Source organism: Haloferax denitrificans ATCC 35960, from assembly GCF_000337795.1.
GTDB classification, from domain to species: Archaea; Halobacteriota; Halobacteria; order Halobacteriales; family Haloferacaceae; genus Haloferax; species Haloferax denitrificans.
On the sequence record NZ_AOLP01000017.1, the window covers coordinates 110629 to 167966 of the forward strand.

A 57338-nucleotide genomic window follows, 5' to 3' on the forward strand; every position below is an offset into this window, starting at 1 on the left:
GCGTGTAGACGAGCGTCAGCGCGGCGACCGCCCGCCACAGCCCGAGGTCGTCGGGGAAGATGGCGACGAGCGCCAGCGCCAACAGGAGCGACGGGAACGCGAGAAGCACGTCCATCGTCCGCATGATGACGTTGTCGGTCACGTCGCCGTAGTAGGCCGCGATGATGCCGAGACCGACGCCGAGGACGGTCGAGGCGGCGACCGTGACGGTGCCGAACAGCATCGCGTACCACGCGCCGTACGCCACCCGCGGCAGGAGGCTCCGGGCCTGTCCGTCGGTCCCGAAGGGGAAGTCGAGACTCGGCGGCGCGCGGTTCGGGTTCGTCCCGAGTTGCGACTGCGTGATGACGTCGAGGTCCAAGAACAGCCGCGCGTACAGCGCGATGACCACCATCGCCACGATGATGGCGATGCCGGCGAGCGCGAGGCGGTTCGACAGCAGGCGGGAGACGAACGGCGACGCCGTGAGGCGGTCGACGAGCCCGCGCTGGTCGACGTCGGTCGACGTCTCGTTCGTGGTCGTGGTTTCCGTGCTCATTGTTCGATCCTCGGGTCAAGGACGGAGTAGGTGACGTCGACGCCGAGGTTGACCAGCGTGAACAGGAACGCGAACGTCAGGACCGTCCCCTGCACGATGGGGTAGTCGCCGACCTTGATGGCCTCGACCAGGAGCGTCCCGATGCCGCCGATGGCGAACACCGTCTCCGTGAGTACTGCGCCGCCGAGCAGGCCACCGAACTGGATGCCGATGACCGTGATGACGGGAATCATCGCGTTGCGGAAGCCGTGTTTCAGGACCGTTATCTTCGCGCCTTGGCCCTTCGCGCGGGCGGTCCGCATGTAGTCCTGACGGATGACCTCCAGCATCGACGAGCGCATCATCCGGGAGATGAGCGCCATCGAGTAGACGCCGATGACCGACGCCGGGAGAATCATGTGGCGGACCGCGGAGACGAACATGTCCCAGTTGCCCGCGAGGAGCGTGTCGACCGTGACGAGCCCCGTCACCCGGATGGCCTCGACGTTGTAGAGGACCGAGATACGGCCGCTCGTCGGGAGCCACCCGAGCATCTGCGCGAACAGCAGGATGAGAAGCGGACCGCTCCAGAAGATGGGCACGCTGATGCCGGCGAGCGCGCCGATGCGGGTCAGGTGGTCCGTGATGCTGTCCTGCTTGACGGCGCTCAGGATGCCGAGCGGGATGCCCAGCGAGATACCGATGAGCTGGCCGTAGAGAGCGAGTTCGAGCGTGACCGGCAGTTTGTTGGCGAGCACCTCGCGGACCGGGGTGTTCCGCTGGATGATGAAGGACTCGCCGAACTGGAACTGCGCGGCGTCGGCGAGGAATCGCCCGTACTGCACCCAGATTGGGTCGTTCAGGCCGAGGCTCTCTTCGACCTGCCGGACGAACTCCTCGCTGGCGCGCTCGCCCGCGATGGTGAGCGCCGGGTCGCCCGGCGAGAGGTGCAGGATTGAGAAGACGAGCGACGCCACTCCCACCAGTACGGGGACGAGCAACAGCAGCCGCTTGAGTACGAATCGTGTGGAAATCATGAAAGTCGAAGGCGGTCAGTGCCTCAGTTCAGGCTGACGAGGTTGAGGTACGGACCGCTGATGGCGGCGACCTGGAACCCGCTGACGCGGTTGGAGACGCCGCGAAGCTCGTCCGCGTAGTCGAGGTAGACCCACGGGGCCTCGTCGTGTGCGATCTGGTTCGCCTCGTTGTACAGCGACTCGCGCTCGGCCTCGTCGTAGGTGCTCTGACCCTGTTCGACGAGGTCCATGTACTCGCGGTTCGCCCACGCCGAGCGGTTACTGGTGTTGTAGCCTTCGGCGTCGAAGCTGACCCAGTCCTGTCCCTCCGTGAGTTCGCCCTCCTCTACCTGCGGGTGCAGGAGGACGTACATGAAGTTGTCCGGGTCGGCGTTGTCGGTGTACCAGCCGAGGAAACACGCGTCGTGGCGGCCCTGGGCGGTGTATTCGAGGAACGGACCGAACGACTGCTGGTTGATGTCGACCTCGATGCCGATGTCGCCGAGGTTGGACGCGACGGTCTCGGCGGTCTGAATCGGCGACGGGTTGTAGCCGCGGGGGTTCTGGAACGTCGCCAGTTCGAACGAGAAGCCGTCGCCGTAGCCGGCCTCTTCGAGGAGGCGCTGGGCCTCTTCGGGGTCGTACGGGTACGGGTCGATGTCGTCGTTGTGACCGAGGACGTTCGGCGGGAGCGGCTGGCTCGCCTGCGTCGCGAAGCCCGAGTAAATCTCGTTGACGATGGCCTCGGTGTTGATGGCGTGGCTGACGGCCTGCCGGACGCGGCGGTCGCGGAACTCCTCGCGGCTCGCCATGTTGAACGCCATGTAGCCGATGTTGATACCCTCGGTGCGGACGAGGTTCGCGTTGCTGGCGTTCTCGACCTGGACGGACGACTGCGCGCCGAGCCCGTCGATGATGTCGAGTTCGCCCGACGCGAGCGACTGGGCGCGCGTCGAGTTCTGGCCGATGGTGACGAAGACGACCTCGTCCACGTTCGGGCCGTCGCCCCAGTAGTCGGGGTTGGCTTCGAGGCGGATGAGTTCGTTCGCGTCGTCGAGGTTGCTCAGCTGGAACGGACCCGTGCCGACCGGGTTCGAACTGAGGTCGGTGCCGTACTCCTCGATTGCGGCGAGGGAGTGGACCGCCGCCGCGAACATCGCCAGGTTACGCAGGAACGGCGCGTACGACTGGGTCAGCTGAATCGTCATCGAGTAGTCGCCGTCGACCTGAATCTCGTCGATCCACGAGCCGAGGGTGAACGGCCCGTACGCCGAGACGTAGTCGTCGCCGGCGTAGTACTCGTAGTCGCTGTCGACGAAGCGGCGATAGGTCGCCACGAAGTCCTCCGCCGTGAACTCCTCGCCGTTGTGGAACGTCACGCCCTCGCGGAGCGTGATGGAGGCCGACTGGCCCTCGAGGGAGTACTCGGTGGCGAGCCCCTGCGTCAGCGTGGACTGCCCCGGCTCGAAGTTGATGAGCGTGTCGTAGAGCTGTTCGGTCACCTTGGCGACCTCGCCGCTCGTGCTGTTCTGGAAGTCGAGCGTCGGCGAGTGACTGCCGCGACCGTAGCGAAGGACCGACGCCGAACCGTCGTCTTCGGTCTGCTCGGTCTGGTCCGTCTCGCCCTCGCCGGTCGTCTCGCCGGATTCGGTGGTGGTGTCCTCGCCGCCGCCGCCGGAACAACCCGCGAGCGCGGCCGTCGCCGCGGCGGTCCCCGCGGCCGTCAGGAACCGACGCCGCGAGACGTTATTGCCATCTTGTGACATACGTGTACCTATCGATGTACCCCTATAAAATAACGAAGGTCTATTCGCGGGAACGAGTGACACAACCGACCTGTTCCGGTAAAAATACGAGACAATCAAAAAACGTCTGACAGGTGACGAGACCCCGTATCGGGGCCTGATTGCCGTCTATTCGTCGATGAGGTGACACGCCGCGGGGTGCGTCTGTTCACCCAGCGCGGGCGCGTCCCGCTCGCAGACGCTCTCGAACCGCTCGCGGAGAATCTCGGCCGCTTCGTCCCAGTCGTCGGCGACGACGCGTTCGAGCGCGCGGTCGACGACGCCCCGGAGTTCGGGCGACAGCGAGTGCGACAGATGCGACTCGCGGAGCTCGTCCACGACGGCGCCGGCGTCGGCGGTGCCGCCGTCGGCGCTCACCGTCGCCTCGGCGCTCGGGTCGCCCGCATCGAGCGCCGCGTCGCGGGCGCTCTCGACGTCCAGCGCCTCGCGTTCGACGCGCTGGCGGAGGTCCATCACCTCGCGGTAGGCCGCCTGCTCGATGTCGAGGTCCGCCGGCGGGATGACCTGCGGACACCGCGTCCGGAAGTGACAGCCCGACGGCGGGTTGATGGGGCTCGGCACGTCGCCTTCGAGGATGATGCGGTCGCCGGTCTCGGCGGCCGGGTCGGGCTCCGGAATCGCCGACAGCAACGCCTGCGTGTAGGGATGCCTCGGGTCGTCGAACAGCTCGTCGGTCGCCGCGACCTCGACGATTTCGCCGAGGTACATCACGGCGACGCGGTCGGAGATGTGGCGAACCACGGAGAGGTCGTGGGCGATGAACAGGTACGTCAGGCCGAAGCGCTCTTGGAGGTCTTCGAGCAGGTTGAGAATCTGCGCCTGCACGGACACGTCGAGCGCCGACACCGGCTCGTCGGCGACGATGAAGTCCGGGTCGACCGCGAGCGCGCGGGCGATGCCGACGCGCTGGCGCTGGCCGCCGGAGAGTTCGTGCGGGTAGCGGTCGTACTGGCCGACTTCGAGGCCAACCGCGTCGAGCAGTTGGTGGACCCGGCGACGGCGGCGCTCGCTCGTGGAGTCACCCGGCGTGACGCGGACGGTGACGCCCGAGACGACGTCTCCCTCGCGCTCGACTTCGACCTCGGCGCGGAGGCGCTCTTCGACGGCCACGTCGACCTCGCCGTCGGCGACGGTCACGGTCACGGTGGCGGTGGCGACGCCGTTCGAGGAGCCGACGATGGCGTCGATTTCGTCGCTCGCGGTGACCGAGACGCGCCCGGCGTCGATGCCGGTCACGGTCACGTCGACCTCGCCGCGCACGTCCGGGTCGGACACCGGGAGGTCGTGGACGTCGAGCGGCTCGCGGATGGTCTGGCCGACGGTCATCCGGGGGTCGAGCGACGACATCGGGTCCTGGAAAATCATCTGCATGTCGCGGCGCATCGCCCGGAGTTCGTCGCTGTCGAGACCCGAGAGGTCAGTCCCCGAGAAGACGACGCGCCCGCCGGTCGGCGGCGTCAGATGCAGGAGGCTCCGCCCGGCGGTGGACTTCCCACAGCCCGACTCGCCGACCAGCCCGAGCGTCTCGCCCTCGTAGACGGTGAAGTCGATGCCGTCGACCGCCTTCACGCTCCGGTCGTCGGCCCCGAGGAACCGGTCGAGGATGCCGTCGGCCTGCTCGTAGTACTTCTGCATGCCGTCGACTTCGAGAAGCGGCCTGTCGGTCGGCTCGGTCCCCGTCGATGACTCGATGGCGTCGCCGCCGTACTCGCTGGTGTCGAAGTCGTCGAGGACGCACTTCGAGCGGTGGTCGACCTCGTCGCCGCCGTGTTGCTTGTAGGGAATCTCACCGGAGGTACACTCCGGCTTGGCCCACGGGCATCGGGGCGCGAAGTGACAGCCCTCGGGCATGTCGATGAGGTCCGGCACGTTGCCCTCGATGGGCGTCAGGCGCTCTTTTTCCTCGCTCGGGAGCGATTCGAGGAGCGTGTACGTGTAGGGGTGCGAGGGGTTGTGGAAAATCTCCTCGACCGGCCCCTCCTCGACGATTTCGCCGGCGTACATGACCGCGACCCGGTCGCAGGTCTCGGCGACGACGCCGAGGTCGTGGGTGATCATGAGCACCGACATGCCGAGGTCCTCCTGTAAGTCGTCGATGAGGTCGAGAATCTGCGCCTGAATGGTCACGTCGAGCGCCGTCGTGGGTTCGTCGGCGACGAGCACGCGCGGCTGGCAGGCGAGCGCGATGGCGATGAGGACGCGCTGGCGCATCCCGCCGGAGAACTCGTGGGGGAACTCGTCGACCCGCGCGCCGGGTTCGGGGATGCCGACCGATTCGAGCACCTCGATGGTCCGCTCGACGATTTCGTCGTCGATGTCGCGGCTGATGCGGGGGAGCAGTTCGCGGACCGCGTTGAACCACGAGTCCTTGCGGCGGCCGCCGTACTGGTGGAGTCTGAGGCTCTCTGCGACCTGCTCGCCGACCGTCAGCGAGGGGTTCAGCGAGGTCATCGGGTCCTGGAAAATCATCCCGAGTTCGCGCCCGCGGACGGCCCGAAGCGCCTCCTCGGGCGCGTCGACGAGGTTGACCACGTCGCCGTCGACGAAGGCGGGGTTGTTGTACTCCGCGCGGAACTCGTCTGCGAGCCGGGCGCTTTCGAGTTCGACCGAGCCCGAGACGATTTCGCCGGGGTCGTCGACGAGCCCCATCGCCGACAGCGCCGTCACGCTCTTTCCGGACCCCGACTCGCCGACCAGTCCGACCGTCTCGCCCTCGCCGACCGTGAGGTCGAGACCGTCGACGGCCTTGACTCGACCCCGGCCGGTCGAGAACTGTGTTCGGAGGTCCGAAAGAGAGAGTAGATTCCTCATTGAATGGGAATGACCTGCATGGAGTGAAATACCTTTTCAATTTTTGCCAGTTGATGGGCGGTTGTTGACAAGTCGCAGGAGACCCGCAATCGCCCGCGTGACGCGCGAACGCGAGCGACAGCGGCGGGAGAAGCCAAAGTTTAGGTAGCGGACTCCGACACCATGCCGCATGGAAGAACATCCGCTCTCGGACGAGTCGGGCACGTGGGAGACGGTGGTCGCAGAGTGCGAGTCGCTCGCCGACGACTATCGGGAGCGAGACTGGACCGTCGTCGTCGCCCTCCCGGGTGACGTGGTTCCGGTCCCCGGCACGGGCGACGAAGTGGTCGAACACGTCGGCCTCGACGTGGTCGTCGGCGACGACGTCTACCCCGACCTCGAAGCCGCCGTCGAGGGCGCGACGTTCGACGAGTACGAGGCGTTCCGCGCGGTCTCCGGCGGCCTCGTCTACCTCGCGCTCGTCGTCCGCGCCACCGACGACGAAGTCGCCGTCTGTCTCCCCCTGTACTACCGGCTCGCGGAGTCCGAACGCATGTTCTCGCTCCTCGACGCGGGCGAGACGATGCGGACGAAAGTCCACCCGCTCGACCCCGACAAGGGCGTCGAGTTCGTCCACGAGGACCCCGACCCGCTCCTCCCGCCGGACTGGGACGCCGACCTCTCGGACGAGTTCGCGTAGTCGTCGGCTCGTCGAACCGAGTCCCACACGCGGGTAGCCGCCCCGTATATACACCGATGATAGTGGAGGTCCGGTTTCTTTTGAATAGCGACGCGAGGCGTCACCGATGGAATTCGCTGAGGTGGACTCAGCCGTCTTGTTCGGCCTGATTACGATGGTGACGTGGGGGATTTGGATAGTCGTGGGCAACGCCGCCTCCGAGTCCATGGACCCGCGGACCGCCGCCGCCATCTCGTATCTCGTCGCGGCGCTTCTCGCGTTCGGCTTCATCGTCGTTTCGGACGCGTCGCTCGCAGTGACGGCGAGGGGCGGACTGCTCGCCGGGGTGGCCGGGCTGTTCACCGGAATCGGCCTCATCTCGATGTACATCGGGTTCACCCACGGCTCGACGACCGTCGTCTCGACCCTCGGAGCCATGTACTTCGTCGTCGCGGCCGTCATCGGAATCGTCGTTCTCGGCGAGAACCTCACGCTGACGAAACTCACGGGCATCGCGTTCGCGGTTCTCGGTATCGTCTTGGTCACCCGCTGAGCGGCGTACTCGGCCCGTGGCCCTGTGGTCCTAGTCTACTCTTCGCGCTCGCCCGTCGACGTCTCGTCGTCCGCCGCCTCGCTCACCGAAATCTCCGTCTCGCGGTCCCCCTCCGCCTCCCGCCGCAACTCCTCGGCTCGGAGTTCGGCCCGCGTGTAGGCGTCGTACACGGCGTAGAGCCACACCGCGGGCGCGAGGAGGAAGCCGATGAGGACCATCACCGAGACGGACGCGACGATGAAGCCGACCGCGAAGACGAGGCCGCGTTCGAGTTCGCGGTTGTACAGCTGTCCGAGGCCGGGGAATATCGCCGACAGCACCGCCGCGACGAAGGGGTTGCCGCCGTCGAACAGGTCGTCGAGCGCCGAGTCGACCGACGACTTCGGCGGGTCGCGCTGGCGGACCCCGCACTCGGGGCAGATTTCGGCGCGCGCGTCGATGACCGCGCCGCAGTCGCGGCAGAACGCCTCGTCCGGGCCGCGTTCGCGAGTCGAGTCGTCCGCGGAGGGCGATGACATACCGGCTATCTGTCGGCCGGGAACGTCAGTCCTGCGGCGGTCAAGCGTCGGGACGACTCGCGGCCGCACCCGAGTTGACCCCCTCCGCGACCCCGCTCACAGGCAGAACAGAAACGGCTTCATCAGCGCGACGCGGTCGCCGTCTTCGAGCCGCGTGTCGAAGCCGTCGAGGTTCTCGTTGAACACGCCGTTGACGAGCACGCGGGCGTAGGGCCGCGTCTGCTCTCCCTCCGGGTTCTTCCGCCACGTCCCCGGCGGGCGCTCCACTCGCGCCCACCCCCGCGTCGTCGCGTCCGCCTCGCGCTCGGCGATGACGAGGTCGCGCACGTCGTAGGCTTCGAAGAACGCGTCGAGGAACGCCCGGAGCGTCTCGCCCTCGAAGGTGAACTCCGTCCGGTGGGTGCCCGCGGCCGACCTGACGTGGCCGGTCAGTTTGACCTCGACGGTCGTCTCCACTCGCTCGGCTGTCGCCGCCGTCTCTCCTGTCGCCGTCGTCTCCGCCCGCCCGGCTGTCGGCGTCTTCATGCGTCCTCGTACGCGCCGAGGGGGAATGAGCGCGCCCCCGAACACGTTCGACCGCGAGCGCGAAGCGGACAACTGGAGAAAACTGTTCGACCGGGAAGAACTGTTGTCCGCCTCACAACTAATTTGTCGGCGATACGATTCGAAGGTGTGATGCGAATCGTTCCACCCCGCCTGTACGGTGCAGTCGTCCACAGTTCAGTGTTCCTCGGCGCGTCGACCATCGCCGAAGTATTCGTCGCGTCCTCGCTCGCCGGTATCGGACCGAACGTCGCCCTCGCCGTCGGCTTTCTCATCACCGTCGGCATCTACAACTTCGACAAGCTCGCGGACCTCGACGCCGACGAGGAGAACTACGCGGAGCGGACCGCGTTCGTCGCCGCCCACCCGCGGCTGTACGCCGGCTTCTCCGCGCTCGCAATCGTCGGCGCGCTCTGGCTCGCCGTCCGGTACGGCGGCGTCTACGGCCTCGGGCTGACGCTGTTCCCGGGAGTCGTCGCGGTGTTCTACAGCGCCCCGCTCGTCCCGCTTCCCTCGGTCGACCGGCTCAAGGACGTCTTCCTCGTCAACACCGCCTCGGTGTCGCTCGCGTGGGCGGTCCTCGTCGGATTCGCCCCGCTCGCGGTCGCCGCGACGACGCCCGAATACGCCGCCGGCGCGACTGTCGCGGCGGTCTGGTTCTTCCTTCGCTCGGCCATCTCGGTCGAGGTGCACAACGTCCGTGACGTGTCGGGCGACGCGCGAAACGGCGTCGAGACCCTGCCGACGGTCATCGGCGTCCGCCGCACGCAACTGAGCCTCTACGCACTGGAACTGGTCTCGCTCGGACTCGTGTGGGCCGCGGCGCGAGCCGGCGTGGTCCCCGCGTGGGCCCCGGTCGCGCTCTTGCCCGCAGTCGCCTACTCGACGTGGATTACCTACGCGCTCACCGGGTCGGACCGCTCGGTCGAGCGGCTCTGTACGCTCCGCGACGCCGAGGGCGTGCTGATGGCCGCCGGCATCGCGGTCGTCGCCGCGGTCGCCGGAACCGGCGGGACGCTCGGGTGACGCGTCGACCGGCGTCGAGACGCTGAGACCGACGCTGAGACCGACGCGGCGTCGGCACTGCGTCGAGACAGCCACCGCAAACTCTCGAATACTCTTTTGTTACACCGCGTGAATTACCTCTGTAGTGACTCCGAACCTCGAGTGGGGACCCATCGACCAGTTGGTGTTCGGAGGAACGGTGAGTTCCCAACTCCTCACACAGCCGACCTCCCTCGTGGTCGTCGTCGTCGGGTTGATGGTCACCACCGGGGTCGTAAGCGGCTACGTCGCCCTGTTCGCGTGGCGGCGGCGGGCGATGCCCGGAGCCAGCGGGTTGGCCGTCCTCGCGCTCGCCAGCGGCTGGTGGTCGTCGGGCTATCTCCTCGAACTCGTCGTCTCGGACGTGGCGCTCAAGCTCACGCTCGCCGACCTGCAGTGGGTCGGCGTCCTCGCGGCCCCCATCGCATGGTTCTTCTTCGCGTTCTCCTACGCCGGCCGAGACCGCTTTACCTCGCCGCCGTCGCTCTGCGTCCTCTCGTTGCTCCCGGCGGTCGGCCTCGTCGCCGTCTGGACCAACTCCGCACACCACCTGATGTGGACCTCGGTCACCGTCGTTCCCGCCGTGGGGCAGACCATCACCGTCCTCCAGACGGACTGGGGGCCGCTGTACTGGGTCGTGCTCGGATACAGCTACCTGCTGTGGCTCGCCGGCGCAATCGTCATCTTCCGGACGGCGCTCGACATGCCGAACATCTACCGCTTGCAGGCGACGACCCTCATCCTCGGGACGCTGATGCCCGTGCTCGGGAACTTCGCGACGACCCTCCTCGAACTCTACGGCGCGGCTATCGACATGACTCCCGCGGCGTTCGCGTTCGCGGGGCTCGCCTGCACCGTCGCCGTCAGCCGCTACGAACTCCTCGAATCCCGGCCGGTCCCACGGTGGGTCGCCCGCGACCGCGTCGTCGAGACGATGGCCGACGCGGTGGTCGTCACCGACACCAAATGGCGCGTCACCGACGTCAACGAGGCGGCCGCGCAGGTTCTGAACGACACTTCCTCCGAACTCAAAGGTCATCCCATCGGCGACGTCGTCGAGGAGTTCTCGCCCGACCAGCGGGACACGGACCAAGTCACGGTCAGACTCGGGTCGAGCCAGCGGTACTTCGAACTCCGGACGAGCTCCTTCTGCGACCACCATGGCCGCGACATCGGCCACGCGCTCGTCTTCCGCGACGTGACCGACCGCCGGCTGAACCTCCAGCAACTCGAAGTGATGAACCGCGTCCTCCGCCACAACCTCCGGACCGAGGCGAACCTCCTCGAGGGCTACGCCAACCTCGTCTTGGACGACATCGACGGCGGCGAGTTCGACGACGCGCGGGACCACGCGCAGACGCTCCAAGACCACGCGCAGACGCTCGTCAACATCAGCCAGAAGGCGCGAAAGCTCGGCGCGACCCGCGGCAGTGACGGGAACGGCGACGCTCGACTCCACCCCGCCGCCGTCCAGATACGCGCCGCCGCGGACGCCGTCCGCACCGACTTCGCCTGTGCGAACGTCCGGCTCCTCGAACTCCCCGACAACGACGTGGTCTGTGCGCCCACGCTCGAACCCATCGTCCGGGAACTCGTCGAAAACGGCGTCGAGCACAACGGGTCGTCGACGCCGGTCGTCTCCGTGACCGCGAGCTGGGAGGGCGACGAACTCGTGATTCAAATCGAGGACAACGGGCCCGGCATCAACGCGAGCGAACTCGCCGCCATCAATGCCCACGGCGAGACGCAACTCAGACACGCGAGCGGTCTCGGCCTCTGGCTGGTGAAGTGGGGTATCGACCAACTCGGCGGCACAGTCGTGTACCGCCGACGGGAGGAGGGCGGGACCGAGGTGGTGCTTCGGATTCAGGCGGTGCGGGCCGAATAGCGTGTACCTGATTTATGCAGACATCGCCGAAGAGATGACTGCAGATACTGAGTGAACCGCCTCGGGGTCAAGCCCCGAGGCTTCCCGTGGTTTAATCAGACACTCCCACTCGACCATCGGCCTGATAGCCTCGAACGGTCGGGTGGGTCACGGTCGGGGCGTCCACGGCCCCCGATGCCTGCCGTCGCACCTTCCGTACTTGGGGAAGGCTATTGAGAGCAGGCACATTCCAATCAAGTTTCTTCACGCCTTTCACGACGATATTGACGCTTGCACCTCGGTCGCTGTGGTCTTGATGCTCGCAGGACTTGCATTTGAACCGCTTTTTTGTTTCGGTTCGCTCGTTCCGTGTGTCCACACATCGGACAGCGTTGGCTCGTGTACGCAGGGTCAATCCACGCTGTTGGCACGCCCTCGAAGGCGGCCTTGTACGACGTGTAGTATTGGAGCGCACGGAACGGTAGGTGGTGCAAGCGTCGGTTCATCCGCGTGCCGTAGTCGATACTGTCGCGCATCTCTTTGAGGTCTTCAAAGACGATACACGGTGTCTCGAATTGTTGGCTCCACTCCACGATGTGCCGACTCACCTTGTGGAGTCGGTCGCGGACAAACCGTTCCTCTCGGCCTTCGAGCGTGTTGTGGATACCGTCTTTCCCCGCGTTCTGGACACGCTTCCGCATCGTGAAGTAGCGGTGACGCTCGAATTTGATTTCGGGGAAGTCGATAACCAACGTGTCCTCGACGCCATCTTCTGAAAGTGCAGTAAGGGCCACGTTGTCCTCGTTCACGTCCACACCGACTACCGTCCGTGAGTTCTGCTTGTCCCGAACTGTTTGTTCGGTGTTAGTGACGTTGACGTGCAACTCAGGAGTGTCGTTGTGGAACAGGGCTTCCGCCGTCCCAATCTTCCAGTCATCGCTTTCGAGTGCGGTCTTGAGAACGTCGAGGTGAGCGTCACTCCCTTCGAGGACGCCCTTGACGTGGTTGTAGGGTTTCGCACTGATGCGGAACGCTACGTTGCCGTCGTCAGTGAGTGATAGGTTGTACCCTTCCTCGTAGTTCGAACGAAGCGGGTACGCGCCGTCCTTGGTGTGACTCGGCTGGCCGAAGTCGTCGTACTCGTAGTAGTTCTCCATCGCTCCGAGAGCCTTGGCGACGACGCGCTGTGTCGTGTTCTTCACAAGGTCGGCGTCGTCGGCCACGCGGTCGGGAATCGCATTCCAGTCCACGCCTTCTTTGGCGAGACGGATAGTTTCGTTGTACACCGAGCGGGCTTCGAGTGTGGCGTCGTACAGCAGGTCTCGTTGTCACTCTGGATGTTGAGTTGGAAGTCCAGAGTCTTGACGAGAGCCTGTGAGTCGGTCATTCTTCGTCTTGTTCGGTGGGTTCTGAGGTTCGGACGACTTTCACGTCGGCCCCACGCCAGCGTTTAGGGACGGTGACGTGGGCACTGTTCCCGAACCGTTTGACCTCACCGTCGAGAACTTCCTCGCCGTCGATTTCAAAGCGATTCGCCATATTTTCGTATATCCTTTGGATATACTTAACTGTTTGGTGGAATGGGTTCGATATGGGTGAGAAGCGGTCGAATCACACGGTGTACAACGTAAAATACCACTTCGTGTGGTGTCCAAAGTACTGTCACGCGATTCTCGAACCAATCGAGGATTCGTTGGAAGCGAGTTTCCGCGACGTGTGCGACAAGTACGATTATGAGATACTGTCGCTCCACATCTCACCTGACCACGTACACCTGTTCCTGTCAGCCCATCCGAAGCACGCGCCGAGCGAGATTGTACGGACAGTCAAGAGCATCACGGCACGGGAGATGTGGGAACAGTACGAACCGTTCTTGGAGGACTACCTGTGGGGCGGTGGGTTTTGGGAGGAATCGTACTACGTGGGGACGGCAGGTGATGTTTCGACCGACACGATTGAGCAGTATATCGAGCGAGCGGAACACGTTTAGCGGAGCGTACGGCTTCACCCTCGGGGTCAAGCCCCGAGGCACTCGGCCTGCTCCGCCTGTAGACTAACTCTGCACTCGGCCTGCCTAAACGTCCTGAGTTAGTCTGTAGATCTTCTCCCGGTACGTTGCTTCGATGTCTTCGTAATAGGCGTGAAGATACGCATCGATCCCACTACTATTCGTGAAACTACCAGTTCGGTCGCCGCGGAGATACTTCACGAGTTGCCGATTCAGATTTTGCTCAACACGCCAGTATGTGGTGAATCGATGTCGACCGAAGTGACTCGTAATCGGTCGGTATGAATCTGTTTCTGCGTACTCCGGATGGAAGTTTGACTTCCAGACCTTGTTCACACCCTTTACTGTCATCTGGGTGTGGCTCTTTTTCGAAAGAAACAGCCATGGCTCTCCGTTCTTCGGCCGTGCATAAAGATAGCGATCAAGAAGCGAACGTAGCTCTGTATCTAATGGGAGCAGTCGCGGTCTAACCGATTTGTTCCCGTTCCGCTCATCCCGAGACGGAATATACACCAGGTTTGACCTTGTGCCTAGTGCTTCGTGCGAGCCGAGGTTGGAATATGCTTCATTTGTACGTGACTCTGTTAGTCGACAGTCTTCGAGACGGAGATTCGAAACTTCACCAGCGCGTAAGCCAAGCTTCAACTGAAGCATGATGAGTGTTCTCCCCCGGAGACTGGTTACGGAGGCAATCATATCTCGAAGCTCTGGAATTGTGACCTTTCGATGCTCCTTAGTCTTCTTGACACGCAACGGGACCCGTTTCTTGGCCAGCTCGAATGGGTTGTAGCCGTCTTCATGTGGGAACACAGGGTCTGCCTGCCAGTACTGATACGCCCGGTTGAGCTTGCGTAGCTTTTCTTTAATTGTTCGTGACGTGTTTCCGCGGCCACCCTCTTGTTTTGGTGCACGCTGTGTCTCGATGTAAGCCTCCACATGTTCGAGCGCAGGACAAGCTGGATGTCGTCCCGTCTCGTACATATGTGAGCGCCACTCGTCGAAGACATACCCAAAGTGTCCCAGAGTTGCTGAAGAGAGATTCCGTGCGTTTAGTACTTCCTCTGAGAACACCTGGAATGGGTCGACGGTCGTCTCTTTGAACGTTGGTTCAAGCGCGGCAAGTGGGTCTATGGACTGACCGAATTCATCCGCTAATGTCTCACGAGAAGTTGATGAGTGTTCAGTCACGCAGAATCCTCTTCCTTGTGCCGTGGGCGAACGGTATCCCATTTCTCAATTTTCACATCCCAAATGGCACCAGTCGCACCACCGGCAATGACAGCAAGCATTACTGGAGAATACCGATGTGGATGGTCAGTATGCCACAACAACCAATCGTAGAAACGCTTCACACGAACCCAGTAATTGTACGCGGTTGCAGGTGATTTAGTATCGAGAAGGCGTCGGCACCAACGCTCAACGTGTGTTGGTGTCGCAAGGGCGTGATGACGCTGCAAATCGCCCATATGTTCGAGCCAATGTGATCCAGCCCGATCAACGGCCTCGTTGTACCGTCGACCAGAGCCACGTCCGTACTCGTATTCCTCACAAAATTCGGTCCAAACATCTCGGTCTCGGTACGTCGGCTGATACCGTGACAGTCGGTGAATCTCAGGAACGTCACCAATACGAGCGTATATTCCAACGCGATCTATCGCAACTCTTGATTTCGTTCGTCTCATACGTGATTGTCGACCGAATACAGCCGACACCCCTGTCGGCTGTAATAAAATCGCAGTACGATTGCTCGCCAATAGTAGCCACCAATGTTAATTTCTCTAATTAGAATTGTGATAAAAACGCACGTGACCCAGTATGATTGAACTTTATCAATATCATGATTGAGTTCTGTGCAAGATATATCCCTCGCTATTGAGAAAGACAAGCAATAGTCACCAAACCAACCCAATCGGTGATGAGTTGAACGCTGCCACCATTCGAGCGAGGCAAAAATCTGTCTCCCAAGGATAATTCGCCCATTCGCTCGGCTCCGGAACACAGTAGTACACGCTCTACTCTTTTCATACGCGCAGGTTCGATTCTCCAAGGCAGTCCCCGGCTCTGATTGACTGGGGTACTCACAGGTACTCACCTGCCTCAACGGCGAATGGTGCGGGATTGAAGTGCGGACGGTGTCTGACGAGACAGCGGTCATCAACTTGGGTTCGGTACACGACCGAGCGGAAAGCCCACTCGCCAACGACTAAAACATAAACCACCTGGCGCCGATGTCGTCGTATGGTTCTCCAGGCTCGGACGGTTGCGGTCGTCTTCCTCGTCTTTATCGCCGGGTGTACTGGTGCCGGTGGCCCCACACCCGAGACAGGAACAACTGCATCGCCGGCAGCAACGTCCACGACGGCACCGACTGCGACGACACTGTCACCTCAGACCGTTGCGTCAGTCAACGGGACACTCGAAGTCCATTTCATCAACGTCGGCCAGTCCGTCAGTACGCTCCTCATCGCCCCCAACGGAGAGACGATGCTTATCGACACCGGTGATTTCCGAGACGACGGCGAACATGTGCTTTCGTACCTCCAAGCACACAATATCGACCGCATTGACTACCTCGTAACCTCACATGCTGATGCGGACCACATCGGTGGGAATGCCGCCATTATCGACTACTTCGAAACACAGGCAGACGGTATCGGTGCGGTGTACGACCCCGGAATCACCTCCACGTCGCAGACGTACGAGGCGTATCTCGACGCCGTCGAACAACAGGACGTGGCGCTGTACCGGACACAGGCCGGCGACAAGATTCAGATGGGTGATGTGACCTCCCAAGTCCTGTCACCACCAGAGGGCTATCTTGCAAACGAAGACCGCAACGAGAACAGTATCGTCCTCATGACCCAGTTCGGGGCGAGTCAGTTCCTGTTTACCGGCGATGCCGAACACGAAGCCGAAGAGTATCTCGTCGACACGTACGGCTCGAAGTTGCACTCGACGGTACTCAAAACAGGCCACCACGGCTCGGGTGGGAGTACGACGGCCCCGTTCTTGGCTGCGGTCCAGCCGAACGTCGCCGTTGTCTCGAGCGCGTATGACTCCCAATACGGCCACCCGAACGAAGAGACGCTGTCCCGGCTGGCAGCGCAGTCCGTTCCAACGTACTGGACGGCAACCCACGGCACGATTGTCTTCGAAAGCGATGGCCAGCGCGTCACCGTGCGTACCCAACGGGATGCACCGACCGAGCCAACACGCCTCCGTGAGGGAATGCCAATTGAACCGGGGACGACTGGTGAGGTGACCGCCCGGACGACCATCACGACCAACGGAACGGTCGCGACGCTCACGCCGGTCGCAACTGACGGCGGCACCGAGACCGAGACACCATCCGCGTCGCTCGCAGTCGCTGACGTACACGCCGATGCTGCGGGGGCCGACACGGACAACCTGAACGACGAGTACATCGTCTTTGAGAACACGGGGACTGACACCCTCGATGTCTCCGGCTGGTCAGTGTCCGATACCGCAGGCCGGACCTACACCTTCCCATCGGGGACGACACTCGACGCAGGTGCGACGGTCACTCTCCACACCGGAACTGGCACGGATACGTCAACAGACTACTACTGGGGCTCCGGGTCAGCTATCTGGAACAACGGTGGCGATACCATCACCGTGACGGATAATACCGGCGCGGTCGTACTCGAAGAGGCCTACGCATGATTCCAGACGGGACATACACGGCGACAGTCGACCGGTTCGAGGACGACCGCGCGGTGTTGCTCGTCGAAGCCGACGGTCGGGATATCGACCAACTCGTCGTCGACCGTGACGAGTTACCATGGCGAGCGAGAAGCCAAAACGCGGTCTTGACGATTTCCGTCGCCGAGGGCGAATACGACGGTGGCCGGTACGAACCCGACGAGACCGACGCACGGACGAATGCGGCCCAGTCACGCTTCGACCGACTCTCGCGACGTCCGCCGGCTGCTGCCAACGAAGACGACGAAGACAGCTGAGCCAACAGCAGACGACTGTCGCCGCCGTTTCTCACACCAGTTCGGTGAGTTCGACATAGCGCGCTCTGAGCGTTGGGACCGACACGTCCGCGAGTGCGGCGAGTTCGGTTTGTGTCGGGGCGACATCGTGTTCCGTTCCCGCGAGATAGAGACACGCCGCGGCGACGCCAGCCGGATTCCGCCCGTTCGTAATCCCATCCTCGTCGGCAGTTGTCGCGAGTTCGTACGCCCGCGACTGCACCCGCGTCGAGAGGCCACTATCCGACCCGAGTCGAGTGACGTACGTCCGCGCGGTGACGACCTGCGCATCGATTCCTAACTCGCTGTTGAGCGCTCGATAGCCCGTTTGGACCTGGTCACACGAACAGCGCGCGACGCTCGCGATTTCAGCACGTGGCCGTGGGAGGCCACGCCGACGACACGTCGCATACAGGCTCCCCGCGGCAATCATCTCGACAGACCGCCCTCGGATGAGGTCTGCGTCCTGGGCATGCCGGTAGAGCTGACTCGCCTCTTCGATGAGACTCCACGAGAGGTCGAGTGCGCTCCCCATCCGGATAATCTCACCGAGCGCCGTCGCGAGGTTCCGCTCCCCTTTCGACTCGAAGCGTGCCCGCCGATGCTCGCGCCGAAGCCGGTAGAGTTGACGTCGCTTCTTGGACGATACCGTCCGCCCGTTCGCATCACGGTTGTAGCCGATCTCTGCTGAAACGCCTCTGTCGTGCCGCGTCGGGGTGAGTTTTCCACCCGTTCGTGGAACTGAGTGTGGATCTTCGTCGAACACACGCGGACCGTGCGTATGGTCGAAATAGTACTGGTCGACGATGAGTCCACACCCCTCGCAGGCTGTTTCACCGCCATCTGTCCTCAGTCGTCCGTCACATTCGGGACACTCGCTAGCGTCGATGGATTTCCCGCACGATTCGTCGAAGGTCCGGTCGTAGATTTCTCTCAGAGACATTGTTGTCGGTCGTGAGGTGGCCTGATTCACCACCCCGCACCCCTCAAGGGGGGAATAAAATTGGCAGGCGGTGCGCCGGGTGTCGTTGTCACGTCGACCGCGACCTACACCGGTTGGGATGGACAGCCCTGCTCGAACCCGGACGGCTCGTTCTGTTCGTCTCCGCAGTTCACACAGCGCCAGACGCGCCGCCGACCCTGGTCGAACTGTGCGAGTGTTTCGAGCGACGGTGTTCCGTCGTCGTCCCACTCGGTGATGATCTGGATCTTGTGTCCGGTCGGTGTTCGCTCGGCGATGCCGCTGTCGTGTTTGGTATCGTTCGTTGTCATCGGAAGTACGAGGGAAGTTCCCCCACACCCCTCAGGGGGAGATAGAATTCATCGCGATTGCTCGAACGCACTCGTCTCTCGTCGCGACTCTGCTGCACACCGCGCGAAGCGACCGTCCGGCTGGGGCAGGATGCGCGTCCGGAGTTCGAACAATACCCGCCTGAGGTGCTTACACTCGACACCGCGTTTCTGGTGGTCTGGGCAGCTACACGTCCCCGCTGCGATATCGACCTCGTAGGTGTTCCCGCTCGACGACTCGACGTCGTACCGCGGGCCGACGGTCCCGAACCGGACCGTCATCGCTTCGGTGAGTGCTTTCCATGTCCGCGAGTCTTCGACTGCGTAGCCGCCGTCGCTCACGAGCGGGCGGCCGGGTGTCGCACGACACGATTCGCGGAATTCGTCGCGCCGGTTCCGCTCGTGACCGCAGTTCCGACAGCGCCAAAACCGCGTTCGATAGCCGTCGCCGTCGGAGAGTTCGATATCGTAGTCAGTTGGCTTGCTTCCTGGCAGCCACTCGGTCACACGGACGAGGTCGTGGCCGCGGTGGGTCGCTGATGCTGCAGACTGTCTGCTGGGTGGTCGTTTCGTTGTCATTTGAACGGCGAGCGCTCGTGGTGAGCCCCCGCACCCAACAGGGGGCGATAAAACGTCTCGTGGATCTGGCCTTGAACTCACCATCCGAAACGGCTAGGACAACCATTGGGAGATTCTTTATCTGCGACCTCGATTACTGGTACTAGATCAAACATATAGAGATAAGACGGGATTGTCAATCTGTTTAGTATGATAACTGCTGGTTGCCTCCTAGAGTCTACGTGTAGTACACTGGGTCACAATTACTGCATGTGAAGGTGGATTGCAGGACACGTGTGTCTACTAGAAATTCATCATTGTGATTATATACGAGGAACAGGATCATATACCGACACGAACAAATAATGACCGAACTGGAAGGCGAAGTCAATTTACCGCTGGTTGATCCTATCGATACGTTCAAAGATGATTTTGGTCTTGATCTTTCCCAGCAGGTCTGTGTCTCTCAGGCGACACCGAAATATTTCAAACTGAAGAAAGATATCGTAGAGGATTTTGTGAGTTTAGTTAGAGGGATCCATGGCGATAAGCCAACCAAAAAGGTCCGGAAGTTGCTAGACGATATGAAGACTGCGAGTAATCAGCCAACCGTTGGCCAAACATATGACCATCTCGTTCGTGAAGCGCTTGGTTGCTCTGGATATATCCGGGGCGATGGGAAATCTGTTCGATCACTCGCGGAAGGATCTACTGATACGTATCGGGATTTCTATCGACTCACCCAAGCGTTCCTATCGCAACAACAGGGTACGAGAAGCGGACTGTACAGAGGACTGTATCCAGAAGAGATTGCTCCAATTCTAGCTGCAGTATTAGAACAACCCGACAACCCGATAATCGAATTGGAGTCGACAGTCGTCAGTAGCTTTTCTCTTTCTGAGAAGGTTTCACAGAGCTTTTCTCGTGGGCTTATTTGTGAGTTTGATCCCCAAGATACAGGGATCGCATTCGCACCTGACTGCTTTTTCAAATCTCCCAAACATACGGGTTTAGAATGTGAGTTCCACGTGCTAACTGGTGCGATTCAATTACCCACAGACAAACTTCTGGTATACTTTCATGATCGCGATACCAATCGAGAGCCGCGAAGACTTCGGCGCACGATTCAATCTATGAATACTCCAGCGACGTTGGATGCTGTTCAGCACCGTGATATTGCACGTCTGCTTGACATCATAGTTGAAGAGGATCTGGCCAATGACGACTACAATTTGACTGTGCAAACACCTGATGCAAACGAACGCCTTTGGAACTGGATTGACTACACCGAAACTCAGTCAGTATTCTCCGAAAACCGAATGGATATTCTAACAGAGTATACGACCTACATTGTCGGTCCTCGGAATCCTGCGAAATAGATAGTGCAATTAATCTTAGAAAAGAAAAGATTCTTTATGCTACCAACTGAGATGTAAGAGTATGAGTCAGTTACGTGGCGACTTAGGGGCTCCATTTGATCGAACGGTTGTTCGGGACCGCTCGGTCAACTTCATCCCCAACGACCCAATACAAGTTCGGGTAAGCCACGATCGTGATCTCACTTGGCTTCAAACCCAACGAGAACAAGCAGAACCCCAAAGAAAGTCCTTTTTCGAACTATCTGAGGACGAGTTGGATGACAAGCTTGAACGTGTGAAATCGGCACTCGAGGCGCGTGAGTCTTCGAACATTGAGCGTGAGTTTCACGCGAGCGACTAACTGCACTTAGCGTCCGATTCTATTGCCAACTAAACAAGCACTTGATCGTGCAGCAGGGGTGTTAGTTGGTATCGCCTGTGGTGACGCAATTGGTCGCCCTGTAGAGTTTCTATCCCCCACAGCTGTTGCTGAACAGTTTGGAACTATAGAGGGTCCTGTGGATGGTGGCAGCCCACCTCAACCAGCCGGGACAGTAACTGACGACACCGAGCTCACGCTTCTTACTGCAAGCAGCATGGTTGAGTGTCAGCAGTTCTCTCCAGCGGACGTCTCTACAAGATTTGTTGACTGGATGGGGGACTCCCCTCTCGATGTTGGATACTTAACCAGGGATACGCTACAAAAGATTGCAACTGGTAAGGACTGGCCCCTTGCGAGTTATGAGGCATACAAGCAGACACCCAAGGGAAGAGAAGCGGGGAATGGGAGCCTTATGCGGTGTGCTCCGATTTCACTGGCGTTTCAAACAGACCAAAGTTCATTGATAAGCGGAAGTAGAGTGTTATCTGCGATAACCCATTACGATAGGCGATGTCAGTGGTCCTGTGCGTTGTTAAATTCCGTTCTCGCACAGACTATTCATGGGGACTCGCCTGATCCTGCCGCATTTTTAGATAGGTACGACCATCATCTCCCCGGTGAACTGAAAACGGTTATCTCCGAATGGGATTCAACTTCACCGACATATGACAGCGGGTACGTACTAAGTAGTCTCCAGGCTGCAATGTATCACGGACTTACCGCCGAATCACCACGCGATGGGATCATTGAGGTCGTCAACCATGGTGGCGACGCGGACACAATTGGTGCATTAACCGGTGCACTAGTGGGGGCTCGGTTTGGAGCAACTGCCTTTCCTACCCAATGGGTTGAGACCGTTTCAGGGACTGACGATGCGATCAATCTCAGCCAGAAATTACTGAACATGGAGTTCCCAACATTTAATGCTGAACCATACTCGATTGACTGAGTTCACCATCACGCCATTTGATATCAAGTCAGGCAGGATCTATCAATAACCAAATTAAGATCATTTCGTCGCAGTAGAGAGAAAACCTACACCGGGAGTCAACTACCCCACCCTGCTTCGCTCACCCTGACGGGTTCGCTCGTGGAGGGTGGGGCTTGTCCATGAACTCGGCCTCAAACCCTTCCGGGTGGGCGGTGAATCCGCCACTCGTCGTTCACGAGAGCAAGCTCTCGTACAGCCCATCAGGTTTCTACGAAACCTGAGGACGTCACGGTTCCAGACTTTAGGGCAAGTTGACTGTTGCCCGTCCGCCGAGACGACTGTTGGCCTCGACGGACGTACCGCATCCCAATGTTCTTCGCCGCGTTGTAGTCCGCGTTCGCTTCCGACTCGCATTTCAGACATCGGAACTCGTTTCGAGTCAGACGATTCTCGTCTGCCGTGAATCCACACTCGGCGCACCGCTTCGACGTATACGCCGACCCGACTTGCTTCACCGCGATACCTTCGACTTCGGCTTTGTACTCTACCTGTTCGTAGAGCGTTCGGAATGCCCATTTGTGACCCCACGACGCACCCGTCCGCTCGCGGATGTTGGTCAAGTCCTCGAACGCAATTATGTCACAGTCGTGGCGTAGTGCCTCGTCTACGATGGCGTTCGACGCTCGGTGGAGCACGTCACGGACGTATCGTAACTCTCGACCACTCAACTGTTCGAGCGTCCGGTGGGCACTTCGCGTCCCAGTCTGTTGGAGTCCCGAGCGTAGCTTCTCGAACTCGCGGAGGTTGTGAGTCAACTCCCGTCCGCTGAAGAAGAAAGCGGTGCTTGTGACGGCGAGGTTTTTGATGCCGAGGTCAACCCCAAGGACCGTTTCGTCCTCGGCGGTGTTCCGTTCGGTATCAGTCTTGTGTCGACGAAAACCAATGTGCAAGAAGTAGTCGCCGCCGCGGGTGGTGAGCGTACTTTCGGTGACGCACCATTCGTCGGCGTCGAGATACTGCCGTTGGTAGCCACCGTCGGCGTTGGGCAGCGCAAGGTCGCACCGGACGCGACTCTTCGTGGTGGAGAGAGACACCGTTTCGTCGTCAAACAGCGTCATGGTCCGAGTGTCGTATTTTACTGTGGGTGCGGTGAAGGTGGGCTTGCTGACTTTCTTGTCTTTTGACCGGCGTTCGAGACAGCCGGTGATAGCTTGTGCGGCTTGGTGGGTGGCGAGAACCACGTGCTGACTCCCGAGGTCGGTGCGTTCGCGCACGTCGTCGTAGGCGAGGGGTTGGACGTCGCTTTTCGCGTTGCACTTCCCCCACGCCATGTCCGTGGCGATTTGGCATCCACGCTTCCACTCGGAGATGGTTTCTTCGAGGAGGTCGCGTTGCTCGTCCGTAACTTCGAGACGAGTGATTGCTGTCCGACGCACGTAGTCGTCTACCACAGGTTCAATGTAGATTAGAGGCCATTTATTAATAGTGTTTGTAGCTGATACAAAGGCGATTCTCTCCTTCCTCCCGTTCACTTCACTCGCGCTTGAGGAAGAGACTCCACACTATCGATTCAGTTGAAGTCCGTGGTCACCGTTGCCCAACAGAATGTGCTTGTGTCGCAATCCTAATCGAATTACGCCAGATCAGCCGAATCATCAATCGCCCCGAGTATCGACACCGTCACCGACCGAATCCGATTGAGCCGTTCGAGCACCGACTCGGCGTCCTCGCCCGCCCACGCAGCGAGGTAGAACGCTGAGTTACTGACATCCAACCCGAACTGTCGACCGACGAGATACGCGACTGCTTCCGCTTCGACTTCGCGCAGCGACCGCTCTGGGAGGCTCGTCCGGTTTGCGTGCAACAGCCCATGAGCGAACTCGTGAACGAGCGTCGTCGCCATATCCGCCTCGTTCGACCGCTGTCTGACTGCGACGCTCGGTCGCTGTCCCTGCGGGAATTCACACACGCCGCGCGCCGCGCCGTGGGCCCATTCACTCGGAGACACGAGCGACACGTCCACCCCGAGCGACTCCGCCGCGGCACAGAGCGTGGGAACGAGGTCGCTCGCGTCACCGTACGTGTCGGTCTCCAACGACGGAAGCGGCTCGCCCGTCGTCTGCGATACGTCAAACACGGGGACCGGCTTGAACGAGCGCAGTTGACTCGACCACTCGGCGTACGGCACACCGTCGCTCTCGCAGTCGTCGTCGTGGCCGGACTTCGGTTCGCCACAGGCCGGACACAGTTTGGCCGTGATCGGAGCCCAGATCCAAATCGCCGACTCACCTTCCGACACCTGTCTGTCGAACTCGGTTTGCCACGTCCGGTAGCCCGCGACGTGCGTCGCGTCCGGACATTGCAGCGAAATGAGCAGGCTGTTCCGCGCCGAGTAGTCGTGAAACCGGCTCTGGATGTTGAGCCACCGCTGGAACGCCTCGCTTGTGTGTGCGGTGGTCGTCTCGGCGAGGAGGTCTTCTAACCATTCCTCGACGGCAAGTTGCATCTCGTCGGCACGCGTTGTTCGGTCACTAAACGATGCATCTCTGTGGGTTGGTTCTGTCGTTGCCATCTGAATCCCGCGGGACACTGAGTACGCCCCGCACCCGTCAGGGGGCGACAAAACAGCCAAAATCTCACCACCGACACAGAACTCATAGTCGTTCTGATTATCTTAATCATGATTTTACTAATCGCGATTTTACTAATTCGGAGGTGACTCGGCGAGGAGGTCGGTAATCCAGTCGTCGAGCGCGTCGTGCATCTCGTCGGCACGGGTGGGTGCGTCGCTGAACGTCGCTGTCTGCGTAGTTGTATCTGGCAGTGACATTGCGAATCAGCAGGGCGAGGTGCCGCCCCGCACCCGAAGGGGGTAGACAAAATTAGCCATCTCCAGCAAAGCTATTTTACTTACTGCGCTCGTACGACGACCAATGACCGGAGCAGGCTCCCCCACAACACCGTGGCAAGGTGATGTCAACGAGGCAGTCATTGATGACTGGAAAGCAGACACCACGACATTCGAGCGTATTCGGCAGGTAATCGACGTTACAACGAATCCACAAACTGCCAGCGAAATTGCTGAACGTGCCCATGTAAGTGACCCAACTGCACGGAAGCACCTCTCGGCGCTCGCTGAGACCGGCCGTGTCAAAGAAATCGCAGCAGGTGGTGCCACTCGCTACATGCGTGCACCACAGATGCTGGCGATGCGGCGGATCGCCGACATTCACCGCGAGCACACGAAAGACGAGATTCGACAGGCGATTCGAGACCTCAAAGATGAACGTCAAGCGATCCAAGAACAGTACGACGCGACGACTGTCGACGAGCTGACCTTGGAATTGGAGTCCGGTGCTGACGGGTGGGCAGACCTCACTCGGTGGCAGCAAATTGAGCAGAACCTTGAGATTGCCCAAGCTGCGCTGACGCTCTACGACTTCGACCCAGATGATAGCCGATCTGCAGCGGCTCGGCTCTCTGATCGTGAAAACACGATCCGCAGCCGAGGTGCACTACAGGACGACGGATCTCAATCCGACTGTGAATGACAGACGAGACGGTCATTGAGAGTGTTAAGTTAGTAATTCGGCTGCCACGGCTGGTTGCACTTCGGGCACCGGTCCGGGGCCGTTGCAATGTTGTTGTACGACTGGACGTTTCCGCAAGAGTTGCACTTCATTTCCCGTGCCATGGCCGCTGATAATGTCAGAAATTGACTAAGTTCTAAGGTGATTGGGCAGCTGGATTTAGTGATGATACGAGTGCATCAGTTGTTGAAACAAGTGCGACCAGTCTGCAATAGGAGGAGCAGTCCACAACTGGAGTCAAAACGTCACCACGTTCACTTTCCGTACCGACCGCCATCAGTCATGACTGTCATCTTCAGTAGTTTCTACATCCGAATCAGTAACATCTGCCCCACCAGATTGGAGGCCCTCAATCTCAACTAGATTACCGTAGCCATCTTCCTGCCGAGGAAGTGACCTAATTGGGTCAACTACTGAAGCACCGTAAATAAGCGCTGTACAAAGATATCTTGCCGCCACAGCAGCAATCTCTGAAGACGAATTAGGGTGTATGCCCGAACTCTTCTCTAATAACGTGCTGTACTGGTTTGGCTCAAGATGTTGAGTAATTGTATCGTATAGAATCTCTTCAATTGAATAGAGTCGGCTTTGCTCAACCAGGTCTAAATCTTGTAGTGAAGCTTCTGTTTTCCCGTCTATGAGTATTACAATTGCAGTTTTGAAAACTCTCGCTCGGTGTCCGATGTCATATTGCGTACAGCGAGGCTCATGAGTCTCTGCATGTTCAATCGCTTTCACGAATTTCTTGAGTGCTTGCTCAAGCGTTGTTGTCTTACTATCCTGTACCTCACCACTCTCAAAGGCGGCCCGAACACAGACAAGTCCCGAAAGAAAGGGCTCACGTGCTGGGAGATGGTTATCAAGTGGACTTAGTGCTCGGAATTCATCGAGGTCAATATACTCATCCCCTTCTGGAATCTGTTCAATACGCTTGACATATGGTTTTATATTTTCAAATTCATCTTTTGATTCGTAAATACTCCCAAGGGTATCGAGTACAGTTTGAAGATCTCGATAGTACCCTGCGTCTTGGAACGTGTCGAATGCTTGGCTGAGTAACTGTTCAGCACGTTTCAAATCGCCATTCAGTTCGCCGTCTCCGTTCTTATATTGTGAGTGAAGTGCATTCGCAATATTCTGCTTACTCCGAGCAACTCCAATTTGATCTCCTCGCTCTTGATAGAGCTTCATAGCCCGCTCAGCAGCACGAATCGCATCCGTGTATGCTTCTTTCTCAATGTGCAACAATGCTTGATTACCAGCTAATGTACTGTCTACAGAGCCACCAATAGCATTTTCATCTAATTGTGATTCAGCGATGCCAAGCCACTCGTCAGCAGTATCAATGTGTCCAGCCTCAAGACACGCGAGTGCAACCTGGTTTGCTGTGGCGAAGGCAAACCCTTCCAGTTCATTTTCTACTGCTAGCTCGAAAGCACGCTGATGAAGCTCAATCGCTTTTTCGGTTTCACCGATTTCTTGATGTACAAACCCTGAGCTGTCAAGGACCGAGATTTCCAACCAGGGTTCGTTAACCGAATCTAACAGACTGCGTGCTGTTAGATATGCGTCCATTGCTTCGTCGAATTCACCCCTTTGAGTAGCCAAATCACCTCTGTGTAGATGGGCTTTTGAGCGCTGCTCTATCGAAAAATCAGTATCCGAAATGATCGCTTCAAGATCTGCTACTGCGTCTGTCAGGGAGCCTGCTCCAATCGCTGCTGATGCGCGGGTGAGTCGAATAGTGCCTTCGATATCGTTTGGTAAATCTCCGATTGGAACGAGTGGTTGTCTAGGAGAATCAAATAGTTGAACAAGAGATGGATAGTCAACACCAACCTTGTAGAGGGCAGTAATGAACACTCCAACAGAACTGTCTGGTGTTGCATCAACTGACTCAAGGAATTTTGAATCGGAAAAACTCGTCCGCAGAGTCTTGAGATGAGTTTCGTCTCTGAGGTCTAAGATCCCCTCGATTAGCTGGCAGACGCGTGGCATAACCGACAAGCCCCGTTCATCAATGACGGTTTCAAGATAAATTCGCGACCAAAGTTCATGGCGTAGGCTGTATGACTCTTCAGCACGAAATAGGATTTCATCTTCAAGGATGCTAAGGGCCCGTTCGGTTCGCCGCCGATCATACCCAAGTGTAAACAGAAACTCTGGAGAGAACTTTAGTGAGCTCACATTGAGCACATTTACTGCGAGTGCAGCGTCTGCGACGACATCTCGAAGGTCACGCTCAATTGGGTTTGAAGTGGCAAAGTTACTACATTCGAATCGAAGCGCCGTTGCCCGGGCATGCTCTGTAAGGGGGTCATGACTATCTTCCGAGCCGTGAATGAGCAAGTAGGTCAGTAAAAGAAGACCGCCTTTGGTGTCTTTCTGCTCCTCTACTCGAGTGCACAACTCGTCAGCGGTATAGATAACATCGTCTCCAGTAGCCCTCTGATAACAGTCTATTAGTGCACGACAGTCGTCAAGACTTGGATCTGGGAGAGGGTGGTGACTGAATTGAGGAATAAGATGACGAACACGTCGGCTGTGAGATGTCTGCTGAGCGGTCATACGCTTAGTAGCAGTCTCAATATCTGCGTCACGGGCGTCGCAGAGGAAAGCCACTTCTTCATCTTGTTGGTACCGCTCAATTGAGTTCAGTACGTCACTTTGTTCCTCTCTAAGTACATCTTCGACAACAACTAAGACCCGTCCTTCGGATTTCAAGTTCGAAATCTGTGCCTCAAGCTTCCCACGCTGACTGAATTCCGTTTTTTGTGCCTCCCGATAGAGAACTGCCCCGTGTCCACGGTCGTGCCACTTCGTTGCAACTTGCTTACAGATCGTACTCTTACCACTTCCGCTTGAACCGGTGAGTAGCTGAGGGGCACCGGTTTTGAGTTCCATCAATAGTTTCTCAGAGAGGGTCTCTGTTGGTGCTGTCTCTGGTAACTGGCGTTCAATCGCATAGCCCTCAGAAACCTCTGAGAGGCGAAAAGGGCGATTATAACATTGTTTAGGAATTGGAGGGTATTGACGGTAATAGACCGGTGTGAGACGAACAAAGCCGGCATCTCGTAAATCAGACTGCAAGCGCTGTTGAAACTCTTCTTCGACCGTCTCGTGTAATGTTTTCAGTTCGTCACTAATTGCGTTGACTGCAAGTTGTACTTCGGTGACCTCATCAACTGCTTCAATCGACTTCTTTGCTGTTAATGCTTTACTGAATTCAAAAAATAGAGACAGTGATTTCTCAGTTGAATCAACCCCGAAAAGAGTCTGTAGCTCAGAGACTTGCAACTCACCATCTGTCCCGAGAAGACGGGTAACCGAGGCTTCTAGTTCCGCTTGGAGTTCAGGGTCTCGTTGGTAATCTTCGAGTAGCCCTGCAAGTTCCTGGTATTGTCCCTCACCCGCCTGGAGAGCCGCTTTTGCATACTTATCGCCGTTTGGCAAGAATGATGTGAGCTGGCTAGCAACCACGGCACCAATCCGCTGATGGCGTTTGTCCGCGTCTTGCATCTCCTCGGCAAAGTCTCGTAACTTAGTGTCTAATTTTTTAGTTTTGTTTGTTGCAAAGTTTTTTGCTAAAAACCCCGCAGCGCCGCTTTTCAACAGGTATCCAGTTAATCCACCCAACGCAGCACCCGTTACTGGGGAGCCGCTCGTGATCGCACCTAGTCCAGCACCAATCGCATGGGCAGCCTCATCATCAAGCCCTGTCAAACCTTGATGAATCGCTTCAGCGATGAATTCAGAAGAGAACTCCGTGACTGAATCATCGTTTTCCATTGACATCCTAATTCATGTTACCAGTAATAGTTCTGGTGCACAACACAAGGTAACTGGTCACAAGATAGAGAGCAACCAAAACCGTGCGGAGAGGTCGTGGCTGCGCGCGCAGCACCGCAGGTGCGAGCACGGAGCGGTGGGTGGGGAGGTGGGGCCGGGGTGGTGGAGACGTAAAAAAGAACACACCCACCGGCGACGCCTACTCAGCCCACCACGCCTCGCGCGCTGGGAAGCTAATGTCGGACCACCCCGTCACGGCCACCGACACACGCCCACCGTACCAGCTCTTTGCGACGTTCCGCAGCGTCACCCGCTCGCCTTCTCTGACAGCCGGTTTTCTCGACTTGGCCCAAATAGTGAATTTCGTCGTTCCAGTCTCGTCCTCAATGAGTCCCACTTGTTGAATTGCGCTACTCAGAGGCTCCCAAAGGGTCTTCACACGACCTTCTATCGACACCTCACGACGACTGACCTCGCTGACCGCCGCAATCGGAATTACCGTCCCGGGTGCTTGTTGGAACTCCTCGAATACACCCACGACCGCGCTCATCATCGAGTTCCCGTCTGCGACTACCTCGGCCAGCCGCCGACTGATCGCCGCCCTCGACCACGCATCGAGTTTCGACTGGATTCGTCCTGCTTCTCTGTTCACAACGCCCAACTGTTCAGCCGTCAGTTGCTCACGCGGGTCTGCCTCCTCGGGGTCGGCCCACCGATTCACACACCCTGCGCGTTTCTTGAATTCTCTCGTTGCTTCGATACTCGACTGTTCCACCGCCGTCTTCGTCCGTGCTTCTCGACTCGACGTCTGTCTCCGGTCCCACCGTGCACGCGTCTGTTCGATTTCCCATTCACGTGCAGCCAGCCGCTCTTCTTCCGCGAGGGTCAGTCCCCGACCAACCGCTTCAGGATTGTTCAGGTCAACCTTGGCTTGGATTTCGAGTTCAACCGTAGGATGGAGCGCTGGCGTCTCATCGACTACGTCGTCGTCGACTGTCGAGGGGTGATTGCTGTGCGAAACTTCATTACTGAACTGCTTCTTACTACTCATTGCTGTTACCTGAAAGGCGCTCACTCGGCGTCTTCTTCCGACATCACGACTCTCCAGCCGCAGTGTTCTCACAGACTGACCGACACCAATCGTCTCACGGCGACGCCGCCGCGCCTTCGCCGGCTTGTCCGGCGCGGCGCGTCGCCAACAGGTGTCCCCCACAGACGAGCGCGGGGGTGAACCTTGAGGTGAGCGCGCGGTCAGGGCAGTCAATCTACCGACCCGCGGGTCGTCGACCCCGTGCAGGCCGTCCGTCGTAGACGCAACGGCTGAACCGGGACGACGAGACGGCAAGCGGGAGGTTGACAGTCCTGAACGGCGTCGCATACGGCCACAGCGAGGCCGCAGAGAGCGAGGACCCGCTGGAACAGCACCGCGCCCGGACCCGCACGAGCCTGTCCCGTCCGTCGAAGACGCAACGGAAACGCCTCGTGCGGCAGCCCGGTGCGGGCTGGACGCCCGCGGACCCACAGCTCGTCGCGGCCGAGTTTGAGCGCACGCCCGGCAGGCCGCACAGCCGGCCCTGAGTGAGCCCCGGACCGTGGCATATGGGGGTGAGCACGGCGACCCCCAGTAGCCACCGCAGCCCGGGTGAACGAGGGGTGAGGGCAAGTGCCCGAACGGCGAGCAGCCCGCCCGGACCGCGCAAGCGGCCACGTCTGAACCAGCCGGCCGGCGGCGCGACCGCATCGAGGGAGCGCTGACGCAACGGCTGGTGAAGATGCAGCCAGCCCGGTCTCGGTCATGGCCCGGACGCGGGCCGAGCGCTCGCAGGCCCGCCCTCGGGGCTGACCGGTATCGGGTGGCTGCACGCGGCCCGACCCGGCCCCGAGACCGTGCCCCGTCCGTCGCAGACGCAACGGAAGCGCGAAACGCCCGGGCCCGGCAGGAACGGACTGCCCGCCGGAGCGCGCACAACCCGAGCAGTCGCCCCCAAGCGTACGGACGCGCGTCGTGTTCACTTTGGGAGCGACGCTTGGGAGACGCCCACTACTCGGTCACGTCGTCGATGAACTGCTTGGAGAGACCCGACGTGACAGCCAGCAATATCGTCACATGTTCTCGGTCCGAAGTGTTCGCATGGGACTCGAAATTGATGAGGAGCGCTTGGGGGCCGTCCTCGAAGCGCTTCCGACCGCTGCACACGACGGCGTCGGCCGACACGCTCACTTCACTCGCCAAAAGTACGAGACCATCTACGGAATTACACCCGGGACGATTGAGGACCACCTCGATACTGTTTTCAGCATCACCATTCGCCAACGAGCTGGACCCCAAAGCATCGAACAGGTTGAGACCGCTCGAGAGGCGTTCGATGCCGAGACGTTTCGGTCGCTGGACCCCCACGCAGACGCGTACGCGTACCTCACCGATATCGAGGGTGTCGGCCCGAAAATCGCCAACGAGTATCTTCGCAAGGTCGTCCACGCGTTCAGCTTCAAGGAGACGTGGTGTGCCGACCTGTACGTCCCGCTCGACCAGCACGTGGTCGCCGCCCTCGTCGAAACCGGCTGTCTTCTCGACGGCGAGGTGCGACCTGAGAAGACGAAACCGAGCGCGCTGTTGAACTTGAATCCCGAGAGCAATCCACGGACACGACTCTCCGCAAGCGCACTCCAAGCGGCGTTCAAACGGGTCGCCGAAACACAGGGAACCGAGCGAATCGCTTTCGACGAACTCTGGTCGGAACACAAGTTCTTCCTCTCGATTCCAGAGTTTCGAGACAAAAGCTGTCTGAGTGAGTTACTCGAATCGAGGTGAGAACGATGGGCCACGACGACTTTACTTCTGTATCACTTCTGAGAGAATCGATGAGTCTACTCACTGCAGTCGTCGTGTTCCTCGTCGGCTTCGTCTCGGGGGTTGTGGTTCGAACGGTGGCCGGACTCGCAGCCATCGTTGCACTTCTGTTAGTCGTCTTCGGCGTGGCCGCGCCAGATATCGGCCTCATCAATTATATCGCGACACAGTACTACCAGGGGAATGAACTGCTCTTCCTCGCTGGGCTCCTGTTTGGGATCGACGCCAAACAGACTCGGCGAGTCGTCGTCAACCGCGGAACAAGTTCGAAGTGACCCAAGAGGACCGTCCCTGTGTTTACGTCACTAACAGCCAACCGTTCGCGCACCGGCGCTGTTCGAGCCAGCAGTCGCGTGTACGCCGTCGTATCCCGCCCGGGGGGCCACGAAACTCCATCCAGTTCGTCGACGACGACAGCCGTCCGCAACAGTAACTGGACGAATTGCGCGGGGGCGACACCTTCGTCCGCGTAGAGGCGAAGCCACGCGTACAGTTCGAATGCCATCCGTTGTTCGGTCGCGCTATCGACAGTCTGCTCCCTCTCGCAGTTTAGACACATTGTGAATCAACACAGGCCAGAACACGCGCCTGCACCTCTGCAGGCGCACCATGAAATACGAAAGCGCACACGAGTCGAACACAGACGCGACGACGACCGACCAGGCACCGGGTGGGAGTGAACGGGGCCGCGGCGAGGACGACGACGGCCGACTGTAGCACCGCAGGCCGAAGGCCGAGGCGCGCACGGCGGCCCTCGAGTCGTCGCCGCGGGGGCGTTCAAAACGACTGTGCGTAGGTCACAAAAGGAATGAAAGCGCGATGAGCTAGGCACCGATTGCGTTCAGCAGTCGAGACAGCCAGTAGTCAGTCACGCCAGTTGGTGCTGTTGGGTCCGTTCCAAGGTCAACCTCTTCGGTATCACCATATCCATCCCCATCAGTATCTACTTGCAATGGGTCCGTGTGGTGGCGTGTGACCTCGTCCCCGTCAGAAAGGCCGTCACTATCAGTATCTACCTGCAATGGGTTCGTGCCCGTATCGGAGACTTCTCGTGTGTCGACAAGCCCATCGCGGTCCGTATCTTCCTGTGTTGGGTCCGTGTTGTGAATCGTGACTTCCGCATGGTCCTCGAGGCTATCACCGTCAGTATCCAGCGCCGTCGGATTGGTACCGACATCATTCACTTCGTCCCCATCAGAGAGTCCGTCCCCATCGGAGTCCATATTCGTCGGGTCGGTCCCAAGTGACACCTCACGCCCGTCGGTAAGGCCATCGGTGTCACTATCGGCCATCACAGGGTCACTCCCGTGTGACTGTTCGTCCCCATCAGGGAGTCCGTCTCCATCGGAGTCACTCATTGTTGGGTTCGTCGGTCCTGAAACCTCTACACTATCAGTAAGCCCGTCACCATCTGAATCTGCAGACAGGCCGAGTGTCCGTCTACGTCTGTGACGACCCACTCCCACAGTATCTCGGATTGTTTGACCAGACCGCGATGCAGGTCGGGAGTTGTGGTAACAATGGCATCCCTTATGCGCTGCTTGAGACAGATGACGATGATTCGTTTGCGTGGGCAGAACGCAAATATGGATTATACAAGACCAACGCGACACTATTAGCAGGGCCATCGTAGTTGAAGGCAGCAATTTTCAGTGATCTGCCTGCGAAATAGGTTGCGACACTACGCAATAGAACGGACAGTGGTCATATTATCACAACCACACATAGAGCAGGAATTATGTCGGGCCATCGTGACCGATGATCACTATTCAGTCCACATCCGCGCGGTCGTTCGTTCGGTTGCGGCCAACAACAGATTCCTTCGACTTCGCGACGGTTACCGCACATTCACGAGGCTCATAATCAGGTCCGATTCTACACCCGTGGTGACGAGGTAAAACCGGGACACACGCGCTACACCCCCAGTTTCCAGGGATGTACATGGGCGGCCTGTTTCCGCAAGGGTGTACTCGGGTCTGACCGGCGTCGGGGTGTAGCGAACCGGTGTCGAGACCACTCAGTTCACCCTCACCGTCACCCCGTGTTGCTCGGATACCTCACACTTGACCACGCTCGGGACGGTTTGGATTCGAGGCCAGTTCTGTTCGCTGGCGCTCACACTCGTCTGGGTGCCACTGTTTACGGTTGGTGAGTTTCCTTTATCCCGAGTACAATCCATCGTACGGGGGGTGTATCGCCTGTTTTCGAGAGTGGTGATTCGGACCTGTTGCGTCGCGTTCTCCCCGACTGACTCGTCGCGACATCTCCTTGTGTATCACCTCACGACAAGCCCGTCTCCCCCGTGTTCGCTCGCCAGCACACTTCTCTCACGCGTTGCTCGACTCGAACAAGTGGCCGGCGATTGCCGACTTTGTGTAGGATATTGCGATGGCTGGGTTTGTTGGGTCGACACCGTGGCAGAGGGGATGTTGTTGCGGGCGTGTGCAAGGGGTGTACTCCAGCCGAAAGAGAGGTTTCAACGTCCACGTCTTCGACGGCTTCGCCCAACTCTTGATGCTCTCGACCCATAGGATGTTCGTCACCAACGCTGGCGCGACCGAGACGACCGAGCCACCGCCGCTGGACGACGTCGTCGAGACGACCGAGGACGCGGTCGAACTGGCGACCGCGGGCGTCGCGGGTCGGTACGACTGGGCCGAGAGAGACGCCGCCGTCGCGGACTTCCGCTCGCGGCTCGACCCCGCGCTGTCGAACGTCGAACGCGCGCGGGCCGGAGGCGTCGCGCTGACGACGAACGACTCGGCGGCCGGAACGTGGGCGTTCAGGAACTGCCCCGACGGTCCGTACCGGGAGTTCGGACCCTGCGTCGCCGACGACGGCGTCGTCGTGCAAGAGCGCGCGGGCGAGACGGCCGTCGTCGCCGTCCTCGTGGACGTGCGCATCGCCACGCCGCGGTCGCGAACGGACCTGACGGTCGCCGTGCGCCCGGACTGAACGCCGCCGCGGCGGGCGTCTCGCGTCCGGAGAAACGCCCGGATTATCGACGGCCACATGAATGACAATCTATCGAGGAATATAGAGTAACAACAATATATTAGAATGTATCGAGAGGCCAGACGTCGAATCGGTGTTCCGGGACAGAAACGCTCGAAAATAGGATTACACAGCGTTCTAAACGGTGAACAGACGTGAGTTCCTCTCTTCGGACCCACACGACGGATTCACGTGAAAAGACACGGTATCCGGTAGACTCTGGCGGTTCTGAGGTGTTTCTCAGCAACTTCGGCGATTATATATTTTGGGAAACATATATTTTTCCAATATATGATAGATATTAGGTATTTGGTTCTCGAATCGGGGCAGGCAGACGTCTCCGCGGCGGGCCGTGCGCCTCTGCGGACACCTCGCTGGGATGCGTCGCCGACCGACTCGAAACGGCTCAGTACGACAGCGTCCACTGGCGGTCGATGAGCCAGTCGTCCAACTTCCCGAGCGGGTCCTCTTCGACGTGCGTCCCGTGGCTCACGAGGACCGTCTCGATGTCGTAGTCGAACAGTTTGACGAGGTTCCGCTCGGCCTCCTCGTGGCTCAGGTCGTTGAACTGCGCCGCCGGCGGGACGAGGAACCCCGGCGGGAGACCGCGGCGGTCCGACCCCTCGACCACGTCGCCGGCGATGAACACGCCGTCGTCCTCCAAGAGCAGGCCGCTGTTTGCGACCGTGTGGCCCGGGACCTGCACGATTCGAATCCCGCCGTCGAGCACCTCGTCGTGGCGGAAGTGGCGGTCGGCCTCGACGTCGAGCGCGTCGTAGAACCCCTTCGCGCCGCCGGGAACGAGCAGTTCGGGGTCAAACGCGTCAAGCACGGCGGGGGTCCCGCCGAAGTGTCCCTCGTCGCCGTGGGTGATGACGAGCCGGTCGACGCCGCCGAACTCCGACTCCAGAATCTCGACTAACTCCTCGGCGTCGTCGGGGAACGCCGCGTCGACCAGCGTGGTCGTGCCGGTCGGTCGGTCCTCGATGACGAACACGCGGACGTGGTCGAACTGTATCGTGTACACTCCGTCTGCGACTGCGGTCACTGTCATGTGCAGTCGACGCTACGACGAGCCGCGATAAAAAGGGGGACGCGCGTTCTCACGCGCGTGTAACGGGTATCCGGCCGTCGGCAACCGACCGCCGGCAACCGACCGCCGGCACCGAGCGGCGGGTGGCCGAGAGTTGCCACCCCGAACGACGCTACTCCGCGTCGGCGAGGGTCGACACGACGGGACACGACGCGTTCAGGAGAATCGACTGGGCGACGCTCCCGAACAGCATCTTTCCGGTGCGCGAGCGGCGTCGCGGGCTCACCACGATGTAGCTCGCGTCCTGCGCTTCGGCGTACTCGATGACTTCGTCGGCCGGGTTGCCGACGAGCCCCACCGTCTCGTACGGGACGTCCAGCCCCGACACGGAGTCTGCGGCCATCTCGGCGGCCGCCGACCGAATCTGTTCCATGTCCTTCGGCGCTTCGGCCTGCGCGCTCGTCAGTCCGAGGTCGACGAACTCCGAGCGGGTCAGCGCGTGGACGACGTGGACCTGTTCGTCGAACGCCGCCGCCAGCGATGCGGCTTCCGTGACAACGTGTGATGACCGACCTGAACGGTCGACCGCTGCAACAACGACCATATGACCGTGTACCACGGTGGGATATAATATCGTTTCGCCGAATCCCACTCGAAGCGACCGCGGAGCGCCGCGTCGACGCGACTCGCGGCCTCGATTCGCGGACTCGACAGCCGACGCGACTCGTGAATTCGACCGTCGAACCGGGCGTACTTTCAACGATGTCGTAATCAACTCGAAATCGGACGAAATTCGTGACACAGGTACGTCTGTAATTCCGAGACGAATAGACAGAAAATTACCCCTGTCTTTCAACATCATCGAAATAATGGCGGTCAGTTCAATCGGTTCGCCCGCGACATCGACGCGGTCGCGTGGGGCTGTGGGAAGCGGGCGAACACAGAAGCAACTGGGGAGGGCGGATGAGAAACGAAGAGGACAGCAGGTAAACGGAGAGAACAGGTTCAGCCAGCCGTCGTGACCAGTCTCGGTGTCGACCCCGGGCGCTCGCCTCGTCGGCTGGCGAAGCGTCGCACGCGTCGAGAACGCCGGGTGGTCGGTGCGCTGGTCGGGTGCAAACGGCGGGACGGAACCAGACGGAGGAACGAACGCGGCGTGAGAAAAGCGGTGAGGTCTGCGGCGTCGTTACGCGCGAAGCGAGCGCACGGTGGGGAGCGCAATCGCGCCCAGACCGAGCAGGATGATGACGAGGGCGATGGGGCTCGTGAGGAAGATGGTCGGCGAGCCGCCCGAGAGGACGAGCGACCGACGGAGGTTCTCCTCCGCGATGGGCGCGAGGATGAGCCCGAGCACCATCGGGGCCAGCGGATAGCCCCGGAGCCGCATCGCGTACCCCAGCACGCCCGCACCGAGCATGATCCACGCGTCGAACACGTTGCCGCGGAGGGCGATGGCCCCGATGACACACAGCACGAGGATGGCAGGCCAGATATGGGACTTCGGGATGTTGATGAGGCGCGCCCAGTAGTTCGCGCCGAGCATGCCGAAGATGAGGATGAACACGTAGATGAGGAGGAACCCGACGAAGATGGTGTAGAGCAAGACCGGCTCCTCTTGGTACAGGCCCGGACCGGGGTTCACGTCGTGGACCAACAGCGCGCCGATGAGGATGGCGGAGACGGAGTCGCCGGGGATACCGAGCGTCAGCGTCGGAATCAGCGCGCCGCCGGTGCTCGCGTTGTTCCCGGACTCGGCGGCCGCGACGCCGCGGATGTTCCCCTCGCCGAACGACGGGACGCTGTCTTTGAGCCAGCGGGTGGCTTCGTTGTACGTGATGAACGCCGCGATGTCGCCGCCAGCGCCGGGAATCGCGCCGATGAACGACCCGAGGATGCCCGACCCGACGCTGACCGGCGCGATGGACCGCAGGTCGGAAAGCGAGGGGAACACGCCGGTTATCTCCTGGTCGACGCGGTCGTTCCCGCTGTTGATGCCCTGCGAGTACTTGCGGAGCCCCTCGGCGATGCCGAACAGGCCGATCATGACCGCGATGAACTCGACGCCGGTGAGCAGTTCGGGAATGTCGAACGTAAAGCGGTGGAAGCCGGTCACGGGGTCGATACCGACCGTCGCGACGAGCATCCCGAACAGACCCGAGACCATCCCCTTGGTGAGCGAGTCGCCGCTCACGCTGGCGATGATGGTCAGTCCGAAGAAGGCGAGCGCGAAGAACTCCGGGGACCGGAACCGGAGGGCGATGTCGGCGATGACCGGCGAGAAGAACATCAGCGCGATGACGCTGATGACGCCGCCGACGAACGACGCGATGGTGCTCACGCGAATCGCGCGGCCGGCCTCGCCCTTCTGAGAGAGCGGGTGGCCGTCGAAGATGGTCGCCGCCGCCGACGGGGTGCCCGGCGTGCGGATGAGAATCGCCGGAATCGACCCCGCGTAGACCGCGCCGCCGTAGATACCCAACAGGAGAATCATCCCCTGACTCGGCTCCATCGTGAAAGTGAACGACAGCAGGACCGCGATGGTCATCGTCGCCGTCATCCCCGGAATCGAACCCATGAGGATACCGAGTAGTATCCCGCTGACCATGAGCAGGAGGACGAACGGGTCGGCGAGGTTGACGAGCGCCTGAGTGATGTATTCGACGACCATCAGAAGGTCACCACCAGCGGAAGTTGCGGCAACAGCCGCGACACCGGGATGACGCCTTCAGGCAGGCGCACGAGGAATATCCGGGCGAAGATGTAGAACAGCGCGATGGGGAACCCAATCGACAGCGCCACACCCAGCAGTTTCGACCGGATGTCCGAGTAGTAGAGGACGACCGGCATGAACAGCATGGTCGACACGAGGAACCCTAAAACCGGCATCAACAGGACGTACCCGACGAGGAACGCCGCGACGGCGGCCGCCGGTCTGAAGTCGAACTCCGAGATTTCGAGCTCCGTCTCGGAACCGGTCAGCACGTCGATACCCGCGAAGAAGATGATGCCGACCGACACCGCTATCGGGAAGAACGACGGCCCGACGCCGTCACCAGACGGGAACTGGCTCGCGAAGAAGATGACGACGGCCGAAAACAGGATGAAGAAGACTGACAGCGGACTTGAACGAACACTCTCCAAGCCGATTCTATCAAGGACGGCCCCGACTTTCTGAATGACCATTATTTGTTCTGCCTCGTGGTATGATACCAAGCAATCGTATGTAATAAACATATTGGTCTTTCCGCGGCCGCTCGGGGCTGAAAGTCACGATTTCGACACGAAGGCTACGTGCGGTTGAGAGTATCGACCAGTCGCGGTCGGAACTCGCTGTCGGGAGTGGACGTTCGCACACGCCGAGGCGGGTCTCGGCGGGCGAGCGATACAGTAGTGAATCCGACAGCTCTGCCGTCGAGGGCGCCGCGTTTCGCGTCCATCGATAGAATTAACCAGCGTTACGAACTACCCTTCCATCGGAATGAGTGTTAGCAACGTCACCGAGGGTATCGACCAGATTCAGTTCGAACACGTCCGAGTCCTCGTACTGAAGGACACGCCGGCGGGGAAGACGACGCTCGTCGACACCGGCTTCGACGAAGACGGCGACGAACTCGTCGAGATTCTGGAGCGCGAGTACGGCGGCGTCGACCGCGTCATCATCACCCACGGCGACCACGGCCACCACGGCGGCCTCCCGTCGGTGATGGAGGCGTTCGACCCCGAACTCGTCGCGTCGGCCAACGAGTCGAAGCTCCACGAGGCCATCGACTACGAGCCGGACGTGGCGTTCACCGACGGCGACGTGCTCGACGGGAACATCCGCGTCATCGAGGTGCCGGGCCACACGAAGGCGACGTCGGCGCTCCTGCTCGAAGACCGCGGCATCCTCATCTCCGGGGACACCCTCGACGGGGCCGACCGCGCGGGCCTCCCCGCGGGGTATCTCCTCCCGCCGCCGGCGCTGTTCAACGACGACCACAAGGCCGCCGAAATCAACCTCTACGACCTCCTGCAGTACGATTTCGAGACGCTTCTCGTCTTCCACGGCTCGCACGTCTTCGAGGACCCAAAGGGCAAACTCGACGACTTCCTCGTCGAGCGCGAGTGGGACCCCCGGCCGGAGTGACCCCGCCCCGTCGAACCGAGCGACACCGGCGGCGTCACGCTCCTCGATAGCCCACCAACGGCATGCTTTTCCGACGACCGACCGCGGAGCGGCCGCGATGCTCCGGCTGTGAAGCGAGCCGTGGCTGAGAGTCGAACTGTCGCAGAAAGTCGAACCGTCGCTGAGGGCGACTGCGAGCGAGACGAAAGCGGTCGCGTCAGTCCCGAAGGACCGAAACGTCGAACACCGGCTTGCAGGTCTCGCCGGAGAGGAACGCCTCGAAGGCGTCTTCGGACTCGGTGAGCTGGAACCGGTCGTCGAGGAACGTGGCGTGGTCCACGTCGCCCGAGCCGATGAGTCGGAACGCCCGCTCGAAGTCCTCGAAGGTCGCGCCGTAGGTACACTGGAGGTCGACCTCCGCGCGGACGAGCGGCGTGTACTCCATCGTGGTCTCGCCGGTCTGACCGACGAGGACGATTTGGCCGCCCTTGCGGACCTGCTCGACCGCCATCGGCAGTCCCGAGGGGTGGCCGGTCGTGTCGAAGACGACGTCGAAGCCGACGCCGCCGGTCAGGTCGCGCTGGGTGGCGGTCAGGTCGTCTTCTTCGATGTTGACCGCGAGGTAGCCGAGTTCCTCCGCGAGCGGCAGTCGGTAGTTCGTGTCCCGACCGACGCCCGCGACGACGACTTCAGCGCCCTGCGAGGCGGCCACCTGCGCGCAGAGCAACCCGATGGGTCCCGGCCCGGCGACGAGCACTCGGTCGCCCGCCTTGACACGGGAGTTCTGAATGACCGCGCGCGTACAGATGGCCGTCGGCTCGACGAGCGCCGCGTGTTTCGGTTCGACGTTCGACGGGACCGACTGGAGCGCCGACTCGGGGACGGCGATGTAGCCGGCGTACGCCCCGTCGAGGTCGATGCCGGTCAGGGTCGCGTCCTGACAGATGCTCTCCTCGCCGATCTGGCACTGGAAACACTCGCCACAGCCGCGAATCGGGCGCTCGACCACGCGCTCACCGACGGAAAACCGGGTGGCTTCGTCGCCGCGCTCGACCACGCGGCCGGTGTACTCGTGGCCGATGATAGTCGGCATGTCCATCCGCTCGAAGGCGGACTTGAACTTGTAGATTCCCGCGTCGCTCCCGCAGAGTCCGGCGTAGTCGACTTCGATGAGGACCTCGTTCGACGCCGGCTCGGGTGTCTCGACGTCGAGGAGTTCCATAGCTCCGGGCTCTCGGCTCGTTTTGGCTAACCCGCGCATACATCTCCTTGAATACCGCCGGGGTATAAATCTACGCTCTTGGGGGAGAAGCTTGCGGGGTCGGCCGGCGGGGACCCGCGGATTGCGGGGGCCTGAAATCGCGTCGCGTGCGCGAGTCCCTATGTTCTGCCGCGCGCGGTGGCACGACCCGTCCGACTGCACCGCGATACCGACCGTCGCGCCATATTCGGAGGGACCACAATGCTTATTGTATGGATTGTTCAAACATTCGGGTACAATGGGAGACGACACCATTAGCAATCGGAGTGTACCCAGCGCGCTGAACAGACGGAACTTCATCAAGGCCGCCGGCGTCGGCGGAGTGGCGCTCTCTGCCGGCTGTCTCGGCAGTCTCTCCGGCGAGCAGGAGTGGCCCTCTCGGCCGGTCGAAGTCATCTCCCCGTGGTCGGCCGGGGGCGGGGCCGACCGGACCAGCCGCGCGGTCGCCGACGCGGCCGAGAATCACACCGATGTCTCGTGGAACGTCAGCAACCAGACCGGCGGCTCCGGCTCGGTCGGGATGAACGCGGCGGCCAACGCCGAGCCCGACGGCCACACCATCGGCTGTACGGCCCCCGAAATCGCGCTGTTCGAGCATCTCGGAATCGCCGACCTCAGCCCCGACGACATCACGCCCATCATGCAGTACACCGAGTTCCCCGCGGCGCTCGTCGTCAGCGAGGACGCCGAGTTCTCCACGCTCGACGAGTGGATTTCCTACGGGCAGGACAACACCCTGCAGATGGCGAACTCCGGGTTCGGCTCGTCGTGGCACATGGCCGCGGCGGGTATCGCCAGCGAGGCCGGCGTCAACGTCGAGCACATCTCCTACGAGGGAGCCGCCCCGGCCATGACGGCCGTCGTGAACGGCGAGGTCGACTGTACTGCGGTCGGCGCGGCCGAGGTCGCGCCGCAGGTCCAAGACGGCGGGCTGTCCGCCCTCGGCGTGGCGTTCGACCAGCAGGTCGAGGCGCTCCCGAACACGCCGACGCTCGCGGACCAGGGCCTCGACATCTCCATCGGCTCGTGGCTCGCGCACTTCGCGCCCGCCGGCATCGACGACGAGCTGAAACAGCAACTCGCCGACGTGTACAGCGCCGTCTACGAGGACGACTCGTTCGTGGAGTTCATGGAGAACAACAACTTCATCCGCGTCGAACGCGGCCCCGACGAGCTTCAGGACTTCCTCGACCAGCAGTACGAGTTCTACGGCAACCTCGTCGACGAACTCGGCATCGAAGAGCAGTAACGCCGCACTCGAATCCCGACTCCCCCGCGACTGACCGACTCACCACGCGACACGTACCTGCGCCCTTCTCCCTTTCGTCGGCTCTCACGTCGCCGCGAGCGACGGCACTCCCGACCGGGGCGTGCCCGCGACGCTGGCGCGGACTGCAAGCGTTCGACCGACCGATAGTTTAACGTGAATCGTCCGCGTCGGGTCGAGTATGCACACGATAGAGCCCGACGTAGAGCGACCGGACCGCGAACTCGTCGAGGCGTTCGAGGAGATTCCGAGCACCATCGTCTCCGACGTGACCGGCAACATCGGACTGACCATGGACGCCGGCCTTCGCCCCGCCTACGACGGCGTCGAGATGGCGGGCACCGCGGTCACGGTGAAGGCCGCGCCCGGCGACAACCTCATCATCCACAAGGCAATCACGCTCGCCGAGCCCGGCGACGTGCTCATCATCGACTGCGACGGCTACACCGACACCGGCCACGTCGGCGAACTGATGTGCACCTCGTGTCAGGCCAACGGCCTCGCCGGACTGGTCATCGACGGCGCGTACCGCGACAGCCGCGAAATCGCCGAGATGGAGTTCCCGGTGTACGGCCGCGGCGTCAACCCGCAGGGGCCGCTCAAGCAGGACCCCGGCTCCATCAACGTCACCGTCTCCGTCGGCGGCGTCAGCGTCGACCCCGGCGACATCGTCATCGGCGACGACGACGGGCTGGCGGTCATCCCCCGCGAGGGAGCCGAGGAGGTCCTCGAACGCGCACACGAGAAGCTCAGCGCCGAGGACTCCGTCCGCGAGGAGGTCCTCGAGGGCGAGTACCTCTACGAACTCAACGGCTACGACGAGCTGTTCGAGAACCTGACCATCGTCGGTCCCGAAGACTCGATTCAGTAGCGCCACCGAAACGCGACGCGGCAGGCGGCGACTGCGACTGCCCCGAGAAGGCCGCGTCTCGACTGTCATGCCACCCGCGCGACCCGCGGTTTTTCCCGAGCACTCGACGGGTAGCGAGCGGCGCGTCGGTCCCGCGACGCCGGCGGTCGGGGCGGTTACCCCCGAACTCCAACATCGTTGAAACGAATCGGTGCTATTAGGGACGCGGTGGCCCATCGTCGAGTCATGACGAACTCCACCGGGTCGGGCTCGCGGCGGATACAGAGCGTCGAACAGGCGTTCGACATCATCAGATATCTCCGCGAGGCCGACGGCGCGACGCTGTCGGAGACCGCCGAGGACATGGAGATGCCGGTCAGCACGGCGCACATCCATCTGGCGACGCTCGTGGACACCGACTACGTCGTCAAGGTCGGAAGCGAGTACCGCTGTAGCCTCCGGTTTCTGGAGATGGGCGGGTCGATGCGCGACGGGATGGCGCTGTACCGGGTCGCCAAGCCGGAGCTCGACGAACTGAAAGAACAGACCGGCGAGCACACCAACGTGACGGTCGAACAGAACGGGTTCGCCGTCCAGCTCTACAAGGCCCAGAGCCCGGAGTCAATCGACGACGACGCGCCGCTCGGCGACCACCTCTATCTCCACTCGACGGCGACGGGGAAGGCGATGCTCGCGGAGCGCTCGCGGGACGAGGTCGACCGTATCGTCGACCGCCGCGGCCTCCCCTCCCTGACCGACGCCACCATCACCGACCGCGAGGCGCTCTACGAGGACCTCGCGGAAATCCGCGAGCGGGGCTACTCCATCAACCGCGGGGAACACTACCCCGGCGTCTGCGCCGTCGGGACCGCTATCGTCTCCGAGCCGGACGACGCCGTCGGTGCGATAAGCATCAGCGGCCCGATGAGCCGCATCGAAGACGGCCGCATCGAAGAAGAACTCGGGCCGGCGCTCCTGAACAAGAAGAACATCATCGAGCTGAAAATAAAGCAGTACTGAGCGGGCGGTCTCAGCGCCGTCGGGTGCGGTCGCCGCGCTCGGCGGTCGTCTTCTGTCGTCTCACTCCGGCGGGCTGTCCCACTCGGAGCCGTCGTCGGCCGGTTCGTAGTCGAGGACCGCCTTCGCGTGGTCGGTGTCGAACCAGCGGGCCTTGTTGCCGCTCACGGCGTAGAACGTGTCGTAGGTGACCGACTCGTCTTCGAGACAGCATTCGAGCAGGTGCGCGAAGTCCCGCTGGGAGGTCCACGTCGCCTTGAGCCGCTTGACCATCTCCTCGTACTCGGGACTCCCGCGCTCCCACGACCCCGTCTGCGACTGGTCCCACACCTCGCCCTCCTCGACTTTGTGCTCGTCGCCGCGGTCGACGCCGCGCTCCGCGTCGCCGTAGGGGTGGTCGTACCGCTCGGTCCGGACGCTGGAGATGCGAATCGAGTAGACCTGGTTCGGCGCGCCGTCGCGGCGGGCGTGCGTCCGACAGATGTGCTCGCCGAACACCTTCGAGGCACCGTAGTAGCCGTCGGGCTTCGGGAGCGTCTCGTGGGTGAGTCGAAGCGGGTCGTACTCGCTGGGATAGTCCTCCTCGTAGAGGTCGGGCGCGAGGTCCTCCTCGTACAGCCCCATCACGCGCTGGGAGGAGGCGTAGATGAGCTTCTCGACGCCGGCGTCCTCCATCGCCTTGAGGACGTTGTACGTGCCCATGATGTTCGGCTCGACGATGTCCTCGAAGGCCGCGCCCGCGTCGGACTGCGCGGCGAGGTGGATGACGGCGTCCTGCCCGTCGAACGCCGGGCGAATCGCCTCGTAATCCGCGATGTCGGCGACGAACGTCTCGTACTCCGGATGTTCGGTCCGGTCGAGATACGTGAACTCGTACTCGTCGCGCTCCGCGAGGTGGTTGAGAATCGCTTCGCCCGCCTCACCGAACGGACCCGTGACTAGGACTTGCTGCGTAACCATCGTTACTGAGGAATACGGAACTCCCCGATTTAAATCTTGGTGGCGGCGGTAAGTTCGTCTCGGTCGAAACAGCGCCGCCACTGACCCCTCGCTTTTCGACATCGTTGAAATAGATTCGGCCTGTAAGACCATGATAATTACAGAGTTAACGTTGTAATGTATATCGATGAAACCGCGTCGTCGGCGGAGATTCCGCGCTCTCGAACGGTTCCAATATTGTCGAAACGGCGGCGTGCGTGACTGTGTGTCGGGTTTCGAGGGGCTGACAGGTAACGCCGAAGCGCGCTCGGCGGGGAACTATTTTTATACGAGTGCTCGGTATCCAGTTCCATGGTTGGGGACGCATACGCGTTGGCCGGAGTGACCGAGGCGCTGACCGAAGCGGCGGCCGCGGAGGGCATCGCGGACTACGTCGAGTTCCGGATGGACGGGGCGACCCACCCGCTCGACGCGCTCGACGAGTACGATGGGACGCTCCCGCTCATCGTCTCGAACCGGCCGGAGTGGGCCGGCGGCACCGCCGGCGAGTCCGACCGACTGGAGACCCTCGCGGCCGCCGCCGCGTTCGACGCCGTCGAGATGGTCGACGTGGAACTGCGGACGATTCGCGAGTGCGAGTGGCTTCGGGACGAACTGCGCGAACACGACGTCGAGCTAATCGTCTCCCACTACGACCGACAGAGTACCCCTCAGAAATCGGAGTTGTTGCAGATAGTATCAGAATGCGGTGAGTACGGCGACGTGGCGAAGCTCGTCGTCTCCGCCGAGGAGAAGTCGGACTCGCTCGCGCTGTTACAGTCGTTCAACGCCGCCTCCGAGCGGGGCGTGCGAGTCACCGGCTACGCGCTGGGCGAAATCGGCCGACACACCCGCGTTATCGGGGTTTTCTACGGTGCGTCGATTGCCTATGCGCCCGTCGTTACCGACGAGCGCTCTCCGAACGACATCGACCTCAGAAAGCTGTCGAACCTCCTCGAATGGGTCTCTTCGGCGCGGTGAATTCCGGGGAACACGCGTAGCGCCTCGTCGCGGTCGCTCGCGCCGAAGCGGCCGGCGCGTCCGCGGAACCGTCCCGGTTGTCGGCGCGGCGGCGCGTCTCGGTTCAGCGGTGTCGCGGCTGAGCCTACGACGTAATTATCAGATTACTTTGAATAGTTCTGAGTTGTTAGGTTCTGTTCGAATCGGGTGCTGGTCGGTCGCGCATCGGTCGGACGGGGACCGAGCGACTGTTCCGCGCGTCCGCTCGCGAACCCCACCCGTTCCAACGGATACCGACTGCGGGTTCGTTCGCGCCGTCGGGAGAACAGATAGCCGACCGTTCGGGTCGAACGCCGACGATTTCTCGGATACATTCAAGTGGCCGCCTCGTAAGCTTCGGCTCAGACTCGATATCGTCGATGAACGTTCCGGATAATCCGCCGAAAACGGCGTCTCTCGCCGCCTACGAGGAGGTGAGAACTCTTGCGCCGACAGCTAAGATTTATACGCGATGGGGTGATAGGCGTTCACATGAAACTCGACGAGTCTGCACTGGCGGCGACAACAAACGACCTCACACGAGAGGTAGACGCACGAGGGGTGGCAGACCTCATCGAATTCCGAATGGACAAGGCGGACGACCCGCTCGAACAACTCGCCGCGTACGACGGCGAACTGCCGATAATCGCGACCAATCGCGCTCGCTGGTTCGGGGGAAAGGCGAGCGACACCGGACGACTGGACGACCTGTTTTCCGCATCTCGGTACGACGCCGTAGAGTTCGTCGACATCGAACTCGAAACCGTTCGCGCCAAGGAGTGGCTGGCCCACGAGTTCCGCGAGAACGACGTCCAGCTCATCATCTCGCATCACGACTTCGAGGAGACGCCCGACCGCGACGTGCTCGACGCCATCATCGAGCAGTGCGCGGAGTTCGGCGACGTCGCGAAGGTGGCCGTCTTCCCCCAGAATCAGCGTGACACGCTCACGCTCCTGGAGGCCGTCAACGACGCGACCAACCGCGGCATCGACGTGGCCGGCATCTCCATGGGCGAAATCGGGAGCCACACGCGCGTCATCGGCCACCTCTACGGGTCGAAACTCGGATACGCGCCCCTCCTCGCGGACGACAACGACTACGCGCCGGGGCAGATTCCGCTCGAAAAGCTCGCCTCGCTCATCGAAGTCACGAAAAACGAGCACGTCGACGGACAGGTCATCGACACCATTCGGAGCGAGGTGTCGGTGCCGAAGGAACTGACGCTCTCGGACTGACGCCGGCGACCCTGCGGCCGCCCGCCGTCAGCAGACTCGTTTCATCTCTTCTCGCCGCGGACTCGACCGCCGGCGTCAGTCGGCAAGTCGCTCGACGTCCGTCAGCACCGCGCTCGCCGTCTCGGGACCGCCGGCCCCTTGGCCGGTGATGCCGAGTCGGCCGCAGTAGTCGGCTTCGATTTGGACGGCGTTTTCCGTCCCCGACGGGGCGACTGCCCCGTTTTCGGGCACTAATCGCGGGCCGACGCGAACCGCGCCGTCCGCGACTTCGACGATGAGTCGAATCGTCTGGCCGTCCTCGGCGGCGAGGTCGAGCATACTGCCCGAAAGCTCCTGAATCCCCTCGACTTCGGCGTCGTCGAGCGTGTACTCGGTCTCGCCCTCCGAGAGGACGTTGGCGACGATGACGCCCTTGAGCGCCGTGTCCGTGCCGTCCACGTCGAAGGTCGGGTCGGCCTCGGCGACGCCGAGGTCCTGCGCCTCCGCGAGCACGTGTTCGTAGTCGAGGCCCTCGGCGGCCATCCGCGAGAGGACGAAGTTCGCCGTCCCGTTCAGCACGCCGTACACCGCCGACACGCGCGACGGGCCCACGTCCTCGATAGTCGAGAGGATGGGAAGCGCACCCCCGACGGTCGCGCCGAAGCGGACGGTCCCCTCGCTTTCGGCTTCGAGCGCGCGCACGTCGGCGTACCGTTCCGCGACCGGACCCTTGTTCGCGAGCACGACATCGCGGTCGTCGGCCAGCGCGCGCTCGACGTGCGAGAAGCCGGGCTCGGCGTCGCCGAGCGTCGTCGGCGTCGCCTCCACCAACACGTCGTAGTCGGCGTCGAACACCGACTCGGGGTCCGCGTCGCCGACCACGCCTTCCTCTCGTTTCTTCGACAGCACCGCGTCGGCGTCGATGCCGTCGGCGTCGACGACGGCGCTTTCCGAGTCCGCGAACGCGGTCACGACGTGGCCGTGTTCGGCGGCCAGTTCGACGACGGCGCTTCCGACCGCGCCGGCACCGAGGACGCAGAGTCTCACGCGCGACCCCCCACAGTCAGCGGCTCGACGAGCTGGAGGTCCTTCTCGTCGGCGATGTCGCGCATCGCCGAGAGGACGTCTTCGGTGGACCCCGATTCGGCGGCCAGTTGCAGGCGGGCGCTGGAGACGTCGATAGAGCCCGCGGGCGCGGACAGCGAGATGTCGGTGACCGTCGCGTTCCGCGTCGCCTCTATCTGCGTCAGCGTGTCGGAGAGGTCCGTCTCGATGAGGTGCCCAGAGAGGATGATGGTCAGGCGCTCGCTGTAGCGCTCGGTCCCGGCCTGAATCACGTTGATGCCGGCCTCGCTCAGCCCCTCGACGATGTTGTCGAAGCGGTCGGGCGTCGCCTCGATGTCGACCTCCACCGGGATGTAGCCGCGCGGGGTGACGTTGCCGCGCTCGTGGAAAATCGAGAGGAGGTTCCCCCCGTGTTCGGCGATGGGTTGCAACGAGCGCAGGAGTTCGCCGGGTTCGTCGACGAGTTCGAGTCGGAGCGTGTACGCCTGAACGTCGTTGCGGACCTCACTCATCCGCGCAACACCGTACTACCGTGTCGTTCATTGTCGGAAATCGAGCGAGCAGGCCCATATACGTATTGCGTTCGAACGGGTCGGTCGCCGACCGCGACCGTCGGCCCGTCTGCTGTGAGAGAGTCATCACTGAGGGTTCGCCGTACGTGCGTCGGCCCGAAATGTACTCAGGTTCGCTACAAAGATTACCGCACCCGGATACCGTTCGCGAATCTGGGTTGTGCGTACTTTCCACACAAGCACTATCGAGGGCAATAGCCCCGACTCGGGTTCGTGTGCGAATGTCGTGTAAACACCACCATTTAGACCCTCGATTGTTTTATTTATGGCTGATTGAGCCATAATATACAGCATTATTCAGTTTCTACTCACTGAGCGTTCGTCGGTGTGTTCGTGAGCGCCGCGAATCATGCATTAATCAAACACAAGCGCTTCCGCGACACTCTATTTACAACGAATAATAGTTAACATCTCGCACGGCGTATAAGCTGGTGTATCCGCCGCCGACGGGAAGCGAGAGCGTTGCCGTCTGCGGACGGGTGCGACAGAGGGAAACACAGAGATGGCATCAGCAAGCACACCGACACCGACGCCGACCGGGAACGAGCGACTCGCTCGACGCTTCCCGGAGGAAGTCGCGAGCGAGGGGAACATCGGCCTCATCGACGAGATTTGCGCCGCGGACGTCCTCGACCACAGCCCGCTCGGCGAAGTTCGCGGACGCGACGAACTCAAAGCCCAGATTTCGGGGCTCAAAGCGTCGTTCAGCGACTTCTCGGCGACGGTCGAAGACACGATTTCGGCGGGCGACACGGTCGCGATGCGCGTCACGCTCCGCGGGACCCACGACGGCGCGTTCATGGGCATCGAACCGACCGGGAAGTCCTTCGAGGTGGGAAACATGGTGTTCTCCCGCATCGAAGACGGCGTGATCGCCGAGCGGTGGGTCCAACCGGACCTGCTCGGCATGCTCACGCAACTCGGCGCTGTCGAACTCCCCGAGGCGTGACCGACGCCGAAACGGCTACGTTTTGGGCGACGAACGCGCGGCTCGATGGATGAGAAGGAAGAGCGCGGACGACCGGGCACCCGCCCGCACTCCACGGACACTGGGGAAAAACCTCCCCGGTATACGCAACCCAAGTGCAGGTATCTACCTGCAGTAGACGCGTACAACCTCCACCGTTAAAACATTTTTCAAATGTCATATGACTCGTGTGCACTGAACGCACACCTCGGCGACCGTCCGGTCAGCCGTCGAACGTCGACAGCCGGCGGCGCTCCCGCGCGAGGATTCGCGCCCAGTAGTCGAACAGGACGATGTCGACGTCGTACACGTCGGCGATGCGGCGGACCCACTCGTCGTCCGAAAACAGCAGTCGCTGGAAGGTCCGCACGTCGGGGTCGAGTTCGGCCCGCCGGCCGGCGTAGTAGGCGACGGTCTGCTCGCGGGTCCGCTCGACCAAAAGCGGGGGGACGAAGATGCCCGACTCGCGGGCGACGTAGGCGAACCACTCCAGATGGAGGACGGCGTCGGCGAGGACGAACCGCTCGGCGAAGCCGTCGACGTACGCCGTCGCGGGCCGGCCGTCGACGTACACGTCTTCCGGGAGGGAGAACCGCGGCACCGACAGGTGCGGGAGGTCGTCGGCGTACCGTTCGGCGACCCGCCGGAGCCGGAACTCCGCGTAGGCACACGGGGCCGCGAGGCCGAGTTCGTACCACAGCGGCATCCACTGGCAAAACGGGTCGCAGAACACCGCGTCGGCCAGCAGGTCGGCGGCGACGGAGCGGGCGAGGTCCGGGGGCAGGTCGGTCCGTCCCGCCCGCATCGCGTCCGTCGCGCGGACCACCCGCGACTCGAAGTCGCCGACGCGAAGGCCCATGCCCGCCGCCACGTCGTGGACGTACTCGGCACCGATTCGGTACCAGTCGGCGAAGTCGGCGGGGCGGCGGAGTCGCAGGAGGCGCAGGACGGTCACAGGAGGACTACGGGGGACGGCGGTTTGGCTCTATCCCCGCGGCGGCGACGCGGCAGTAAAAGACGGCTCGGTCGGCGGTCGATTCCCGCGGCGGCGACGAGCGGCGGTCGCTCACTCCCGCCGGTCGAACGAGAGCGCGAGCGGCGTCGCGGTGCTCAGGTTGTCGCTGACCGGACAGCGCGCTTCGACCGCGGAGAGCCACGCGCCGATGGTCTCGGCGTCGGCGTCGACGTCGGCGGTGACCGCGACGCGAATCTCCTCGTAGCCGGCGCGGCCGTCATCGCGCTTGCCCATGAACTTCGCGGGGTCCAGGTCGCCCTCGATGGCGATTTCGAGGTCTCGAACGTCGAGGTCCATCTCGCGGGCGACGACGTGGGCCGTGACGTTCAGACAGCCGGCGAGCGCGCCGAGGACGTACTCGACGGGGTTCGGTCCGGCGTTCGCCCCGCCCAGCGACTCCGGCTCGTCGACGACGAACTCGAAATCGCGGACGGAGACGCGGGTCTCGGTCGGCGATGCGGCCTCCGCGGCGACGGCGAAGGTCAGGGTCTGGGACTGGGATTTCTCGGTGGACATACCTAGAGGGACGCACGGCGGAACCATAGCCACAGAAGACGGTTCTCAACCGTCGAGAAGCGTGTCAGCGACTGTCCGGGCCGACGTCAATCGCGGCGGCGTCAGCGTCGTCGGCGTCGTCGGCGTCGTCGGCATCGTCGGCGTCGTCTGCCAACACGTCGTCGAGTCCCCACTCCGACGCCCTCGCGCGGGCCTCCTCGCGGGCCTCGGACCGAATCTCCTCGATCGCGTCGGCATCGGCGAGGAACGATTCGACCGCGCTCTGGTCGCGGCCCTCCTCGCGGCGGGCGGCGGGGGCGGCGTCGGTGGTCTTCGCCGCCAACCGCTCGTCGCCGGCGAGGACGCGGGCCGGCTCGCCCGGCGGGACGCGGAACGCCTCGACCTCGTGGGCGTCCGCGAGGGCGTCGGCGTCGACGGCGTGGACCGCGGCGCGGGTCGGGCCGGTGACCGCGAACCCCTCCAGTCCGTCGCGGCCGCCGACCTCGCGCTCCGTGTCGTAGGCGAGGACGGGAATCCCGTCTTCGAACGTGACGACGCCGCGGGTGGTCTCGCCGAGGAGGAGCGCGTCCTGCGGCTCGAAGACGACGTAGCCGGTGAGTTCCTCGTCGAGCACCGTCCGAAGCACCGCCGCCGCGTCGTCGACGACGCGCGACCGGCGGAGCTCGCCCCGCGGGATTCTCATATCCGCTCGGGGACGACAGCACTCTTGAACCGCTCTGCGACCTCGCGGCCGTCGCCGTCGCGCACGTCGAGTCGGGCGGCCGCCTCGCGGAAGGCGTCGGCGGCCGGGTCGTCGGGCGCGTGTGCGAGGAGGGGTTTGCCCTCGCGGCGGGCCGCGCGGACCGCGTCGCTCTCGGGGACCGACGCGAGCGTCTGCCCGCCGAAGTAGCGGCCGGCCTGCTCCGCGATGCGGTCGACGTTCTCGTCGGGGCGCACGCGGTTGAACACCACGCCCGCCGTGTCGGTGCCGTAGGAGTGGGCGTACTCCTGGACTTTCAGCCCGTCCGACAAAGACGGCACGGTGGGCTGGAGGACGACGACGATGCGGTCCGCGAGGACGACGGGGAGCACCGCGCTCTTGGAGCCGAGCGCGGCGGGCGAATCGAGGAGGAGCACGTCCGTGTCGGCCGCGAGTTCGGCGACCACGTCTCGGAGGCGACCGGGGTCCGCGGCCTCGAACGCCGCGAGACTCGTCCCGCAGGGGACGACAGACAGCCCGAACCGCTCGTACACCGCGTCGGACACCGCGGCGTCGCGCTCGTCGACGAGCAAGTCGTGGAGCGTCACGTCGGCGTCGTCCAAGCCGGCGTGGAAAAGCAGGTTCGCCATGCCCGTGTCCGCGTCGATGACGGTCACGTCGTAGTCCTCGGCGAGCGCCATCCCCAGCGCGAGCGTACTCGTCGTCTTCCCGGTGCCGCCCTTCCCGCTGGCGACGGCGAACGCCTCAACCATGCCACCACGTCCCCGGTGATTTCGCATAAGTGTTCGGAACGGGTGGACGTGCGCCGACGAATATCGTGTCAATCGGTAACAAACATTAATAGTGAGGACATCATGGGGTGAAACGACCACCGATGTTCCGAATCGTTATCCAATCGTTCGCTTTCGTAGTCGATGACTCGACGTTCGCGGTGTACGCGACCCTCCTCACCATCGCGTTCATCGTGTACCTGAATCGGTGACGCGGGTCCGAGCCGCGGCGCGCAACCGAGGTCCGCGGCCCCGCGCGGGACGAAACTGAGACCGCCGGTCGGCCGTGGCCCGCGTCGGCTCGCGTCGGGGAGTCGGCGTTCCCCGTCTCGGCGGCGTCGACGCGGGTGCTCGGCTCAGGTCGCGTCGGCGAGCGCGTCGAGCAAGCGGTCGTTTTCGTCCGGGCGGCGGACGTTGATTCTGACGTGCGAGTCGAGTCGCTGGTAGTCTCGGGCGTCGCGGACGGCGAAGCCGCGCCGCCGAGTCTCGCGGAGCACGCGGTCGACGTCGTCGGCGCGGAACAACACGAGCGCGCCGTCGGCGGGGTGCGGGTCGTAGCCGAGTCGGTCCAGTTCCGCGAGTATCCGCGGCCGCTCCCGCTCGACCCGGTCGCGCGTCGCTTCGAGGAAACCGTCCTGTTCGAGACAGAAGGTCGCCACCTCCACCGCCGGGGACGAAAGCACCCACGAACAGCGCGCCCGCGAGAGCCGGTCGCCGAGGTCGCCCGTCGCGGCCGCGAAGCCCGCGCGGAGCGAGGGGACGCCGAAGACGTTCGTCACCGAGTGGAGCGCGATAACGCCGTCGAGGCCGGCCGTGCTCGGGAGGCGCGTGAAGCCGAGGTACGTCTCGTCGACGATGACGGGCGTGTCGGCCCGGCGGCAGTCGTCGATGAACGCCCGAAGTTCGTCTCTCGGATACGCCGTTCCGAGGGGGTTCGCGGGGTAGCTGAGAATCACCGTCGCGTGCTCGGCGGGGTCGACGCGCTCTAAGAGTCTGTCGTGCGGCACGTGCACCGGCTCACCGCCTTGGAGCCGGACTTCCCGTGCGTACTCGCCACAGCAGGGGGCCGGAAGCGCCACGCTGTCGCCCGGCGAGACGGTCACGCCCACCGCGAGTCGGAGCGCTTGGATGACGCCCGCGGCGGGAACGACCTCGTCGGGGTTACAGCCGACGAACGCCGCGGCGGCGACGCGGAACCGCGAGCAGTCGTCCAGCGAGTCCCGCCGCGCCGTGGAGAGCGCCGACTCGTAGACGCCGGCGAGACCGGACGGGTGCTCCGGGTTCGAACCGGTGCTGAAATCGACGAGCGAGTGGTCGGCGGTCCCGCCGTGGGTCACGTGGTCGACGTCGGAAACGGAACCGGGGTCCATACCAGCGTGCTAGCAATCGACCGTAATCAAAGCTTCTGCGGGAACCATTTAGCTACCACCGAGGGTTTCTCGGTCGAGCAGTCGTTTCACCGGTGTTCTCAAATCGGAGAGACGGTCGCCCGGTCGTCGGCGACGACGCCGTAGCGCGCCTCGCCGACGCCCCGCGGAATCGGCTCGGCGTCGTACCGCGAATCGAGGCTCGCGCGCACCGCGTCGCGGACGCAGACACGCGCCGCGTTGCCGACCTCGGTGGCGCTCCCCGAGAACGTCACCGGGTCGCCGGCGGGGTCGCACGCGGCGACCACCGCGTCGGTCGTCGTCCCCGGCGCGCCGCAGTGCGCGAGGAGCGTCGCCGCCTTCGCCTCGGCGGCCACGGCGACGAGGTTCGGGAGCGCGCCCGGCTCCAGCGACCGCGTCGTCCCGACGAAGACGTTGACCGTGCCGACCGGGTCGTCTCGATCCTCTCGGTCGTCGCCGGCCGCCGCGGGCGAGGCGGGCGACGCGTCGCCCCAGTCGCTCGGGTCGTCGCCTATCGGGAGTTCGGCCGGGTTCGACACGCCCGCGGTGGCGACGACCTCGACCGGGCCGAACCGGGCGCGCCGGGCGTGTTCCTGTCCCACGCCCGTCAGGAGCGTCGGCCCGCGCTCGTCGAAGCCGGCCGCCGAGAGCCGTCGCTCGACGTACGCGTCGAGGTCGGTCTCGGGCCAGCCCTCGGGGACGGTGACGTTGAACGCGGCGTCGGCCCGCGACTCGCCGCCGGCGTAGCCCGTCGAGAGCCAGCGCGTCTCCGGGCGGACCAGCCGACAGACGCCGTCGCGGCGCGTCGCCTCAAACATCTGTGGCGACGGCGGCGAGCGCCCGGAGCAGTTCGTCGTTCTCGTCGGGGCGTTTCACCGCGACGCGGACGTGCGAGTCGAGCGTCGGAAACGTCGTCGCGTCCCGGACGGCGACGCCGTGGTCGCGGGAGGTCTCGACGACCGCGTCGACGTCGCGGTCGCCGACATCGAGGAGAAGAAACGGCGCGTCCGACGGGTACACCTCGAAGGCCTCGGACAGCGTCTCGCGGAGCCGCTCGCGCTCGGTCGCGACGCGCGCTCGCGTGTGAGAAACGAACTCGGCGTCGTCCATGCAGTACGCGCCGACGGCGGCCGCGGGCGTCGAGAGCGACCACGCCCGCCGGGCGACGGCGAGTCGGTCGCCGAGGTCGCCGGTGGCGACGGCGAAGCCGGCGCGGACGCCCGGCAGACCGAACATCTTCGTCAGCGACCGGGCGACGACGACGCCGGGGTCGCCCGCGAGGCTCGGCTCGTCGGTGAAATCGAGGAACGCCTCGTCGACGACGAGGACCGTCTCTGCCTCTCGACAGCGCGCCGCGAACGACCGGAGGTCGTCGGCGGACGCGAGTTCGCCCGTCGGGTTGTTGGGCGTGCAGACGACCGCGACAGCGTGAGGTTCGGGGTCGGCGTCGAGAACCGCGTCGTGGGCGACCGCCACCGGCTCCGCGCCCTGCAGGCGAATCTCGCGGTCGTACTCCCCGAAGCTCGGCTCGGGGACGAGCGCGGTGTCGCCCGGTGCGAGCGTCACCTCGAACGCGAGTCGCAGGGCTTCGAGGCCGCCGGCGGTCGGCACGACTGCCTCGGGAGCACAGCCGACGTAGTCGCCGGCGGCCGCCCGGAAGTCGGCGTAGTCGTCGTCGGGGTAACGAGTCGAGGCGTCGAACGCCTCGCGGTAGACGGTCTCGACGCCATCGGGGCGCTCGGGGTTGGTGTTCGCGCTGAAGTCGAGGACGGTCGGGTCGGTGGTGCCGCCGTGGGGGACGCGGCTCCCCGCCCGGACGGATTCAGGGTCCATCGTCGATGTCGGCGTCAGCGCCGCCGGCGTCGGCCCCACCAGCGTCGGCCGCCGCGGGCCCGGTCTCGACCGCTTCGGGGTCCAGCGTCGAGAGCACGTCGAGCGTGGCCGCCTCCACGTCGTCGAGGACGCCCATCCGGTCGGCGAGCATGAGCGCGCCGCCCATGCCCGCGCCCTCCTTGGCCTCGCCCGCGTCGTAGCGGTCCAGCGGGTGCGTCTCGAAACCGGGGTCGGTGACGGTCAGTTCGAGGTCGAACGCGTCGGCGGCGTCGGCCAGCTCGGGCACGTCCTCGGCGAGGTACGAGGTGGTGGCGAGCGTCAGGTCGCCGTCCGCGCCGGCGTGGCGGGCGAGCGCGGCGGCCGCGAGCAGTTGCGTTCCGCCGCCGAGCGTCACGTCGATGCCGTTTTCGAGCGCGCCGACGGTGAGGCCGGCGACGACCGGAAGCACCGGGTCGCCGAGGTAGCGAGCGGCGCGCCGGGGTTTGTGAGCCGCGAAGCCGGGTTCGACGTCGCTGGCCTCGAACGCCTCGGCGACGACCTCCTCTTTCAGGCTCGTCGGGTTGTCCGGGAGCGACGACGAGACGGGGAACTCCTCGCCGAGCGCGCGGAACACGGCGAGCGCGGTGGTCGTCCCTCCGGGGACGGTCTCGCCGATGACGAGTTCGTCCTCGGGGAGCGCGAGGCCCATCCGCCGGGCCGCCTCGAA

At 62.4% G+C, this 57338-nt stretch carries 53 protein-coding genes and 3 pseudogenes (2 of these 56 only partly in view); 21 read left to right on the plus strand and 35 right to left on the minus strand.

The annotated features are described in order from the left end of the window. From C438_RS14250 to C438_RS20110, 4 genes are all read right to left on the minus strand, one after another. A protein-coding gene (locus C438_RS14250; protein WP_004970252.1) for an ABC transporter permease crosses the window boundary here: on the minus strand, positions 1-538 show its 5' portion. Its footprint begins 398 nt before the window's first position; 538 of the gene's 936 nt are visible here — the first part of the coding sequence; the start codon lies at positions 536-538; its stop codon lies beyond the left edge, outside the window. Next, positions 535-1554, minus strand: coding sequence for an ABC transporter permease (locus C438_RS14255; RefSeq protein ID WP_004970255.1), 1020 nt, complete (start codon positions 1552-1554; stop codon positions 535-537). Before C438_RS14255 ends, C438_RS14250 begins: the two co-directional genes overlap by 4 nt. A 23-nt stretch (positions 1555-1577) precedes the next feature. Further along, a complete protein-coding gene (locus tag C438_RS14260) occupies positions 1578-3299 on the minus strand; it encodes an ABC transporter substrate-binding protein (protein ID WP_004970258.1) in 1722 nt (573 codons plus the stop codon). A gap of 147 nt (positions 3300-3446) precedes the next feature. Then, positions 3447-6149 (minus strand): ABC transporter ATP-binding protein, encoded by a 2703-nt coding sequence (locus C438_RS20110; RefSeq protein WP_004970261.1) that lies wholly within the window; start codon positions 6147-6149, stop codon positions 3447-3449. A gap of 169 nt (positions 6150-6318) precedes the next feature. Here C438_RS20110 and C438_RS14270 point away from each other — a divergent pair, with 169 nt between their 5' ends. Both C438_RS14270 and C438_RS14275 read left to right on the plus strand, forming a co-directional pair. Next, the gene (locus C438_RS14270) at positions 6319-6828 is read left to right on the plus strand and encodes a DUF7529 family protein (protein WP_004970264.1); all 510 of its coding nucleotides are present in this window, start codon (positions 6319-6321) and stop codon (positions 6826-6828) included. Positions 6829-6934: 106 nt separating this feature from the next. Further along, positions 6935-7360 (plus strand): EamA family transporter, encoded by a 426-nt coding sequence (locus C438_RS14275; protein ID WP_004970266.1) that lies wholly within the window; start codon positions 6935-6937, stop codon positions 7358-7360. Between the two features lie 35 nt (positions 7361-7395). Here C438_RS14275 and C438_RS14280 read toward each other — a convergent pair whose 3' ends face one another. Both C438_RS14280 and C438_RS14285 read right to left on the minus strand, forming a co-directional pair. Next, complete coding sequence (locus C438_RS14280; RefSeq protein WP_004970267.1) at positions 7396-7878, minus strand: hypothetical protein; 483 nt, start codon at positions 7876-7878, stop codon at positions 7396-7398. A 96-nt stretch (positions 7879-7974) separates the two neighbouring features. Further along, positions 7975-8403, minus strand: coding sequence for a MoaD/ThiS family protein (locus C438_RS14285; protein WP_049918089.1), 429 nt, complete (start codon positions 8401-8403; stop codon positions 7975-7977). Positions 8404-8553: 150 nt separating this feature from the next. Between C438_RS14285 and C438_RS14290 the strand changes: the two genes are divergently transcribed. Both C438_RS14290 and C438_RS14295 read left to right on the plus strand, forming a co-directional pair. Next, positions 8554-9447, plus strand: a complete 894-nt coding sequence (locus tag C438_RS14290; RefSeq protein ID WP_049918091.1) for a UbiA family prenyltransferase — start codon at positions 8554-8556, stop codon at positions 9445-9447. A gap of 124 nt (positions 9448-9571) precedes the next feature. Beyond that, positions 9572-11353: a histidine kinase N-terminal 7TM domain-containing protein gene (locus tag C438_RS14295; RefSeq protein WP_049918092.1), complete on the plus strand. Its 1782-nt coding sequence runs from the start codon at positions 9572-9574 to the stop codon at positions 11351-11353. A 91-nt stretch (positions 11354-11444) separates the two neighbouring features. Here the strand turns inward: C438_RS14295 and C438_RS19405 are convergent. Further along, a pseudogene (locus C438_RS19405) lies at positions 11445-12719 on the minus strand (RNA-guided endonuclease TnpB family protein). Then, positions 12716-12871: a DUF2080 family transposase-associated protein gene (locus tag C438_RS19410; RefSeq protein WP_004970277.1), complete on the minus strand. Its 156-nt coding sequence runs from the start codon at positions 12869-12871 to the stop codon at positions 12716-12718. Before C438_RS19410 ends, C438_RS19405 begins: the two are co-directional and overlap by 4 nt. A gap of 52 nt (positions 12872-12923) precedes the next feature. Here C438_RS19410 and tnpA point away from each other — a divergent pair, with 52 nt between their 5' ends. Further along, positions 12924-13322 carry an IS200/IS605 family transposase gene (tnpA, locus tag C438_RS14305; RefSeq protein ID WP_004970279.1) on the plus strand — a complete coding sequence of 133 codons (399 nt, stop codon included), beginning with the start codon at positions 12924-12926 and terminating at the stop codon, positions 13320-13322. Positions 13323-13406: 84 nt separating this feature from the next. Here tnpA and C438_RS19140 read toward each other — a convergent pair whose 3' ends face one another. Beyond that, positions 13407-14528: a tyrosine-type recombinase/integrase gene (locus C438_RS19140; RefSeq protein WP_004970280.1), complete on the minus strand. Its 1122-nt coding sequence runs from the start codon at positions 14526-14528 to the stop codon at positions 13407-13409. Between the two features lie 1050 nt (positions 14529-15578). Here C438_RS19140 and C438_RS14310 point away from each other — a divergent pair. Beyond that, positions 15579-17024, plus strand: a complete 1446-nt coding sequence (locus C438_RS14310; protein ID WP_083900018.1) for a lamin tail domain-containing protein — start codon at positions 15579-15581, stop codon at positions 17022-17024. Next, positions 17021-17320, plus strand: coding sequence for a DUF3006 domain-containing protein (locus C438_RS14315; RefSeq protein WP_004970286.1), 300 nt, complete (start codon positions 17021-17023; stop codon positions 17318-17320). Before C438_RS14310 ends, C438_RS14315 begins: the two co-directional genes overlap by 4 nt. Positions 17321-17351: 31 nt before the next feature. Here the strand turns inward: C438_RS14315 and C438_RS14320 are convergent, their stop codons facing one another. The 3 genes from C438_RS14320 to C438_RS14330 all read right to left on the minus strand — a co-directional run bounded on the left by C438_RS14320 (position 17352) and on the right by C438_RS14330 (position 19207). After that, complete coding sequence (locus C438_RS14320; protein ID WP_239640693.1) at positions 17352-18311, minus strand: transcription initiation factor IIB; 960 nt, start codon at positions 18309-18311, stop codon at positions 17352-17354. Between the two features lie 74 nt (positions 18312-18385). Beyond that, the gene (locus C438_RS14325) at positions 18386-18610 is read right to left on the minus strand and encodes a hypothetical protein (protein ID WP_004970291.1); all 225 of its coding nucleotides are present in this window, start codon (positions 18608-18610) and stop codon (positions 18386-18388) included. Positions 18611-18658: 48 nt separating this feature from the next. Beyond that, positions 18659-19207, minus strand: coding sequence for an SWIM zinc finger family protein (locus C438_RS14330; protein WP_239640694.1), 549 nt, complete (start codon positions 19205-19207; stop codon positions 18659-18661). Positions 19208-19551: 344 nt separating this feature from the next. On the opposite strand from C438_RS14330, the gene C438_RS19145 reads away from it, so the two are divergent. Next, complete coding sequence (locus tag C438_RS19145; RefSeq protein ID WP_083900020.1) at positions 19552-20565, plus strand: hypothetical protein; 1014 nt, start codon at positions 19552-19554, stop codon at positions 20563-20565. Between the two features lie 398 nt (positions 20566-20963). Beyond that, complete coding sequence (locus tag C438_RS19155) at positions 20964-21875, plus strand: ADP-ribosylglycohydrolase family protein (RefSeq protein WP_239640695.1); 912 nt, start codon at positions 20964-20966, stop codon at positions 21873-21875. A 121-nt stretch (positions 21876-21996) separates the two neighbouring features. On the opposite strand, the pseudogene C438_RS14340 reads toward C438_RS19155, so the two are convergent. The 3 genes and pseudogenes from C438_RS14340 to C438_RS20115 form a co-directional block, all read right to left on the minus strand. After that, a pseudogene (locus tag C438_RS14340) lies at positions 21997-23308 on the minus strand (RNA-guided endonuclease InsQ/TnpB family protein). A 182-nt stretch (positions 23309-23490) separates the two neighbouring features. Beyond that, complete coding sequence (locus C438_RS14345; RefSeq protein ID WP_049918132.1) at positions 23491-24429, minus strand: ImmA/IrrE family metallo-endopeptidase; 939 nt, start codon at positions 24427-24429, stop codon at positions 23491-23493. A 132-nt stretch (positions 24430-24561) separates the two neighbouring features. Next, entirely contained in the window at positions 24562-24687 is a 126-nt protein-coding gene (locus C438_RS20115; protein WP_275039882.1) for a hypothetical protein, read from the minus strand. A gap of 103 nt (positions 24688-24790) precedes the next feature. Between C438_RS20115 and C438_RS19420 the strand changes: the two genes are divergently transcribed. Beyond that, entirely contained in the window at positions 24791-25408 is a 618-nt protein-coding gene (locus C438_RS19420; RefSeq protein WP_152421778.1) for a winged helix-turn-helix domain-containing protein, read from the plus strand. A 315-nt stretch (positions 25409-25723) separates the two neighbouring features. On the opposite strand, the gene C438_RS19530 is transcribed toward C438_RS19420, so the two are convergent. Beyond that, on the minus strand, positions 25724-29236 hold the full coding sequence (locus C438_RS19530) for a tetratricopeptide repeat protein (RefSeq protein ID WP_160166871.1): 3513 nt from the start codon (positions 29234-29236) through the stop codon (positions 25724-25726). 199 nt (positions 29237-29435) lie between these two features. Beyond that, positions 29436-30287 carry a DNA-binding protein gene (locus C438_RS14360; protein WP_049918094.1) on the minus strand — a complete coding sequence of 284 codons (852 nt, stop codon included), beginning with the start codon at positions 30285-30287 and terminating at the stop codon, positions 29436-29438. 1080 nt (positions 30288-31367) lie between these two features. Here C438_RS14360 and C438_RS14365 point away from each other — a divergent pair. Both C438_RS14365 and C438_RS14370 read left to right on the plus strand, forming a co-directional pair. Next, the gene (locus tag C438_RS14365; protein ID WP_049918095.1) at positions 31368-32048 is read left to right on the plus strand and encodes a hypothetical protein; all 681 of its coding nucleotides are present in this window, start codon (positions 31368-31370) and stop codon (positions 32046-32048) included. 50 nt (positions 32049-32098) lie between these two features. Further along, positions 32099-32362 (plus strand): hypothetical protein, encoded by a 264-nt coding sequence (locus tag C438_RS14370; RefSeq protein ID WP_049918096.1) that lies wholly within the window; start codon positions 32099-32101, stop codon positions 32360-32362. Positions 32363-32911: 549 nt separating this feature from the next. On the opposite strand, the gene C438_RS19425 is transcribed toward C438_RS14370, so the two are convergent. Together C438_RS19425 and C438_RS20335 are read right to left on the minus strand one after the other, a co-directional pair. Next, positions 32912-33445 carry a hypothetical protein gene (locus C438_RS19425; protein ID WP_004970317.1) on the minus strand — a complete coding sequence of 178 codons (534 nt, stop codon included), beginning with the start codon at positions 33443-33445 and terminating at the stop codon, positions 32912-32914. A gap of 3 nt (positions 33446-33448) precedes the next feature. Continuing rightward, positions 33449-33553, minus strand: a pseudogene (locus tag C438_RS20335) (thrombospondin type 3 repeat-containing protein); the annotation flags it as partial. Here C438_RS20335 and C438_RS20340 point away from each other — a divergent pair. Next, positions 33505-33720, plus strand: coding sequence for a transcriptional regulator FilR1 domain-containing protein (locus C438_RS20340; protein ID WP_449271567.1), 216 nt, complete (start codon positions 33505-33507; stop codon positions 33718-33720). The pseudogene C438_RS20335 and the gene C438_RS20340 sit on opposite strands and share 49 nt — an antisense overlap. Positions 33721-34619: 899 nt before the next feature. Then, positions 34620-35042, plus strand: coding sequence for a DUF7261 family protein (locus C438_RS14380; protein WP_004970320.1), 423 nt, complete (start codon positions 34620-34622; stop codon positions 35040-35042). A 445-nt stretch (positions 35043-35487) separates the two neighbouring features. Here the strand turns inward: C438_RS14380 and C438_RS14385 are convergent, their stop codons facing one another. The 4 genes from C438_RS14385 to C438_RS14400 all read right to left on the minus strand — a co-directional run bounded on the left by C438_RS14385 (position 35488) and on the right by C438_RS14400 (position 39297). Further along, the gene (locus C438_RS14385) at positions 35488-36135 is read right to left on the minus strand and encodes an MBL fold metallo-hydrolase (protein ID WP_004970322.1); all 648 of its coding nucleotides are present in this window, start codon (positions 36133-36135) and stop codon (positions 35488-35490) included. A 151-nt stretch (positions 36136-36286) separates the two neighbouring features. Continuing rightward, the gene (locus tag C438_RS14390) at positions 36287-36718 is read right to left on the minus strand and encodes a universal stress protein (RefSeq protein ID WP_004970323.1); all 432 of its coding nucleotides are present in this window, start codon (positions 36716-36718) and stop codon (positions 36287-36289) included. A gap of 582 nt (positions 36719-37300) precedes the next feature. Next, entirely contained in the window at positions 37301-38782 is a 1482-nt protein-coding gene (locus C438_RS14395) for a tripartite tricarboxylate transporter permease (protein ID WP_004970327.1), read from the minus strand. Next, positions 38782-39297 carry a tripartite tricarboxylate transporter TctB family protein gene (locus tag C438_RS14400; protein WP_007274806.1) on the minus strand — a complete coding sequence of 172 codons (516 nt, stop codon included), beginning with the start codon at positions 39295-39297 and terminating at the stop codon, positions 38782-38784. Before C438_RS14400 ends, C438_RS14395 begins: the two co-directional genes overlap by 1 nt. A 295-nt stretch (positions 39298-39592) precedes the next feature. On the opposite strand from C438_RS14400, the gene C438_RS14405 reads away from it, so the two are divergent. Next, on the plus strand, positions 39593-40240 hold the full coding sequence (locus C438_RS14405; RefSeq protein ID WP_004970331.1) for an MBL fold metallo-hydrolase: 648 nt from the start codon (positions 39593-39595) through the stop codon (positions 40238-40240). A gap of 196 nt (positions 40241-40436) precedes the next feature. Here the strand turns inward: C438_RS14405 and C438_RS14410 are convergent, their stop codons facing one another. Beyond that, entirely contained in the window at positions 40437-41480 is a 1044-nt protein-coding gene (locus C438_RS14410) for a zinc-dependent alcohol dehydrogenase (protein ID WP_004970333.1), read from the minus strand. A gap of 238 nt (positions 41481-41718) precedes the next feature. Between C438_RS14410 and C438_RS14415 the strand changes: the two genes are divergently transcribed. From C438_RS14415 to C438_RS14425, 3 genes are all read left to right on the plus strand, one after another. After that, positions 41719-42729, plus strand: a complete 1011-nt coding sequence (locus tag C438_RS14415; RefSeq protein ID WP_004970335.1) for a Bug family tripartite tricarboxylate transporter substrate binding protein — start codon at positions 41719-41721, stop codon at positions 42727-42729. 199 nt (positions 42730-42928) lie between these two features. Next, positions 42929-43618, plus strand: a complete 690-nt coding sequence (locus C438_RS14420) for a 4-carboxy-4-hydroxy-2-oxoadipate aldolase/oxaloacetate decarboxylase (RefSeq protein ID WP_004970337.1) — start codon at positions 42929-42931, stop codon at positions 43616-43618. 225 nt (positions 43619-43843) lie between these two features. After that, on the plus strand, positions 43844-44617 hold the full coding sequence (locus C438_RS14425; RefSeq protein WP_004970339.1) for an IclR family transcriptional regulator: 774 nt from the start codon (positions 43844-43846) through the stop codon (positions 44615-44617). 60 nt (positions 44618-44677) lie between these two features. Here C438_RS14425 and C438_RS14430 read toward each other — a convergent pair whose 3' ends face one another. Then, positions 44678-45574, minus strand: coding sequence for an NAD-dependent epimerase/dehydratase family protein (locus C438_RS14430; protein WP_004970342.1), 897 nt, complete (start codon positions 45572-45574; stop codon positions 44678-44680). A gap of 330 nt (positions 45575-45904) precedes the next feature. On the opposite strand from C438_RS14430, the gene C438_RS14435 reads away from it, so the two are divergent. Together C438_RS14435 and C438_RS14440 are read left to right on the plus strand one after the other, a co-directional pair. Continuing rightward, complete coding sequence (locus tag C438_RS14435; RefSeq protein WP_049918101.1) at positions 45905-46573, plus strand: type I 3-dehydroquinate dehydratase; 669 nt, start codon at positions 45905-45907, stop codon at positions 46571-46573. A 579-nt stretch (positions 46574-47152) separates the two neighbouring features. Then, a complete protein-coding gene (locus C438_RS14440; RefSeq protein WP_004970345.1) occupies positions 47153-47827 on the plus strand; it encodes a type I 3-dehydroquinate dehydratase in 675 nt (224 codons plus the stop codon). 75 nt (positions 47828-47902) lie between these two features. Here C438_RS14440 and C438_RS14445 read toward each other — a convergent pair whose 3' ends face one another. Continuing rightward, the gene (locus C438_RS14445) at positions 47903-48853 is read right to left on the minus strand and encodes a homoserine dehydrogenase (RefSeq protein ID WP_004970348.1); all 951 of its coding nucleotides are present in this window, start codon (positions 48851-48853) and stop codon (positions 47903-47905) included. Then, complete coding sequence (locus tag C438_RS14450; RefSeq protein ID WP_004970351.1) at positions 48850-49383, minus strand: hypothetical protein; 534 nt, start codon at positions 49381-49383, stop codon at positions 48850-48852. Before C438_RS14450 ends, C438_RS14445 begins: the two co-directional genes overlap by 4 nt. A gap of 562 nt (positions 49384-49945) precedes the next feature. On the opposite strand from C438_RS14450, the gene C438_RS14455 reads away from it, so the two are divergent. After that, positions 49946-50392, plus strand: coding sequence for an ester cyclase (locus C438_RS14455; protein ID WP_004970353.1), 447 nt, complete (start codon positions 49946-49948; stop codon positions 50390-50392). A 241-nt stretch (positions 50393-50633) separates the two neighbouring features. Here C438_RS14455 and C438_RS14460 read toward each other — a convergent pair whose 3' ends face one another. The 8 genes from C438_RS14460 to C438_RS14495 all read right to left on the minus strand — a co-directional run. Beyond that, the gene (locus C438_RS14460) at positions 50634-51365 is read right to left on the minus strand and encodes a hypothetical protein (protein WP_004970355.1); all 732 of its coding nucleotides are present in this window, start codon (positions 51363-51365) and stop codon (positions 50634-50636) included. A gap of 111 nt (positions 51366-51476) precedes the next feature. After that, positions 51477-51941, minus strand: coding sequence for an OsmC family protein (locus C438_RS14465; protein ID WP_004970357.1), 465 nt, complete (start codon positions 51939-51941; stop codon positions 51477-51479). A gap of 64 nt (positions 51942-52005) precedes the next feature. Continuing rightward, a complete protein-coding gene (locus C438_RS14470) occupies positions 52006-52623 on the minus strand; it encodes a hypothetical protein (RefSeq protein WP_004970359.1) in 618 nt (205 codons plus the stop codon). Beyond that, positions 52620-53393: a nucleotide-binding protein gene (locus C438_RS14475; RefSeq protein ID WP_004970361.1), complete on the minus strand. Its 774-nt coding sequence runs from the start codon at positions 53391-53393 to the stop codon at positions 52620-52622. Before C438_RS14475 ends, C438_RS14470 begins: the two co-directional genes overlap by 4 nt. Before the next feature lie 374 nt (positions 53394-53767). Next, positions 53768-54781: a pyridoxal phosphate-dependent aminotransferase gene (locus C438_RS14480; protein ID WP_004970365.1), complete on the minus strand. Its 1014-nt coding sequence runs from the start codon at positions 54779-54781 to the stop codon at positions 53768-53770. 98 nt (positions 54782-54879) lie between these two features. Then, complete coding sequence (locus C438_RS14485; RefSeq protein WP_004970367.1) at positions 54880-55617, minus strand: adenosylcobinamide amidohydrolase; 738 nt, start codon at positions 55615-55617, stop codon at positions 54880-54882. Then, on the minus strand, positions 55610-56632 hold the full coding sequence (gene cobD, locus C438_RS14490) for a threonine-phosphate decarboxylase CobD (RefSeq protein WP_049918105.1): 1023 nt from the start codon (positions 56630-56632) through the stop codon (positions 55610-55612). The genes C438_RS14485 and cobD overlap by 8 nt, the downstream gene beginning before the upstream one ends. Then, positions 56622-57338, minus strand: the 3' portion of a protein-coding gene (locus C438_RS14495; RefSeq protein ID WP_004970371.1) for a nicotinate-nucleotide--dimethylbenzimidazole phosphoribosyltransferase. Its footprint extends 339 nt past the window's final position; 717 of the gene's 1056 nt are visible here — the last part of the coding sequence; its start codon lies beyond the right edge, outside the window; its stop codon occupies positions 56622-56624. The genes cobD and C438_RS14495 overlap by 11 nt, the downstream gene beginning before the upstream one ends.

What these genes read in the sequence shown, in the direction of transcription:
- cobD (WP_049918105.1), bottom strand. Translation starts at nt 56,632, where the DNA reads ATGGACCCTGAATCCGTCCGGGCGGGGAGCCGCGTCCCCCACGGCGGC.
- C438_RS14275 (WP_004970266.1), top strand. Translation starts at nt 6,935, where the DNA reads ATGGAATTCGCTGAGGTGGACTCAGCCGTCTTGTTCGGCCTGATTACG.
- C438_RS14450 (WP_004970351.1), bottom strand. Translation starts at nt 49,383, where the DNA reads ATGAGTGAGGTCCGCAACGACGTTCAGGCGTACACGCTCCGACTCGAA.
- C438_RS14455 (WP_004970353.1), top strand. Translation starts at nt 49,946, where the DNA reads ATGGCATCAGCAAGCACACCGACACCGACGCCGACCGGGAACGAGCGA.
- C438_RS19425 (WP_004970317.1), bottom strand. Translation starts at nt 33,445, where the DNA reads ATGAGTGACTCCGATGGAGACGGACTCCCTGATGGGGACGAACAGTCA.
- C438_RS14270 (WP_004970264.1), top strand. Translation starts at nt 6,319, where the DNA reads ATGGAAGAACATCCGCTCTCGGACGAGTCGGGCACGTGGGAGACGGTG.
- C438_RS14290 (WP_049918091.1), top strand. Translation starts at nt 8,554, where the DNA reads ATGCGAATCGTTCCACCCCGCCTGTACGGTGCAGTCGTCCACAGTTCA.
- C438_RS14430 (WP_004970342.1), bottom strand. Translation starts at nt 45,574, where the DNA reads ATGGTTACGCAGCAAGTCCTAGTCACGGGTCCGTTCGGTGAGGCGGGC.
- C438_RS14410 (WP_004970333.1), bottom strand. Translation starts at nt 41,480, where the DNA reads ATGCGCGGGTTAGCCAAAACGAGCCGAGAGCCCGGAGCTATGGAACTC.
- C438_RS19410 (WP_004970277.1), bottom strand. Translation starts at nt 12,871, where the DNA reads ATGGCGAATCGCTTTGAAATCGACGGCGAGGAAGTTCTCGACGGTGAG.
- C438_RS14395 (WP_004970327.1), bottom strand. Translation starts at nt 38,782, where the DNA reads ATGGTCGTCGAATACATCACTCAGGCGCTCGTCAACCTCGCCGACCCG.
- C438_RS14425 (WP_004970339.1), top strand. Translation starts at nt 43,844, where the DNA reads ATGACGAACTCCACCGGGTCGGGCTCGCGGCGGATACAGAGCGTCGAA.
- C438_RS14485 (WP_004970367.1), bottom strand. Translation starts at nt 55,617, where the DNA reads ATGTTTGAGGCGACGCGCCGCGACGGCGTCTGTCGGCTGGTCCGCCCG.
- C438_RS14330 (WP_239640694.1), bottom strand. Translation starts at nt 19,207, where the DNA reads ATGACAACGAAACGACCACCCAGCAGACAGTCTGCAGCATCAGCGACC.
- C438_RS14475 (WP_004970361.1), bottom strand. Translation starts at nt 53,393, where the DNA reads ATGGTTGAGGCGTTCGCCGTCGCCAGCGGGAAGGGCGGCACCGGGAAG.
- C438_RS14435 (WP_049918101.1), top strand. Translation starts at nt 45,905, where the DNA reads ATGGTTGGGGACGCATACGCGTTGGCCGGAGTGACCGAGGCGCTGACC.
- C438_RS14365 (WP_049918095.1), top strand. Translation starts at nt 31,368, where the DNA reads ATGGGACTCGAAATTGATGAGGAGCGCTTGGGGGCCGTCCTCGAAGCG.
- C438_RS14380 (WP_004970320.1), top strand. Translation starts at nt 34,620, where the DNA reads ATGTTCGTCACCAACGCTGGCGCGACCGAGACGACCGAGCCACCGCCG.
- C438_RS14260 (WP_004970258.1), bottom strand. Translation starts at nt 3,299, where the DNA reads ATGTCACAAGATGGCAATAACGTCTCGCGGCGTCGGTTCCTGACGGCC.
- C438_RS14325 (WP_004970291.1), bottom strand. Translation starts at nt 18,610, where the DNA reads ATGACAACGAACGATACCAAACACGACAGCGGCATCGCCGAGCGAACA.
- C438_RS14400 (WP_007274806.1), bottom strand. Translation starts at nt 39,297, where the DNA reads ATGGTCATTCAGAAAGTCGGGGCCGTCCTTGATAGAATCGGCTTGGAG.
- C438_RS14360 (WP_049918094.1), bottom strand. Translation starts at nt 30,287, where the DNA reads ATGAGTAGTAAGAAGCAGTTCAGTAATGAAGTTTCGCACAGCAATCAC.
- C438_RS14405 (WP_004970331.1), top strand. Translation starts at nt 39,593, where the DNA reads ATGAGTGTTAGCAACGTCACCGAGGGTATCGACCAGATTCAGTTCGAA.
- C438_RS14255 (WP_004970255.1), bottom strand. Translation starts at nt 1,554, where the DNA reads ATGATTTCCACACGATTCGTACTCAAGCGGCTGCTGTTGCTCGTCCCC.
- C438_RS19530 (WP_160166871.1), bottom strand. Translation starts at nt 29,236, where the DNA reads ATGGAAAACGATGATTCAGTCACGGAGTTCTCTTCTGAATTCATCGCT.
- C438_RS20110 (WP_004970261.1), bottom strand. Translation starts at nt 6,149, where the DNA reads ATGAGGAATCTACTCTCTCTTTCGGACCTCCGAACACAGTTCTCGACC.
- C438_RS14470 (WP_004970359.1), bottom strand. Translation starts at nt 52,623, where the DNA reads ATGAGAATCCCGCGGGGCGAGCTCCGCCGGTCGCGCGTCGTCGACGAC.
- C438_RS14285 (WP_049918089.1), bottom strand. Translation starts at nt 8,403, where the DNA reads ATGAAGACGCCGACAGCCGGGCGGGCGGAGACGACGGCGACAGGAGAG.
- C438_RS14315 (WP_004970286.1), top strand. Translation starts at nt 17,021, where the DNA reads ATGATTCCAGACGGGACATACACGGCGACAGTCGACCGGTTCGAGGAC.
- C438_RS19145 (WP_083900020.1), top strand. Translation starts at nt 19,552, where the DNA reads ATGACCGAACTGGAAGGCGAAGTCAATTTACCGCTGGTTGATCCTATC.
- C438_RS14480 (WP_004970365.1), bottom strand. Translation starts at nt 54,781, where the DNA reads ATGGACCCCGGTTCCGTTTCCGACGTCGACCACGTGACCCACGGCGGG.
- C438_RS14370 (WP_049918096.1), top strand. Translation starts at nt 32,099, where the DNA reads ATGAGTCTACTCACTGCAGTCGTCGTGTTCCTCGTCGGCTTCGTCTCG.
- C438_RS14465 (WP_004970357.1), bottom strand. Translation starts at nt 51,941, where the DNA reads ATGTCCACCGAGAAATCCCAGTCCCAGACCCTGACCTTCGCCGTCGCC.
- C438_RS14420 (WP_004970337.1), top strand. Translation starts at nt 42,929, where the DNA reads ATGCACACGATAGAGCCCGACGTAGAGCGACCGGACCGCGAACTCGTC.
- C438_RS14280 (WP_004970267.1), bottom strand. Translation starts at nt 7,878, where the DNA reads ATGTCATCGCCCTCCGCGGACGACTCGACTCGCGAACGCGGCCCGGAC.
- C438_RS14415 (WP_004970335.1), top strand. Translation starts at nt 41,719, where the DNA reads ATGGGAGACGACACCATTAGCAATCGGAGTGTACCCAGCGCGCTGAAC.
- C438_RS14345 (WP_049918132.1), bottom strand. Translation starts at nt 24,429, where the DNA reads ATGGCAACGACAGAACCAACCCACAGAGATGCATCGTTTAGTGACCGA.
- tnpA (WP_004970279.1), top strand. Translation starts at nt 12,924, where the DNA reads ATGGGTGAGAAGCGGTCGAATCACACGGTGTACAACGTAAAATACCAC.
- C438_RS19420 (WP_152421778.1), top strand. Translation starts at nt 24,791, where the DNA reads ATGACCGGAGCAGGCTCCCCCACAACACCGTGGCAAGGTGATGTCAAC.
- C438_RS20115 (WP_275039882.1), bottom strand. Translation starts at nt 24,687, where the DNA reads ATGTCACTGCCAGATACAACTACGCAGACAGCGACGTTCAGCGACGCA.
- C438_RS14390 (WP_004970323.1), bottom strand. Translation starts at nt 36,718, where the DNA reads ATGGTCGTTGTTGCAGCGGTCGACCGTTCAGGTCGGTCATCACACGTT.
- C438_RS14385 (WP_004970322.1), bottom strand. Translation starts at nt 36,135, where the DNA reads ATGACAGTGACCGCAGTCGCAGACGGAGTGTACACGATACAGTTCGAC.
- C438_RS14310 (WP_083900018.1), top strand. Translation starts at nt 15,579, where the DNA reads ATGGTTCTCCAGGCTCGGACGGTTGCGGTCGTCTTCCTCGTCTTTATC.